General features: G+C 72.5%; 20 protein-coding genes and 1 pseudogene (1 of these 21 running past the window's edge). 13 read left to right on the top strand and 8 right to left on the bottom strand.

Going from position 1 to position 57,671, the window contains the following annotated elements:
- The 7 genes and pseudogenes from ACFY10_RS21385 to ACFY10_RS21415 all read left to right on the top strand — a co-directional run.
- Window positions 1–92, top strand: a pseudogene (locus tag ACFY10_RS21385) (shikimate kinase); the annotation flags it as partial.
- Between the two features lie 265 nt (window positions 93–357).
- Window positions 358–17,238, top strand: coding sequence for an SDR family NAD(P)-dependent oxidoreductase (locus ACFY10_RS21390; protein WP_390666750.1), 16,881 nt, complete (start codon window positions 358–360; stop codon window positions 17,236–17,238).
- Between the two features lie 91 nt (window positions 17,239–17,329).
- Window positions 17,330–28,102, top strand: coding sequence for an SDR family NAD(P)-dependent oxidoreductase (locus ACFY10_RS21395; RefSeq protein ID WP_390667097.1), 10,773 nt, complete (start codon window positions 17,330–17,332; stop codon window positions 28,100–28,102).
- Between the two features lie 146 nt (window positions 28,103–28,248).
- Window positions 28,249–39,630, top strand: coding sequence for an SDR family NAD(P)-dependent oxidoreductase (locus ACFY10_RS21400; RefSeq protein ID WP_390667098.1), 11,382 nt, complete (start codon window positions 28,249–28,251; stop codon window positions 39,628–39,630).
- On the top strand, window positions 39,627–40,082 hold the full coding sequence (locus ACFY10_RS21405) for a nuclear transport factor 2 family protein (protein ID WP_390666751.1): 456 nt from the start codon (window positions 39,627–39,629) through the stop codon (window positions 40,080–40,082). The genes ACFY10_RS21400 and ACFY10_RS21405 overlap by 4 nt, the downstream gene beginning before the upstream one ends.
- 83 nt (window positions 40,083–40,165) lie before the next feature.
- Entirely contained in the window at window positions 40,166–40,951 is a 786-nt protein-coding gene (locus tag ACFY10_RS21410; protein WP_390666752.1) for a thioesterase II family protein, read from the top strand.
- Between the two features lie 158 nt (window positions 40,952–41,109).
- Entirely contained in the window at window positions 41,110–43,038 is a 1,929-nt protein-coding gene (locus ACFY10_RS21415) for a flavin-containing monooxygenase (protein ID WP_390666753.1), read from the top strand.
- 263 nt (window positions 43,039–43,301) lie between these two features.
- Here ACFY10_RS21415 and ACFY10_RS21420 read toward each other — a convergent pair whose 3' ends face one another.
- Complete coding sequence (locus tag ACFY10_RS21420; protein ID WP_390666754.1) at window positions 43,302–44,570, bottom strand: alpha/beta hydrolase; 1,269 nt, start codon at window positions 44,568–44,570, stop codon at window positions 43,302–43,304.
- 476 nt (window positions 44,571–45,046) lie between these two features.
- Between ACFY10_RS21420 and ACFY10_RS21425 the strand changes: the two genes are divergently transcribed.
- On the top strand, window positions 45,047–45,970 hold the full coding sequence (locus ACFY10_RS21425; protein ID WP_390666755.1) for a hypothetical protein: 924 nt from the start codon (window positions 45,047–45,049) through the stop codon (window positions 45,968–45,970).
- 63 nt (window positions 45,971–46,033) lie between these two features.
- On the opposite strand, the gene ACFY10_RS21430 is transcribed toward ACFY10_RS21425, so the two are convergent.
- The gene (locus ACFY10_RS21430) at window positions 46,034–47,611 is read right to left on the bottom strand and encodes a peptidase S53 (protein ID WP_390666757.1); all 1,578 of its coding nucleotides are present in this window, start codon (window positions 47,609–47,611) and stop codon (window positions 46,034–46,036) included.
- A gap of 78 nt (window positions 47,612–47,689) precedes the next feature.
- On the bottom strand, window positions 47,690–48,739 hold the full coding sequence (locus ACFY10_RS21435) for an alkaline phosphatase family protein (RefSeq protein WP_390666758.1): 1,050 nt from the start codon (window positions 48,737–48,739) through the stop codon (window positions 47,690–47,692).
- A gap of 342 nt (window positions 48,740–49,081) precedes the next feature.
- Between ACFY10_RS21435 and ACFY10_RS21440 the strand changes: the two genes are divergently transcribed.
- Entirely contained in the window at window positions 49,082–50,149 is a 1,068-nt protein-coding gene (locus tag ACFY10_RS21440) for a S1 family peptidase (RefSeq protein WP_390666759.1), read from the top strand.
- A 110-nt stretch (window positions 50,150–50,259) separates the two neighbouring features.
- Here ACFY10_RS21440 and ACFY10_RS21445 read toward each other — a convergent pair whose 3' ends face one another.
- Together ACFY10_RS21445 and ACFY10_RS21450 are read right to left on the bottom strand one after the other, a co-directional pair.
- Window positions 50,260–50,853, bottom strand: coding sequence for a hypothetical protein (locus tag ACFY10_RS21445; protein WP_390666760.1), 594 nt, complete (start codon window positions 50,851–50,853; stop codon window positions 50,260–50,262).
- Between the two features lie 78 nt (window positions 50,854–50,931).
- Window positions 50,932–51,066 carry a hypothetical protein gene (locus ACFY10_RS21450; protein ID WP_390666761.1) on the bottom strand — a complete coding sequence of 45 codons (135 nt, stop codon included), beginning with the start codon at window positions 51,064–51,066 and terminating at the stop codon, window positions 50,932–50,934.
- Window positions 51,067–51,207: 141 nt separating this feature from the next.
- Between ACFY10_RS21450 and ACFY10_RS21455 the strand changes: the two genes are divergently transcribed.
- Window positions 51,208–52,275, top strand: a complete 1,068-nt coding sequence (locus ACFY10_RS21455; protein WP_390666762.1) for a Ca2+-dependent phosphoinositide-specific phospholipase C — start codon at window positions 51,208–51,210, stop codon at window positions 52,273–52,275.
- A complete protein-coding gene (locus ACFY10_RS21460; RefSeq protein WP_390666763.1) occupies window positions 52,268–54,934 on the top strand; it encodes a lectin in 2,667 nt (888 codons plus the stop codon). Before ACFY10_RS21455 ends, ACFY10_RS21460 begins: the two co-directional genes overlap by 8 nt.
- Before the next feature lie 51 nt (window positions 54,935–54,985).
- Here the strand turns inward: ACFY10_RS21460 and ACFY10_RS21465 are convergent, their stop codons facing one another.
- The gene (locus tag ACFY10_RS21465; protein WP_390666764.1) at window positions 54,986–55,837 is read right to left on the bottom strand and encodes an alpha/beta fold hydrolase; all 852 of its coding nucleotides are present in this window, start codon (window positions 55,835–55,837) and stop codon (window positions 54,986–54,988) included.
- 103 nt (window positions 55,838–55,940) lie between these two features.
- Between ACFY10_RS21465 and ACFY10_RS21470 the strand changes: the two genes are divergently transcribed.
- Entirely contained in the window at window positions 55,941–56,369 is a 429-nt protein-coding gene (locus tag ACFY10_RS21470; RefSeq protein ID WP_390666765.1) for a winged helix-turn-helix transcriptional regulator, read from the top strand.
- Between the two features lie 35 nt (window positions 56,370–56,404).
- Window positions 56,405–56,887: a cupin domain-containing protein gene (locus ACFY10_RS21475; protein WP_390666766.1), complete on the top strand. Its 483-nt coding sequence runs from the start codon at window positions 56,405–56,407 to the stop codon at window positions 56,885–56,887.
- Between the two features lie 2 nt (window positions 56,888–56,889).
- Here the strand turns inward: ACFY10_RS21475 and ACFY10_RS21480 are convergent, their stop codons facing one another.
- Window positions 56,890–57,582 (bottom strand): VOC family protein, encoded by a 693-nt coding sequence (locus ACFY10_RS21480; protein ID WP_390666767.1) that lies wholly within the window; start codon window positions 57,580–57,582, stop codon window positions 56,890–56,892.
- Between the two features lie 34 nt (window positions 57,583–57,616).
- On the bottom strand, window positions 57,617–57,671 hold the end of the coding sequence (locus tag ACFY10_RS21485) for an LLM class flavin-dependent oxidoreductase (protein WP_390666768.1). Its footprint extends 986 nt past the window's final position; 55 of the gene's 1,041 nt are visible here — the last part of the coding sequence; its start codon lies beyond the right edge, outside the window — the gene reads right to left on this strand; it ends in the stop codon at window positions 57,617–57,619.

Below are 57,671 nucleotides of genomic sequence, written 5' to 3' on the forward strand. Positions count from 1 at the left end.
AGGTCGCCACGGCCGTCGTCGCGACCGACGGCCGTACGCCCGAAGAAGTCACCCAAGTCGCCCTGGATGCACTGGAGTTGAAGGAAGCATGAGCGGGGCAGTCAACTCCGGGGCGAACTGGGCGAGTTGACCGGAGAGAAGGCCAAGGCCAGCGAGGTCGCCGCCTATTGCTGAAACGCGCTCGGGCAGTCCGGGGGCCGGTGATCCACGCGATATCCCCGAGGCGCCGCGCGCCTACAACCTGCTGGAACAGCGACAGACCAACGGCCGCGTGGAGCCGGTCCCGTGAACGATCCAGTCGGGCGTGGCGAAGCACTCAACGGCGTGACGGAACGGCAACGACCCAGAAAGGGCTCCATGACCCCCGTACAGGACAGCACCGGTGCACGGACGGACCGGCGGCAGGAGGACGTTCCCATCGCGGTCGTCGGCGTGTCCTGTCGGCTGCCCGGAGTGTCCTCGCCGCAGGAGTACTGGAACCTCCTGCGCGCAGGCGTGGACGCCGTCGGTCCGGCCCCCGCCGAACGCTGGGACGCCGAAGCGCTGTACGGCGACGGGGACATGGGCGCACCGGGCCGGGCCGACGTCCGGCACGGCGGGTTCCTGGACTGGTCCACGGTCACCGGATTCGACGCCGAGTTCTTCGGTATCGGCCCTCGCGAGGCACTGGCCATGGACCCTCAGCAGCGGCTGATGCTGGAGCTCGGTTGGGAGGCCCTCCAGGACGCCCGGATCGTCCCCGAACGGATCGCGGGCAGCCGCACCGGGGTGTTCGTAGGCTCTGTCTCGGACGACTACGCCACGCTGCTGCGCAGGGCCGGCACCGAAGCCGTCACTCGCCACTGGCTGACCGGTCTGCAGCGCGGTGTCATCGCCAACCGGGTCTCCTACTGCCTGGGGCTGCGCGGGCCCAGCCTGACCGTCGACTCGGCGCAGTCCTCGTCCCTCGTTGCGGTGCACCTGGCGTGCGAGAGCCTGCGGCGCGGAGAGAGCGAGCTGGCCCTCGCGGGCGGGGTGAACCTCATCCTCGCTCCGGAGAACGCGGTCGCCGCGGCCAAGATGGGCGGCCAGTCTCCGCGGGGCCGGATCCGCGCCTTCGACGCCCATGCCGACGGCTATGTACGGGGTGAGGGTGGTGGGTTCGTCGTCCTCAAGCCCCTCGACCGGGCGCTCGCCGACGGCGACCCCGTGCACTGCGTGATCCGCGGCAGCGCCGTGAACAACGACGGTGGCGGCGACGGGTTCACCGCACCGAGCGCCCGGGCGCAGGAAGATGTGGTCCGCCGGGCCCACGAGCGCGCCGGGACCCGCCCCGACGAGGTGCAGTACGTCGAACTCCACGGGACGGGGACCCCGGTCGGCGACCCCGTCGAGGCCGCCGCCCTGGGCGCCGCTCTCGGCCGTGCCCGCTCCGCGGACACGCCTGCACTGCACGTCGGTTCCGTCAAGACGAACATCGGTCACCTGGAAGGCGCCGCCGGTATCGCCGGACTCCTCAAGGTCGCCCTGAGCATCCGGCACCGTCGGCTGCCGCCGAGCCTGCACCACGAGACACCCCACCCGCGGATCCCGTTGGACGAGCTGAGACTCCACGTCCACACCGCGCTCTCCTCCTGGCCCGACGACCGGCGGGAACTCGTCGCGGGCGTCAGCTCCTTCGGGATGGGCGGCACCAACTGCCATGTGGTGCTGTCCGAGCCATCACGCGGGGAGTTGCCGACGGCCGAGCTACCGACGGCCGACGCGCCGCACACGCGGCGCGGGAAGGCGGTGCCGTGGACGCTCTCGGCCCGGACAGCCGAGGCATTGCGTGCACAGGCTGCCCGGCTGGCCGCCTTCGTGACCGACCAGGACACACTCGACGTCGCGGACGTCGGGCACGCCCTGGCGACCACCCGCTCGCTGTTCGAGCACCGCGCGGTCGTCGTCGGAACCGGTCGCGAGGAGCTCCTCGCGGGCCTCGCCGCCGTGTCCGAAGGCCGGTCCGTCAAGAACGCCGTTGTCGGTACGGGACGGACCGCGGCGGGCCGGACCGTCCTGGTGTTCCCCGGGCAGGGCTCGCAATGGCAGGCGATGGGACGGGCGCTCCTGGCGGAGAACGAGGTCTTCGCCGCGCACGTCGCGCGCTGCGAGCAGGCGCTCGGGGAGTTCGTCGACTGGTCCCTGACCGAAGTGCTGCGCGCCGAAGGGGGAGCGCCGTCGCTGGACCGGGTCGACGTGGTGCAGCCCGCTCTGTGGGCTGTCATGGTCTCGCTCGCCGAGGTGTGGAAGGTCTACGGAGTCGTACCGGACGCGGTCGTCGGCCACTCGCAGGGTGAGATCGCCGCCGCGCAGGTGGCCGGAGCGCTCTCCCTGCGCGACGCCGCGAAGATCGTCGCCCTGCGTGCGCAGGCCCTGGCCCGGCTGTCCGGGACCGGCGGCATGATCTCCGTACCCCTGCCGGTCGCCGAGGTGGCCGAGCGGATCGCCCCTTGGGCGGGCCGCGTCGCCGTGGCTGCCGTCAACGGGCCGGCCTCCACCGTGCTCGCCGGGGAGACGGCTGTCCTGGACCAACTGCTCGCCGCCTACCAGGCAGAGGACGTGCGGGCTCGGCGTATCGACGTCGACTACGCCTCGCACTCGCCCGGAATGGAGGCCGTACGGGACGAACTGCTTACCGCCCTGGCCGACATCGCTCCGCGGGCTGCTACGGACATCACCTTCTACTCGGCGGTGACCGCAGCGCCCGTCACCGACACGACACGGCTGGACGCCGCCTACTGGTTCCGCAACCTGCGGCAGACCGTCCGGTTCGAGGAGACTGTCCGTGCCCTGCTCGCGGACGGACACCGGCTGTTCGTCGAATGCAGCCCGCATCCGGTCCTCGCCGTGGGTGTCCAGGAGACCGTCGACCTCTTCACCAACGACGACGACCCGGCTGTGGTCGTCGGGACACTGCGGCGCGACCAGGGCGACACCGCTCGGCTGCTGACCTCGCTGGCGCAGGCACAGGTGAGCGGAGCGGAAGTGGACTGGAGCCCCGCCGTCCGCGAAGCGCGGCCCGTGGACCTGCCCACCTACGCCTTCCAACGCCGGACTTTCTGGCTGCCGTCCACCCCTCCCACCTCCTCCCCGGCCGCCCCGGGGACCGACCGCAGCGCACCGAGGTCCTTCGCCGAGCGGCTGGCCGCCGCACCGGAACCCGACCAGCATGCACTGCTCCTGGATCTGGTCCGGACGGAGGCCGCCGCGGTACTGGGGCACCCCTCCGCCGCAATGGTCGATGCGGCCCGCGACTTCAAGGCACTGGGCTTCGACTCCATCGGCGCGGTCGAGCTGCGTAACCGGCTCAACACCGCGACCGGCCTGAGACTCCCCACGACCACGGTCTACGCCCGTCCCACGCCCGGAGCCCTCGCCACGTACCTGCTGGCCGAACTCCTCGGCGACGCCCGGGCTGAGAGCTCGGAGCCGACGGCCGCCCCCGTCGTCGCCGCGGCGGACGAGCCGATCGCGATCGTGGGTATGGCGTGCCGCTTCCCCGGCGGAGTGACCGGCCCACAGGACCTGTGGCGGCTGGTCGCCGATGGCGAGGACGCCACCTCCGGGTTCCCGGACAACCGCGGCTGGGACCTCGAGTCCCTTTACGACCCGGACGCGTCGAGGCCGGGGACCTCGTACACCCGGCGCGGTGGATTCCTGCACGACGCCGATCGGTTCGACGCCGACTTCTTCGGGATCTCCCCGCGCGAGGCGCTGGCGATGGACCCGCAGCAGCGGCTGCTCCTGGAGACCTCCCGGGAGGCGCTGGAGCGGGCGGGGATCGACCCGGAGGCGCTACGGGGCAGCCTCACCGGCGTTTTCACCGGACTGATGGCGCCGGACTACGGACCGCGTCCGCACGAGTCCGGTGACGGCACGGATGGCCACCTGCTCACCGGCAGCGCGGCGAGCGTTGCCTCTGGGCGGATTGCTTACACGTTCGGGCTGGAGGGTCCGGCGGTGAGTGTGGACACGGCGTGTTCGTCGTCGCTGGTGGCGTTGCATCTGGCGGCGCAGTCGCTGCGGCAGGGGGAGTGCTCGCTGGCACTCGCCGGCGGTGTCACGGTCATGTCCAGCCCCGGAGTCTTCGTCGAGTTCTCGCGTCAGCGCGGTCTTTCGGCTGATGGGCGGTGCAGGGCGTTCGCGGCGGCGGCCGATGGCACCGGCTGGGGCGAGGGCGTCGGCGTGCTGGTCCTGGAGCGGTTGTCGGACGCGCGCCGTAACGGGCACCGGGTGCTGGCGGTGGTGCGGGGCTCGGCCGTCAACCAGGACGGCGCGAGCAACGGACTGACCGCACCCAACGGCCCCTCCCAGGAACGGGTGATCCGCCAGGCCCTGGCCGGCGCGGGCCTCGAGCCCGCAGATGTGGATGCGGTCGAGGCGCATGGGACCGGGACGCGGCTGGGGGACCCGATCGAGGCGCAGGCGCTGCTGGCGACCTACGGTCAGGGGCGTGCCGCCGACCGGCCGCTGTGGCTGGGCTCGGTCAAGTCGAACATCGGGCATTCCCAGGCCGCCGCGGGTGTGGCCGGGGTGATCAAGATGGTGATGGCGATGCGGCACGGTGTCCTGCCCAGGACGCTGCATGTGGACGAGCCGTCGCGGCAGGTCGACTGGTCGGCGGGCGCCGTGTCCCTGCTGACCCGCGAAGTGCCCTGGGAACGGGGTGAAGGGCCCCGTCGGGCCGGAGTGTCGTCCTTCGGGATCAGCGGCACCAACGCGCACGTCATCCTCGAAGAGGGCGACGGTGCACAGCCGGCCTCAGCACCGGCCGGTGGGGCTGCGGACGCGGCGCTTGCCTGGGTGCTGTCCGCGAAGAGCCCTGAGGCGCTGCGTGAACAGGCGCTGCGCCTCGCCACGCACCTGCGGGGAGCCGGGCAGGAGACACGCGATGTCGACGTGGCGTACACGCTTGCCCTGACCCGGTCGGCATTCGAGCACCGTGCCGCGATCGTCGGCAACGGCCGGGACGAAATGGTGGCGGGGCTCGCCGCGGTCGCCGCGGGCGCCGAAGGCGCCGTGAACGTCTCCGCGTCCGCTCCGGCGCACCGCCTCGCCACCTCCGTCGCCGAGGACTTCGTCCAGGGCGTCGCAGTGGACTGGCAGCTCCTGTTCGACGGCACGGGCGCAGGCCACGTGGAACTGCCGACCTATCCCTTCCGCAAGGAGCGGTACTGGCTCGAGGTGCCCCGGGGGGTGCGCAAGGACGGTCCGTCGACCGGTCCCGACGCCGCGGAGCAGCGCTTCTGGGCGGTGGTGGAACAGGGAGACACGGGCGCGCTCGCCGAGGAACTGCGCCTCGACGCCGCCCCCGACGGCCTCGCCGCCGAAGCCTTGGCCACTGCCCTCCCCGCCCTGTCCGCGTGGCGCGGCCGGCACCGCGCCCACGCCGCTCTGGGAGCTCTGCGCTATCGGATCGGTTGGCACAGGATTGTCGCCGAACGAGGTGTTCCGGCTTCCGGTACGTGGATCGTGGCCGTCCCAGCGGGGGCGGCGGGAACCACAGCAGGCCGGTGGGCCGACGCGGCGGCACGCGCATTGACCGCACGGGGAGCGCGGATCCACCGCGTCGACCTGGACCCGACGGCCGACCGGGCGGCACTCACCGAGCTGCTGCGGACCGCTCTCGACGACCACCGCCCGGTCGGCGTCCTGTCCCTGCTCGCCCTCGCCGAAGGCCATCTCCACGAACACCCCTCCGTATCCCTGGGGTTGGCGTCCTCGCTGGCCCTCACTCAGGTGCTGGGCGACCTGGATTCCGAGGTCCCGCTCTGGTACGCCACGACCGAAGCCGTAAGCACGGGCCCCGCGTCTGCAGGCGCGGACGATCCGTCTCCTCGCGTCCAACAGGCACAGGTGTGGGGCCTGGCCCGGATCGTCGCCCTGGAGCATCCGGAGCGACTGGGCGGCCTGATCGACCTGCCGCACCGGCCGGACGAGGCCTCGACCGAGCGACTCGCGGCCGTGCTGAGTGCGCCGGGCGGGGAGGACCAGCTCGCCGTGCGGTCGTCCGGTGTGTACGCCCGGCGCCTGGAGCGGGCCGCGACGGCGGCACACAAGGGCGCACGGCAGGTGCCGGGATCCTGGCGCACACACGGCACGGCCCTGATCGTCGGCGGCACCGGGGCGCTGGGCGCCCATGTGGCGCGATGGCTCGCGGCCGCCGGGGCCGAGCATCTGCTGCTGGTCAGCCGCCGGGGCGAACAGGCCCCAGGGGCAACGGAGTTGCGTGCCGAGCTGACCGAACTCGGCGTCCGCGTCACCCTCGCTGCCTGTGACGCGGGCGACCGCGACGCGCTGGCCGCCGTACTCGAAACAGTGCCCGAGGACCTTCCGCTGACCACCGTCGTGCACGCGGCAGGACAGCTCGACGACGCCCTGATCACGGCGCTGACACCTGGTCAGCTCGACCGTGCCCTGCGGGCCAAGGCGACAGCCGCACAGAACCTGGACGAGCTGACCAGGCGCTGGGACCTGTCGGCGTTCATTCTCTTCTCCTCGGTGGCGGCCACCTGGGGCCTGCCGGGACAGGGCGGCTACGCACCCGGCAACGCCCATCTGGACGCCCTAGCCGAGCGGCGCCGCGCGGAGGGCCTCGCGGCCACGTCGATCGCCTGGGGCGCGTGGGACGGGGCCGGGATGGCCGCGGACGCGGCCGAGGCAGGCCGGTTCGCCCACGTTGGCATGGATGGCCTCGCCCCCGCGACCGCACTCGCGGCCCTGGAACAGGCCCTCGTGGCCGACGACGCCTGTGTCACGGTGGCGCGCGTCGACTGGGAGCGCTTCGCGGCGGCCCACGCCGTGGCGCGCCCGCGTCCCCTTTTCGACGCGCTGCCCGAGGTCCGACGCGCACGGGAGGGCGGGGCCGGCACCCGCGAGGAGCCCGTCGGGCACCTCGCGGAACGACTGACGGAACTCGAGGCGGAGGCGCGCGAACCGGCCGTGCTGGACGTGGTGTGCAGCGCCGTCGCCGCCGTACTCGGCCACGGGTCCGTCCACCAGGTCCGCGCGGACCGGGTGTTCTCGGAACTCGGGCTCACCTCGCTGACCACGGTCGATCTGCGCAACCGCCTCAACGCGGCGACCGGTCTGCGGCTGTCGGCCACCCTGATCTTCGACCATCCCACCCCGCGCCGCCTTGCCCGGCACGTCCTCGAACGCCTCACCGGCGAGGGGAACGCCGCGCGGAGTACCGGCCTTCCGCATGGATCCGCGGGCACGGCGGACGAGCCGATCGCCATCGTGGGGATGGCCTGCCGCTACCCGGGCGGAGCCACCTCGCCGGAGGCCCTGTGGGACCTCGTGGCCGCGGGCGGTGACGCGATCGGCGAGATGCCTCACGACCGTGGCTGGGACGTGGAGAAGCTCTTCCATCCCGAGCCGGGCCGTGCGGGCACTTCGTACACCCGGCACGGCGGATTCCTCTACGACGCGGCCGAGTTCGACGCCCGGTTCTTCGGGATCTCCCCGCGCGAGGCGCTGGCGATGGACCCGCAGCAGCGGCTGCTCCTGGAGACCTCCTGGGAGGCCGTCGAGCGGGCGGGGATCGACCCCGGTGCCCTGCGGTCCACCGACACGGGCGTCTACATCGGCGCCTCGGCCGGTGAGTACGGGCCCCGGCTCTCGGAATCCACCGGCACGGCCGACGGCTACGTCCTGACCGGCAGCGCGGCGAGCGTTGTCTCCGGGCGGATTGCTTACACGTTCGGGCTGGAGGGTCCGGCGGTGAGTGTGGACACGGCGTGTTCGTCGTCGCTGGTGGCGTTGCATCTGGCGGCGCAGTCGCTGCGGCAGGGGGAGTGCTCGCTGGCACTCGCCGGCGGTGTCACGGTCATGTCCAGCCCCGGAGTCTTCGTCGAGTTCTCGCGTCAGCGCGGTCTTTCGGCTGATGGGCGGTGCAGGGCGTTCGCGGCGGCGGCCGATGGCACCGGCTGGGGCGAGGGCGTCGGCGTGCTGGTCCTGGAGCGGTTGTCGGACGCGCGCCGTAACGGGCACCGGGTGCTGGCGGTGGTGCGGGGCTCGGCCGTCAACCAGGACGGCGCGAGCAACGGACTGACCGCACCCAACGGCCCCTCCCAGGAACGGGTGATCCGCCAGGCCCTGGCCGGCGCGGGCCTCGAGCCCGCAGATGTGGATGCGGTCGAGGCGCATGGGACCGGGACGCGGCTGGGGGACCCGATCGAGGCGCAGGCGCTGCTGGCGACCTACGGTCAGGGGCGTGCCGCCGACCGGCCGCTGTGGCTGGGCTCGGTCAAGTCGAACATCGGGCATTCCCAGGCCGCCGCGGGTGTGGCCGGGGTGATCAAGATGGTGATGGCGATGCGGCACGGTGTCCTGCCCAGGACGCTGCATGTGGACGAGCCGTCGCGGCAGGTCGACTGGTCGGCGGGCGCCGTGTCCCTGCTGACCCGCGAAGTGCCCTGGGAACGGGGTGAAGGGCCCCGTCGGGCCGGAGTGTCGTCCTTCGGGATCAGCGGCACCAACGCGCACGTCATCCTCGAAGAGGGCGAAGAGACCGCTCAGGCGGTCCAGGACGTCGAGGCCGCACCAGCCGCCTGCGGGGCGTTCGGCGAAGGGCCGGTGCCCTGGGTGCTGTCCGCCCGTACCGCCGAAGGACTCCGGGCGCAGGCCGAACGGATGTCCTCGGCCCTCGCCGAGTACGCGCTGCTCGATCCAGTCGGCCTCGCCGCCCTCGGGCGGGCCCTGGCCACGACGCGCGCGGTGTTCGAGCACCGCGCCGTGATCGTCGGGTCCGGCCGGGACGAGTTGGTCGCGGGCCTCGCCGCGGTCGCCGCGGGCGCCGAAGGCGTCGTGCACGGCTCCGCGTCCGGTCCGGCGTACGGCCTCGCCACCTCCGTTGCCGAGGACTTCGCCCAGGGCGCCGAGGTGGACTGGGCGACCCTCTTCGCCGACGTGTCCGCCGCTCCCGTCAACCTGCCCACCTACCCCTTCCAGCGCAGGCGGTACTGGCTGACACCGGCCGCGCCGCGCACCGGGGCGGCGACACCGACCGCGCCGGGAGGACGGCAGCTCGACCACCCCCTGCTTTCCACGGTCCTGCACCTCGCCGGGACCGACGAGTACGTCCTCACCGGCCGGCTCTCCCACGAGGCCCAGCCCTGGCTGGGCGATCACCTGGTGACGGGGGCGGCGCTGCTGCCCGGTACCGCGTTCGTCGAACTCGCGCGGTGCGCCGGAGAAAAGGTCGGCCGTCCTGTCCTGGCCGAGCTCGGTGTTAGCGCCCCGCTCGTCACGCCCGCGCACGGCGACATCGCGCTCCAAGTGGCGGTCGGACCGGTGGACGAGGAAGGCCGACGGGAGATCCGCGTCTTCTCGCGCGCCGCCGACGACGTGACGGACACCGACGTCGCGTGGACGCACCATGCCACCGGTCTACTCGCCGCCGAGTCCGGCGACGGCCTTGGCCAGGCTCTCACCGACCGTCTCGGCCGGGCCTCCGACGGACCGGTCGAGTGGCCCCCGCGCGGGGCGTCGCCCCTGGACGTGAGCGATCTGTACGAACGACTGGCCCGCCGGGGCTACGGCTACGGTCCGTCCTTCCGGGGGCTGACCCGTGCCTGGCGGCACGGCGCGGACGTCTGGGCCGAAGTCGTCCTCGGGGAAGGCGAACACGCCGAGGCCGGACGATACGGCCTTCACCCTGCCCTGCTCGACGCGGCGCTGCACACTATCGATCTCGCGACGGACGGCACCGACGAGACCCCGGCCGTCCTACCCTTCGCCTGGCAGGACGTGACCTTCACTGGCGGCGGGGCACACCGTCTGCGCGTACGGCTGACCATGGCCGGCCCCGCGCAGGCGGGGCTCGCGGCGTACGACGAGGAGGGGCGGCAGGTGGCCGCCGTCGGGTCCGTCGTCCTGCGCCCGGTTCCCGAGAACCTGATGACAGGACAGGACCTCTACCGTGTCGCCTGGCCTGCCGCCCGTCCCGCGCCGAAGGCCGGCCTCGTCGGCCTGCCGAACTGGGTATTGATCGGTCCGGACTCCGGTGTCACGGACTCCTCGCCTCCCGATGCGGGCACGCCGACGCGGTACGCCGACCTCGCGGCGCTGAGCCGGGCGTTGGACGCGGGCGCACCGCTGCCGGACCTGGTCTGCGCCGTGGCCACCTCGGAACTCGTGGCCGGAAGCACGCCGCCCGACCGCGCCAGGGGGACGGCCGAGTGGGCCCTCACCCTGGTCCAGGACTGGCTCGCGGACCCGCGCTGGGAGCCCTCCCGGCTGGTCCTCGTGACCCGCTCCGCCGTTGCTGTGACTCCGGGCGAGTCGCCAGACCCCGCCGCCGCGGCCGCCTGGGGCCTGCTGCGCTCCGCCCAGACCGAGCATCCCAGACGCTTCGTGCTCGCGGACCTCGACTCCGCCGACTCTCTCCCGTCGGCTCTGGCCGTCGCGTCCGTCGGCGAAGAACCCCAACTGGCCCTGCGGACCGGAACCGTTCACGTGCCCCGGCTCGAACGCGTACCCTCCCCCGCTCCACGGGATGGCCGCAGGGCGCTCGACCCCGACGGGACAGTCCTCGTCACCGGAGGCACCGGGGTGCTCGGACGACTGGTCGCCCGGCATCTCGTGGAGGCGCACGGAGTGCGTCGGCTCGTGCTGGCCGGCCGCCGGGGTCTCGAGGCCGACGGCGCGCACAAGCTGCGGGACGCCCTGACCGCGGCGGGAGCGGACGCCGTCACCGTCGCCGCCTGCGACGTGGCCGACCGCACCGCTCTCGCGGGGCTGCTGGATGCCATCCCCGCCGAGCACCCGCTGACGGCCGTCGTACACGCGGCCGGTGTGCTGGACGACGGGGCCATCGGCTCGTTGACGCCCGAGCGGCTCGACCGGGTGATGCGGCCCAAGGCCGACGCGGCCTGGCAGTTGCACGAGCTGACGCGGCATCTGGACCTTGCGGCCTTCGTGCTGTTCTCCTCGGCTGCAGGGCTCCTTGGTTCCGCGGGACAGGGCAACTACGCCGCCGCCAATGCCTTCCTCGACGCTCTCGCCGCCCGGCGCCGTGCCGAAGGTCTGCCCGGCACCGCGCTGGCCTGGGGACTGTGGGAGGAGCGCAGCGGACTGACGGCAGGCCTCGGCGTGACCGATCTGGCCCGCCTCGCGCGGACCGGCGTCCGCCCGCTGCCCACCGACACCGGCCTCGCCCTGCTGGACGCGGCTCTCGCGACCGACGAGCCGAACCTGGCACCCGTACGCCTCGACCTCACCCAGCCCGACCCCGGCTCCGTTCTGCTGCGCGACCTGGTCCGCCCCCGCCCCGCCCCCAGGAGATCCGCACCCCCGTCCGCAGCGGCCCCCAAGGGTGATCTCGCCCGGCGAGTACGGACCATGGGTGAGACAGAGCGCCGCCGGCTGCTCACCGCCCTGGTCCGCGAGGAGACAGCGGCGGTGCTGGGCCTCGACGCCGAGGACGTCCTCGACCCAACACAGGACCATCGCGCCTTCTCCGAACTGGGCATGGACTCCCTCACCGCCCTCGAACTGCGCACCAGGCTCGGCAGGCTCACCGGCCTGCCACTGCCCGCCGGGCTTGTCTTCGACCATCCGACGCCACGGCACGTCGCCGCCTACCTGGAGGCCGGACTCACGGGCTCCGGGGCAGGGAAGCGGGACAGGCCGGCACCGGAGAAGGCCCACACGGTGGACGAGCCGGACGAGCCGATCGCGATCGTCGCCATGGCCTGCCGCTATCCCGGCGGAGTCATGGACCCCGGTGACCTGTGGGCCCTGGTCGCGAGCGGCTCCGACGCCGTGGGAGACATGCCGCGCGACCGCGGCTGGGACCTCGAAGGGCTGTACGACCCCGAGCCCGGCCGGCCGGGCAGGAGCTACACCCGGCACGGCGCCTTCCTCGACGCGGCGACCGAGTTCGACGCGGGCTTCTTCGGGATCTCCCCGCGCGAGGCGCTGGCGATGGACCCGCAGCAGCGACTGCTGCTGGAGACCTCCTGGGAGGCCGTCGAGCGGGCGGGCATCGACCCCGCCGCGCTGCGCGGCAGCAGGACCGGCGTCTTCGCTGGCGTGATGTACCACGACTACGGCTCGTGGTCGCGCACGCTCCCCGAGGAGGTCGAGGGCTATCTCGGCGCCGGCACGGCGGGCAGTGTCGCCTCGGGCCGGGTGGCGTACGCGATGGGCCTCGAGGGCCCCGCCGTGTCCGTGGACACCGCCTGTTCCTCGTCCCTGGTGGCGCTGCACCTGGCCGCCCAGTCGCTGCGCACGGGGGAGAGCGACCTGGCCCTCGCCGGCGGCGTGACGGTCATGGCGACCCCGACGCCGTTCGTCGAATTCTCCCGTCGGCGCGGCCTCGCCGCCGACGGACGCTGCAAGCCCTTCGCGGCGGCGGCCGACGGTACCGGCTGGGGCGAGGGCGTCGGAGTCCTGCTCATGGAGCGGCTCTCGGACGCGCGGCGCAACGGCCATCAGGTCCTCGCGCTCATACGCGGCTCCGCCGTGAACCAGGACGGCGCCAGCAACGGACTGACCGCACCCAACGGCCCGTCTCAGGAACAGGTGATCCGCCAGGCCCTGGCCGGCGCCGCACTCGCGCCCGCGGATGTCGACGCGGTGGAGGCCCATGGCACGGGCACTTCGCTGGGCGACCCGATCGAGGCGACCGCCCTGCTCGCCGCGTACGGGCAGGACCGGGACCCGGACCGTCCGCTGCTGGTCGGATCCGTCAAGTCCAACATCGGCCACACACAGGCCGCGGCGGGCGTCGCGGGAGTGATCAAGATGGTGATGGCGATGCGGCACGGCGCGCTGCCCAGGAGCCTGCACATCGACGAGCCGACGCCGCATGTGGACTGGTCGGCGGGTGCGGTCTCCCTGCTCACCGAGAGCGTGCCGTGGCCGGTGACCGGCCGCCCGCGACGGGCCGGTGTCTCCTCCTTCGGTATCAGCGGCACCAACGCCCATGTAGTCCTCGAACAGGCCCTGGCCGAGGAGTCGGACCGCGCTGCCGCGGCTCCCGGCTCCACAGGCCGGCCCGACGGCCGTGCCGTGCCGTGGCTGCTGTCCGCCCGTTCGGCCGACGCGCTCCGCTCCCAGGCCCTGCGACTGCGTCAGCGCCTCGACGCCAGGCCCGACCTGCACCCGCTCGACATCGGATACTCCCTGGCCACGACCCGTACCGCCTTCGAGTACCGGGCCGGCCTGGTGGAGGCGACGCGCGAGGACTTCCTCGACCGGCTGGACGAGCTCGTCTCCGGCAGTGGGGCGACCGGCGAAGCGACGAGCCGCGCCACCGGCGATCGGGTGGCCTACCTGTTCGCCGGACAGGGCAGTCAGCGGTCCGGCATGGGACGCCAACTCGCCCTCGCCCAACCGGTGTTCGCCGAGGCGTACGAGGAGGTCCTACGAGAGCTCGACAGCCGTCTGGCGCGGCCGCTGCGCGAGGTGATCGACGCCGATGAGGACGGCGAAGCCGCCGCAGACCCGGTCGGGCTGCTCGCGCGGACCGAATACACCCAGCCTGCCCTGTTCGCGGTCGAGGTGGCCCTCTTCCGGCTCCTGGAGCACTGGGGGGTCCGGCCTGACGCGCTGGCCGGTCACTCGGTCGGCGAGATCGCGGCCGCCCATGTGGCCGGAGTGCTCTCGCTTCCCGACGCGGCAGAACTGGTGACCGCGCGGGGCCGGTTGATGCAGGCCCTGCCGTCCGACGGTGCCATGGTGGCGGTCCAGGCGTCCGAGAGCGACGTCGCCCCGCTGCTGACCGAAGGTGTGTTCATTGCCGCGGTCAACGGCCCGGCGTCCGTGGTGCTCTCGGGCCGGACCGAGGCGGTCCTGGCCGCCGCCCAACACCTGCACTCTCTTGGACGACGGACGACCCGGCTGCGAGTCAGCCACGCCTTCCACTCCCCGCTGATGGACCCCATGCTCGACCGACTCCGCGAGGTGGCAGCGGGCCTGACCTTCCATCAGCCGGTCATCCCGATCGTCTCGACGGTCACCGGCCGCCCCGCGACGGCCGAGGAGCTGGGCTCGCCCGACTACTGGGCGGAGCAGGCCCGCATGCCCGTACGGTTCCACGACGCCGTCCTGCGGCTGACCGGGGACGGGGTACGGACCCTGGTGGACATCGGCCCCGACGGCTCGCTCAGCACTCTGGTCGCGGCACACGGGGATCCGGCCGTCGCGGCCGTGGCCACGATGCGCCGCGACCGGACCGAGCCGGACGCCCTGGCGCACGCGGTGGGCCGACTGCATGTGCGGGGCACGGACGTCGACTGGGGTGCGTACTTCGCCGGATCGGGCGCGCGTCGGGTGGATCTGCCGACCTACTCCTTCCAGCGCGCACGCTACTGGCTGGACCCCGAGGAACCGACGGGTGAAGCGGTGGGGACGAACCCCGCCGCCGTGACGGCCGCGGGCCTGCAGGCGCCTGGGCATCCGCTGCTCGGCGCCCTGCTCGAACTGCCGGACTCCGACGGCCTGTTGTTCACCGGGAGGCTGGCCGGGAACACGCACAGCTGGCCGGCCGACCACCGGGTCCGCGGGAACGTCCTGCTGCCGGGCTCCGCGTTCGTGGAGCTCGCCCTCCACGCCGGAGCCCGACTCGGCTGCGGCCGAGTGGCCGAACTCACCCTGAACAGCCCGCTGCTCCTTCCCGAAGAAGTCGGCGTCCAGGTGCGGCTGAAGGTCGGTCCCGGCGACGCCGACGGACGACGCCCGCTCACGGTGCACACGCGCCCCGAGCACCCCGACGACGGCGAGCCGTGGACCGAACACGCCACCGGCCTGCTCGCACCCGTGACCACGGAACCCGAGGCGACCACCGGCGCATGGCCGCCTGCCGGCGCCACACCGCTCCCCATCGACGGACTGTACGAGCGACTGGCCGCTTGCGGCGTCGCGTACGGTCCCGCCTTCCGAGGCCTGCGCGCCGCGTGGCGACTCGGCGAGCAACTGCTCGCCGAGGTGGTCCTGCCCGAACCCGTGGCGGGCGAGGCCGGACGGTACGCCCTCCACCCCGCGCTGCTGGACGCGGCGCTCCACGCGGCCGCCCCCCTGGACCCCGCCGACGCGCCCGCGCCACGGCTGCCCTTCACCTGGAACGGAGTCACCCTGTACGCCGAAGGCGCGCGGGCGGTGCGGGTGCGGCTGACCCCGCGCGGCGCCGACAGCCTCGCGATCGAGCTCTCGGACGCGCAGGGCCGGCCGGTCGCCGCCGTCGACTCGCTCCTCCTGCGTCCCGCCCCCTTGCTGGAGCACGCCGACGCCCCGCAACGGTCGTTGTACGAGGTCCGCTGGCGGCCCGTACCGATGCCTCGGCCCGCGTCACCGCAGGAGCCGACCGGGACCTGGGCGTCGGTCGGGCCGGTGGACCCGGCGACCGAGGCCGCGTTCGGCCCGGAGGTCGCGCGGTATGCCGACCTGGACGCCCTCCTCACCGCGCTCGACCGAGGCACGCCCGTACCCGACGCCGCGCTGGTGTGGCCCACGAACCCCGCCGACGCACAGGCCGGCGAGCTGCCCGCCCGGACCCGGGCCGCGGTCGACCGCACCGCCGACCTGCTGCGCGCCTGGACGGCGCACCCACACCTCAAGGCGAGCCGGCTCGTACTGCTCGCCCGGGGCGCCGCCACCACAGCGCCGGGCGATCAGGTACGCGACCTCGTGGCAAGCGCCGTATGGGGCCTGGCCCGGTCCGCACAGACCGAGCACCCGGGCCGGATCCTGCTCGTGGACACCGACGGGACGCCGGACTCGGCCCGGGCGCTACCCGCGGCGATCCGCTTGGACGAAGACCAACTGGCCCTGCGTGCCGGGGCGGTGAGCGTCCCCCGGCTCACCGCCCCGCGCACCACCATCCCCGCCGGCCCCCGGGCACGGGCCTTCGGCCCCACCGGAACGGTCCTGGTCACCGGCGGCACCGGCGCGCTGGGCGCGCTCGTCGCCCGGCACCTCGTCGTCGCACACGGCGTACGGCACCTCGTGCTCGCCGCACGCCAGGGCGACGCCGCGCCGGGCGCCGCGGCCCTGCGTGACGAGCTCACCCGGCACGGCGCCGATGCACGGATCGTCGCGTGCGACGTCGCCGACCGCACCGCTCTGGAGGCCCTGCTCGACTCCCTCCCCGCGACGCGGCCCCTGACCGGGGTCGTGCACTGCGCCGGAGTCCTGGACGACGGCGTCCTGGAGTCCCTCACCCCCGATCGCGCCCAACGGGTTCTGCGCCCCAAGGTGGACGCCGCCTGGCACCTGCACGAACTGACCAAGGACCGGAACCTGGCGGCGTTCGTGCTGTTCTCCTCCGTCGCCGGCCTTCTGGGACCGGCAGGGCAGGGCAACTACGCAGCCGCCAATGCCTTCCTGGACGCCCTCGCCGAACACCGGCGCGCCGCGGGGCTGCCCGCCACCGCACTGGCCTGGGGGTGGTGGGAGAACCCGCGCGGCATGGCCGGCGAACTCGACGTGGCCGCCCGGGTCCGGATGGCAAGGTCCGGCATCGCCGCCCTGAACACGGGTGACGCGCTGGCCCTCTTCGACACCGCCCTCGGCGCCGACACGGCAGTGCTGGCCCCTGTCCGGCTGGACCGTGCCGCCCTGCGTGCTCTGGCCGCACAAGACGCACTCGCCCCCCTGCTGTCCGAGACGACCGGTACCAGCCGCACGCCGGTGCCCCAAAGGCCCGCGGACGCCGCGGCCACCGCACCGGACGCGTGGCGCACGCGCCTGACCCAGGCAGCCCCCGAACAGCGCGCACACCTGCTGCTCGACCTGGTGCGCCGCGAGTCGGCCCGCGTACTCGGACAGCCCTCCGCCTCGGCGATCGATCCCCACGCGGGCCTGCTCGACCTGGGCTTCGACTCCCTGACTGCCGTCGAACTTCGCAACCGGCTCGCCGCAATCTGCGGATTCGACCTGCCCACCACCCTGGTCTTCGACCACCCCACGCCCGAACACCTGGCCCGGCACCTGGGGAAGGAGTTCCCGCGCCGGCTCGAACCGGAGACCGACGGCGCACTCGCCGCACTCGACGGGCTCGAACGCGCCCTGGCCGCCGCACCCCCCGACGGCGACCTCGGCGCACGCCTGCGGCCCCGGCTCGCCGCGCTGCTGGCGCGGTGGACCACTGAGGCAGGCGGCACCGGACCGGCCCCTTCCGGACACCCCGACCACACCTCCGCCGACCTCGCCGCAGCCACGTCCGACGAACTCCTCGCTTTTATCGACAAGAACCTCAGAAGGCCCTAGGGGGTCAGGCCCCGATCCGCCGCCCCCGCGTACACCGTCAAGCGTCCGACAACGAATGAGGTTTTGGTTTCCGATGGCCGACGACGAGAAGCTGGTCGACTACCTCCGCTGGATGACAGCCGATCTGCAGGAGACCCGCCGGCGCCTGGACGACGTGGAACAGACGGCCCACGAGCCCGTCGCCGTCGTCGCGATGAGCTGCCGCCTGCCCGGTGGCATCCGGACGCCGGAGGACCTGTGGCGGCTGGTCTCCGAGGGCGGTGACGCCATCACCACGTTTCCCACCGACCGCGGCTGGGACCTCGAGGCACTGTACGATCCCGACCCCGACCGGGTGGGCACTTCGTACACCCGCCACGGCGGATTCGTCGACGGCTTCGCGGACTTCGATCCCGCCTTCTTCGGGATCAGCCCGCGCGAGGCACTGGCGACGGACCCGCAGCAGCGGCTGCTGCTCGAGGTGGCCTGGGAGGCCTTCGAACGGGCAGGGATCCCCGCCGAGCACGTCCGCGGCAGCCGGACCGGAGTCTTCGCCGGCGTCATGTACCACGACTACGGCAGCCGGATCCGGCGTGCCTCCGAGGACACCGAGGGATACCTCGGCACTGGAAGCGCGGGCAGCATCGCCTCGGGACGGCTCGCGTACACCTTCGGTCTCGAAGGTCCGGCGGTCACCCTCGACACCGCCTGCTCATCCTCCTTGGTCGCCCTGCATCTCGCGGTTCAGGCACTGCGCCAGGGAGACTGCGAACTGGCCCTTGCGGGCGGCGTGTCGCTGATGGCGACCCCGGCCACCTTCGTCGGGTTCAGCCGCCAGCGGGGCCTCGCTCCCGACGGCCGGTGCAAGGCGTTCGGCGCCCGGGCGGACGGCACCGGCTGGTCCGAAGGAGCCGGGCTGCTCCTCCTGGAACGGCTCTCCACCGCCCGGGCCAACGGGCATCCAGTGCTGGCCGTCGTCCGCGGCAGCGCCGTCAACCAGGACGGTGCCAGCAGTGCCCTTACCGCACCCAACGGCCCTGCTCAGCGCCGAGTGATCGCGCAGGCCCTGGAAAACGCCCGTCTGACGCCCGCTCAGATCGACGCCGTGGAGGCGCACGGGACCGGCACCCGGCTCGGTGACCCCATCGAGGCGCAAGCGCTTGCGGCCGCGTACGGAGAGGGCAGACCGGCCGGACGGCCGCTGTGGCTCGGCTCGTTGAAGTCCAACATCGGCCATACCCAGGCCGCGGCCGGTGTCGCCGGCGTGATCAAGACGGTGATGGCGATGCGCCACGCCACTCTGCCCCCGACCCTGCACGCCGAGACGGCCAGCCCGCACGTCGACTGGGCGGCCGGCCCGCTGCGCCTGCTCACCGAGTCACGCTCCTGGCACACCACGGGCGAGCCGCGCCGGGCCGGGGTGTCGGCGTTCGGAATCAGCGGAACCAACGCCCACGTACTCCTGGAAGAGGCACCCGAGTTCCTGGAAGAGGCACCCGAGCCCGAACCGGTGCGCCCCGCGCACACGGGTCTCCCGCTGTGGCTGCTGTCCGCGAAGAGCCCCGAGGCCCTGGGCGGGCAGGCCGGCCGCCTCGTCCGGCACCTGCAAAGCCGTCCCGAGCAGGACCCCGCGGACGTCGCCTGGTCCCTGGCCCGTACCCGTACCGCCTTCAGTCATCGGGCAGTCGTCGTCGGACAAGACACGGCCGAACTCCTCGCCGGCGTCGAGGCACTGGCGGCCGGCGCATCCGCACCGCAGCTGGTGCGGGGGACCGCTGGAAGGGGCAAGGCGGCGCTCGTCTTCCCGGGTACGGGCTCGCAGTGGACCGGGATGGCAACCGAACTGCTCGATGCCTCTCCGGTGTTCGTCCGGCGGATCGAAGAGTGCGCCGCAGCGCTCGCCCCCTTCGTGGACTGGTCCCTGACCGACGTGCTGCGCGGTGCGCCGAACGCCCCGGCACTCCAGCGCACCGATGTCGTCCAGCCCGCCCTGTGGGCGGTCATGGTCTCGCTGGCCGCCCTGTGGGAGTCCTTCGGAGTCGAGATCGCCGGAGTCGTCGGCCACTCGCAGGGTGAGATCGCCGCAGCGGCCGTCTCCGGCGCGCTGTCCCTGCCGGACGCGGCACGTGTGGTCGCACTGCGCAGCCGGGCACTCGCGGCGATCGCCGGCCGGGGCGGCCTGCTGTCCCTCTCCCTGCCGGCCGCCGAGGCCCGCGAACGGCTGGAGCCCTGGGACGGCTCACTGGTGATCGCCGCGGTCAACAGCCCCCGCTCGGTGGTCGTCGCCGGCCCGACGGAGGCGCTGGAGGACGCCAGGGCCCGCCTCGACGCCGACGGGGTATGGGCGCGCCGGGTGCCGCTCGACTACGCCTCCCACTCGCCCCAGGTAGAGGCCGTGCGCGAGGAACTCGCCGACTCCCTGGCGCCCGTGGTACCCGGTCCGGGCCGGCTTCCCTGCTACTCGTCGGCCACCGGAGCCCTCGTCGAACCGGCGCTCCTGACGGGCGACTTCTGGTACCGCAGCCTGCGCGACCCGGTGCGTTTCGAAGAGGCTGTCCGTGCCATGCTGGCGGACGGATACGACCTGTTCATCGAGTGCACTCCCCACCCGGTCCTCACCCAGGCACTTGAGGAGACCGCCGAGGACGCCGGAGCCGAGGTCGCCGTCGTCGGCACGCTCCACCGCGACGACGGCACACCGCGCCGACTGTCCCTCGCCCTCGCCGAGGCCATTGCCGCCGGGGCACGCCTGGACGCGGACACGTACTTCGGCGACGCATGGCGCGTCGATCTGCCCACCTACGCCTTCCAGCGCACCCGCTACTGGCTGCCGGCGGACGAGGAGACGGCGCGGCCCCCGGCAGCGACGGCGACCGGCTCCGCGGAGCCCGTGCGCGACACGCACGCGGAGGACTGGCCCGCGCTGTTCACGTTGGACTGGCAACCCGTGGGGCACCTCCCGGACCCGCCGCCGGGAGAGGACAATCGGCAGTCGCTTCTGGCGGTCGCCGGGCAGGACCCGGACGACCCGGCGGGCGGGACGCCCGGACTCGTGGCACGGACCCTGGTCGAGGTCGAACAACATCTGGCGGACGAACGATTCGCGGACCACCGCCTCGTCGTTGTCACCCGGGGTGCGGTGAGCACCTGGAGCGGCGAGCGGGTGCCCGACCCGGCAGCGGCGGCGGTGTGGGGAGCGCTCGGCTCCGTACAGGCACGGCATCCCGGACGGCTGGCCTTGGCGGACACCGACGGCGCACCCGGGGCGCCGGCCCTTGTGTCCGCGGCCGTGGCGGAGGGGGTGCACCGGCTCGCGGTGCGGGACGGCAAGGTCTTCGCCCCGCGCCCGGCATCGGCGGACGCCGAAGGCCCGCTCCCGGCCTCCACCGAGGCGACATGGCGGCTCGAGGTGACCGAGCGGGGCGACCTGGGCACCCTCGCGGCGCTGCCCGCTCCCGCCGCATCGCGCGCCCTCGGCCCGGCGGAGATCCGGGTGGCCGTACGCGCCACGGGCCTTCACTTCGGAGACGTCCTCGCCGGTCTCGGTCTCGGCCCGCACGGTGGCGACGGCACCCCGATCGGCATCGAGGCCTCCGGGGTGGTCCTTGAGGCCGGGCCGCAGGCCACCGGCTTTGCTGTGGGCGACGCGGTGATGGGTCTGTTTCCGGACGGCGCCGCGGGACCGGTCGCGGTCACCGACAGCTGCATGACCCTGCTCATGCCCGCCGGCTGGTCCTACGCGGAGGCCGCGACCACGCCGCTCGGATATCTGACGGCTCATCATGCTTTGTTCGAGATCGGTGAGTTGAAGAGCGGCGAGAGCGTGCTGATCCACGCGGCGAGCGGAGCCACCGGTCTGGCCGCAGTACACCTCGCCCGACGCCGGGGAGCGAGGATCCTCGCCACCGACACCCCCGACAACTGGCAGGCCCTGCGGGCACTCGGGCTTGCCGAGGAAGATCTGGCTTCCTCGGCCTCACCCCGGTTCGCGGCCGAACTGCTGGATGCCACCGGCGGCCGCGGGGTCGACGTGGTAGTCAACTGTCTGGCGGGGGAGTCCGTCGATGCCTCGCTGCGCATGCTGCCGGTCGGCGGCCGGTTCGTGGAGACCGGCCGCAGCGATCCTCGGGACCCGGTCCGTGTGGCGGCTGACCATCCCGGAGTTCACTACCGGGTGGCCGATCTCGCCGATGCCGGGCCCGACCGGATCCGTGCCGTCCTTGCGGAACTCGCTCCGAGGTTCGCCGACGGCACTCTCCCGCCCCTGCCTGCCCCCGTCTGGCACCACCGCCGCGCCCACGAGGCACTGGCCTTCCTCGCCCGCGCCCGCCACGCCGGCCAGGCGGTACTCAGGATGCCCTCCGGACCGGCCCCCGACGGCACCGCGCTCATCACTGGGGGGACGAGCCCCGTCGGCGCCGCAGTGGCCCGGCACCTGGCCACCCGGTACGGGATACGTCACCTGCTGCTCGTCGCCGCTGACGCCGCTGACGCCGGTGCGGCAGGTGCGGAGGACGGGGGACCTGAAGAACTCGCAGCGCTGCGTGAGGAGTTGGCCGCGCTCGGTGCGTCGGTCGCCTTCGCCGAGTGGGACCCCGCCGACCCGGAGGCTCTCGCCCGGTTGCTCGACTTCCACAGCGTGGACCACCCGCTGACCGCCGTGATCCACACGGGCACCGCCGGCTCGCCTCACGGGGCGGCCGCGGCCCTTCACCTGGACCGGGCGAGCCGCGGCCGGGATCTGGCCGTCTTCGCGACGCTCTCCTCGAACGCCGACACCGCCACCGGGGCCTTCGTCGCCGCCCTGACCCGCGACCGGAACGCCGCCGGCCTGCCCGGCGTATCGGCTCTGTGGGACGGCGCGGCCCACGAGATACCCGCCCTCCTGGACCGCGTCCTCGCCTCGCCCGACGGGCTGCTCGCCGCCGACAGCCCGCACGATTCCGACACCGCGATGTCGGCCCGGCTGCGGGAGCTGGACCCCTCCGCGCGCCAGGAGTTCGTTCTCAGTCTCGTACGGACGCAGGTTGCCGCGGTCCTCGGCCACGACGACGCCCGCACCGTCGGAGCCGACGAACGGTTCCAGGACCTTGGCCTCGACTCCCTCACCGCCGTACAACTGCGCAACCGGCTGAACACCGCGACCGGGATGCGTCTGACGGCGACGCTGGTCTTCGACCACCCCACCCCCCGGGCGGTCGCGACCCACATCATGGCCCGCACCGCCGAGGCCTCTCCGTCGCCGGCCGGCGACCGAGCCGGTCGAATCGCGGAGACGGCCGGTGACGACCCGGCCGAGCCGCTGGCCATCGTCGCCATGAGCTGCCGTTTTCCCGGCGGAGTACGGTCACCGGAGCAGCTCTGGCAGCTGGTCGACTCCGAGACCGACGCCATCGGGGACTTCCCGACCGACCGGGGCTGGAACTTCGCGGAGCTCTTCCATCCCGACCCGGACCGGCCCGGCACGACCTACGCCCGTCAGGGCGGCTTCATCGACGACATCGCCGGCTTCGACGCGGACTTCTTCGGGATCTCCCCGCGCGAGGCGCTCGCGATGGACCCGCAGCAGCGACTGCTGCTGGAGACCTCCTGGGAGGCGTTCGAACGCGCCGGCATCGACCCGGAGTCGGCGGGCGACGGTCGGATCGGCGTCTTCGTCGGCACCAACGGCCAGGACTACCCGCGGGTGCTCGCCACCGGCCAGGACGATCTGGAGGGGTACATCGGCACGGGCAACACCGCCAGCGTGCTCTCCGGACGGCTGGCGTACGTGTTCGGTCTCGGCGGCCCCGCCGTGACCGTCGACACAGCCTGCTCCTCGTCCCTGGTGGCGCTGCACTGGGCGACCCAGGCGCTGCGCCGCGGCGACTGCTCGCTGGCGCTCGTCGGCGGGGTCACGCTGATGACCAGTCCGCTGCTGTTCACCGAGTTCAATCGGCAGGGCGTGCTCTCCCCGGGCGGCCGGTGCCGTTCGTTCTCCGCCGACGCCGACGGCACCAGCTGGAGCGAGGGCGTCGGCGTGCTGCTCGTCGAGCGGCTGTCCGACGCCCACCGCAACGGGCACCGTGTCCTCGCGCTGGTCCGCGGCTCGGCCGTCAACTCCGACGGCGCCAGCAACGGCCTGACCGCTCCCAACGGCCCCGCCCAGGAGCAGGTCGTCCTCCGTGCCCTCGCGGATGCCGGGCTGACTCCCGCGGACGTGGAGGCGGTGGAGGCGCATGGCACGGGGACCAAACTGGGGGACCCGATCGAGGCCCAGGCCCTGCTCGCCACCTACGGCGCTCACCACACCTCCGCCGACCCGCTGTGGCTGGGCTCGCTGAAGTCCAACATCGGTCACACCCAGGCGGCTTCGGGAGTCGCAGGCATCATCAAACTGGTCGAGGCGATGCGCCACGAGCGGCTGCCCCGCACCCTCCATCTCAGCGAGCCGAGTCCGCATGTGGCCTGGGCCGACGGCTCGGTCCGGCTGCTCGCCGAGGCCCGGCCGTGGCCGCGCGGCGGTCGCCCGCGCCGCGGCGGCGTCTCCTCGTTCGGCATCAGTGGCACCAACGCGCACATCGTCATCGAAGAGCCTCCCGCCACCGGGCCGGAGCCGGTGCCAGGGGTGCGGGAAAAGCGGGACGGCGACGGCGCCGTCCTCTGGCCGATCTCCGCCAAGAGCCCCGACGCGCTGCGCGGGCAGGCGGCACGGCTGGCCGACCACCTCGCGGCCGAACCGAATGCGCGGTCGCTGGATGTGGGACGGTCGCTGGCCACGACACGGGCCGCGCTGCGGCACCGAGCGGTGGTGACGGGCGGGAACCGCTCCGAAACGCTTGCCGCGCTGACTGCCCTCGCCGCGGGCGAGGACGCACCCGGCCTGATCCGGGGAGAGGCGCGCGAGGGGCGCAGGACTGCGTTCCTCTTCGCCGGCCAGGGCAGCCAGACCGCAGGCATGGGGCGCGAACTCCATGCGGCCTTCCCGGCGTTCGCCGAGGCGTTCGACGCCGCGTGCGCGGCGCTGGACCCGCATCTGGACCGGCCGCTGCGCACTCTCGTCTTCGCCGAGGACGGCGAGGGGACGAACGCCACCCTCGACCGGACGGAGTACGCGCAGCCCGCGCTGTTCGCCTTCGAGGTGGCGCTGTACCGGCTGCTCACATCCTGGGGGATCACACCGGACTTCCTCGTCGGCCACTCGGTGGGGGAGATCGCGGCGGCCCACGTCACCGGTGTGCTCTCGCTGGCCGACGCCGCCGAACTGGTCGCCGCCCGGGGCAGGTTGATGCAGGCTCTGCCCGACGGAGGGGCGATGGCCGCGGTCGAGGCCGACGCCGAGGAGGTCTCCGGGCTGCTGGCCGACGCGGCGGACGAGGCCGACGGCGCGGGGCGGGTCGGTGTCGCCGCGGTCAACGGGCCGCGGGCGATCGTCCTGTCCGGAGACCGGGAGGCCGTGGCCGCGCTCGTGGAGCGGCTCGAGCGGCGTGGCAGGCGCACCTCCTGGCTGCGCGTCAGCCATGCCTTCCACTCACCCTTGATGGACCCGATGCTGTCCGAGTTCGAGCGCGTCGCCGAGAAGCTCACGTACCACCCACCGCTCGTCCCGCTCGTCTCCACCCTCACCGGGCGCACAGCGACGCCCGAGGAGCTGTGCTCTCCAGGGCACTGGGTACGGCACGCCCGCGGCACCGTCCTCTTCGAGCACGCGGTCCGGCACCTCGGCGAGGCGGGAGCCGACGTCTTCGTCGAGGTCGGCCCGCTCGGCGTGCTGAGCCCGATGGCCGCCGACTGCCTGGCCGGCGAAGGGCTGTTCGTGGCGGCCCAGCGCAAGAACCGTCCGCAGCCGGTGGCCGCCCTGCACACCGTCGCCGCCCTGCACGCACACGGTGTCGCGGTCGACTGGCGTGCCCTGTTCGCGGGCCGTGGTGCACGTGACGTGGACCTGCCGACGTACGCCTTCCAGCGACGCCGCTACTGGCCGCGGCGTGCCGTGGCCCAGCATCTGCCGCGTCCCGGCGCCCACCCCGGAGGCACGTTCGGCGCCCACCCGGTGCTGGAGCCCGTTGTACGGCTGGGGGACAGCGACAGGCACCTTTTCGCCGGCCGGCTCTCCGTGGCGGTGCTGCCGTGGCTCGTCGAGCACGAGGTGTTCGGCGCGACTGTCGTCCCCGGCAGCCTCTTCCTCGAACTGGCCGTGCAGGCCGCCGCGGCCGTCGGCTGCCCCGTCGTCCGGGAACTGACCCTGCATGCGCCGCTGGCCCTGACCCCCGACGACGACTTCGAGCTCCAGCTCCTCGTCGGCGAGCCCGGCCCGTCCGGAGACCGGCCCCTGCACGTTTACGCCCGCCCGCACGACGATACGGACGAGGCACCCTGGACCCGGTATGCGAGCGGCGAGCTGGGCGAGGACACCCCGGAGCCCGGCCACGACCTGAGCGTCTGGCCCCCCGCCGACGCGCGCCCCGTGCCGGTCGAGGAACTCTACGAGCAGTTCGCCGCGACCGGCGTCCGCTACGGAGCCCTCTTCCGCGGGATACGCGGTGTGTGGCGCGACGGCGACGTGCTGCACGCCGAGGTCGCGCTCCCGGAGGGCACGGACACGGCAGGATTCGCGATACACCCGGCGCTGTGGGACGCGGCCCAGCACCCGGCGGCGATGGACGGCCTGGCCCCGGGGGCGGGCGCGGCGGTGCCGTTCTCCTGGACCGGGGTTCGCGTCCACGCGGCCGCGGCCACGGCGCTGCGGGTACGGACAGCACCGGCCGGTGAAAACGCCGTCACGATGGACATCGCCGACGCCAGCGGCGACCCACTGGCCACCGTCGGGCGCCTGACGGCGCGTCGTGCCTCCGCGCATGATCTCGAACTCTCCTCGCCGGGCGGTCGGGCCGCCCTGTACCGGCTCGACTGGACGGCACTGCCTCTGCCTCCGGACGCGCAGCCGCCCATGACGCGTTGGCACGACGAGGCGACGGTTCCGGCCGCGCTCGCCGAGACGGCCACACGAGCCACGGAAACGGACGGCGCCGAGTTCGTGCTCGTCCCCGTGCGGGCCGACGGGATGCCTGCCCCCGACGCCGCTGTGACTGCGACAACACGGGCGCTGGAGGCAGTGCGGGACTGGCTCGCCCGGGACCCCTCCGGCAGTGGAGACGCCCGGCTGGTGCTCTTGACCACCCGGGCTGTCGCCTGCACCGGGGGCGAGGAACTGCCCAACCCGGCGCAGTCCGCGGTGTGGGGCATCGGGCGCGCCGCCCAGGCCGAGTACCCCGGCCGGATCGTGCTGGCCGACGTGGACGGGGACGACGCCTCCTGGCGTGCCCTGCCCGACGCACTCGCCACGGGAGAGTCCCAACTGGCCCTCCGGAACGGCCATGCCGCCGTGCCCCGGCTGGCCCGCGCCGACGGTGACCGGTTGTCGGCCGCCAAGCCCGGCTCGTCCCTCCTGCCCGCCTCGGCCGATTCGGCCGACGCGAATCCCGCCGGCCGTGGGCTCGATCAGGACGGTACCGTCCTGATCACCGGCGGCACGGGCGCTCTCGGCGCGCTGGTCGCACGGCACCTCGTCACGCGACACGGCGTGCGGAGCCTGCTGCTGACCAGCCGTGCCGGCCGCTCGGCACCCGGGGCGGAGGAGCTGGCCGCCGAACTCACCGGGCTCGGCGCCCGGGTGGAGGTGGCCGCCTGCGACGTCGCGAACCGGGCCGAACTCGGCGGACTCCTCGCGACCGTCCCGGAGGACCGCCCCCTCACCGCCGTCGTCCACGCCGCGGGCGTGCTCGACGACGGCGTCATCGGGACCCTGTCGCCCGAGCGGTTGCCGGGCGTGCTCGGCCCCAAGGCCACCGCGGCCTGGCACCTGCACGAACTGACCAGGGGACAGGAGCTGGCGGCCTTCGTCCTGTTCTCCTCCGCCTCGGGGGTGCTCGGCTCCGCGGGCCAGGCCAGCTACGCCGCCGCCAACAGCTTCCTCGACGGCCTCGCCCAGCACCGAGCAGCGGCCGGACTGCCCGCGACGTCGCTGGCGTGGGGGCTGTGGAGCCAGGACGAGAAGGGCATGGCGGGCGGCCTGACCGAAGCCGAACGCGCCCGTATCGTCCGCGCCGGATTCGGGGCGATCGAGGGGGACACCGGTCTGGCCCTGCTCGACGCCGCGCTGAACCGGCCGGAACCATTGCTCGTACCCGCCCGCTTCGATCTCGCGGTCCTCCAACCGCGAGGCGCAGACCCGGACTTCCCGCCGGTTCTGCGCGACCTGATCGCGTCCCTGCCGACGCCCGCCCCGGGCCTGACGGCCGTCGAGCCGTCCGGTACCCGGGCGACCGCCCCGGCAGGCCCCGTACGCACGTTGGCGGACCGCCTGCTGCCCCTGGACGACGCCGAGCGGGACCGGATCCTGCTCGACCTGGTCCGAGCCCAGGCCGCCACCGTGCTCGGGCACAGCTCGCCGCACGCCATCGCCGCGGACCGGGCCTTCACCGAATCCGGACTCGACTCGCTCGCCGCGGTCGAGATCAGGGGACGGCTCGACAGCGCCACCGGGATGCGCCTGCCGGCCACGCTGATCTTCGACCACCCCACGCCGGCCGCGCTCGCCGCGCACCTCAAGGGCCGCCTCCTGCCGGCGGGGCCGCCGGTGGGCGTGACCGTACTCGCGGAACTCGACCGACTTCAGGACGCCCTGCCCGAGCTGGCCGACGACCCCGACGCCGCCCACCGGCTGCGGCTGCGGCTGCGCGAACTGCTCGGCGCTCTCGACACCACCGCCATCGGGCGGACGGCGCGGGGCGGCGAACCGGACGGCGCGGCGCGGAAGCCGGGGGACGACGAGACCGACCCGCTCGACTCCACCGACATCGGCGAACTGCTCGCCATCATCGACGAGGAACTGGGGGACGCCTGATGACGGGCACCGACGAGAAGATACTCACCTCCCTCAAGCGGCTCACCGCCGAACTCCGCCAGACCCGCAAACGGTTGAAGGAGACCGAGGACGCGGCCCGCGAACCCGTCGCGATCATCGGCATGGCCTGTCGCTACCCCGGCGGGGTGCGCACTCCCGACGACCTGTGGCAGCTCGTCTCCACCGGCCGCGACGCCGTCTCCGACTTCCCGACCGACCGCGGCTGGGACATGGCGGCGCTCCTCGGGCCGGACGCCGACGCCTCGGGAACCAGCAGCACGCACGAGGGCGGATTCCTCCACGACGTGGCTGACTTCGATCCGGCCCCGTTCGGCATCAGCCCACGCGAGGCCACCGCCATGGACCCACAGCAGCGTCTCCTCCTGGAGACGGCCTGGGAGGCCTTCGAGGACGCCGGCATCGACCCGGCGACCCTGCGCGGCACCAGGACCGGCGTGTACGCGGGGATCATGTACCACGACTACGCCGCCCGGCTGCGCGAGCTGCCCGAGGAGGTCATGGGCTACCTCGGCACCGGCAACTCGGGCAGCATCGCCTCCGGCCGGGTGGCCTACACCTTCGGCCTGGAAGGCCCGGCGGTCACCGTGGACACCGCCTGCTCCTCCTCCCTGGTCGCCCTGCACCTGGCCGCCGGCGCGCTGCGCAGGCAGGAGTGCACGCTCGCCCTCGCGGGCGGGGCCACCGTCATGGCGTCCCCACTGCCGTTCGTGGACTTCAGTCGCCAGGAGGGACTGGCACCCGACGGCCGCTGCAAGTCCTTCTCCGGCGCCGCCGACGGCACCGGCTGGGCCGAGGGCGCCGGCATGCTGCTGCTCGAACGGCTCTCCGACGCCCGCCGCAACGGCCACCCCGTGCTCGCCGTCCTGCGCGGCTCGGCGGTCAACTCAGACGGCGCCAGCAACGGACTGACCGCCCCCAGCGGGCCCTCGCAGCAGCGGGTGATCCGCCAGGCCCTGGCCGACGCGGGCCTGCGCCCTGACGAGGTCGACGCGGTCGAGGCCCACGGCACGGGCACCACCCTGGGCGATCCGATCGAGGCCCAGGCACTGCTGGCCACCTACGGCCGGGGCCGCGCGCAGGACCGCCCGCTGTGGCTCGGCTCGCTGAAGTCGAACACCGGGCACACCCAGGCCGCGGCCGGAGTCGGCGGCGTCATGAAGATGGTGCTGGCCATGCGGCACGGCGTACTCCCACGCACCCTCCATGTCGACCGGCCCACCCCGCACGTCGACTGGTCCACGGGAGCCCTCGAACTGCTCACCGAGCCGCGGCCGTGGCAACGCGGCGACACGCCCCGGCGCGCCGGGATCTCCTCGTTCGGATTCAGCGGCACCAATGCGCACGCCGTCATCGAGGAGCCACCCCGGGACGAGAACGAGACCCAGGACCGCCCCATCGCGCAGACCGACGGCGTACCGGCGCTGTGGGCGCTGACAGGAACCTCGCAGGAGGCGCTGCGCGCGCAGGCCGGGGCGCTCGCCGCGCACCTGCGCCGCGACCCGGCGCTCGGCCTCGTCGACGTCGGACACTCCCTGCTCACCACCCGTACAGCCCTGGAGCACCGGGCCGTCCTGCTCGGGAACGACCGGCGGACGATGGTGCAAGACCTGGATACCTTCGCGGGCGGCGGCACCCCGGCCGGGCTGCTGCGCGGCCGGGCGGTCCCCGGCGCGCTGGCGGTGATGTTCACTGGCGGGGGCAGCCAACGCCCGCTGGGCAAGGGCCTGTACGCCGCACACCCCGCCTTCGCGGAGGCCCTTGACGTCGTCTGCGCCGAACTGGACCGCCACCTGGAGCGTCCCTTGCTGCCGGTGCTCTTCGGCGAGCGGGGCGGGCCGGGCGACGTATCGGCCGACGAGCCGGACGCCGACCCGCTCTCCGGGCAGGCTCTCGCCCAGCCCGCCCTGTTCGCCGTCGAGGTCGCGCTCTACCGCCTGTTCGCCTCCTGGGGCGTCACTCCCGACTACGTCATGGGCCACTCGGGCGGTGAGCTGGCGGCCGCCCATGTCGCCGGCGTGCTCTCGCTCGCCGATGCCTGCGCTCTCGTCGCCGCGCGCGGACGGCTGACCCAGGAACTTCCGGGCGGCGGGGCGATGGTGGCGGTGGCTGCCCCGGCGGACGAGGTACGGCCGCTGCTCACGCAGGGGGTCGAGATCGCGGCGGTCAACGGCCCCGCTGCCGTCGTCCTCTCCGGCGATGAGGCGGCCGTGCTCGCACTCGCCGAGCACTTCGCGGCAAAGGGCGCCAAGACCCGTCGGCTGCAGGTCAGTTACGCCTCGCACTCGGCCCGCGTCGACCCCATGCTCGACGAGCTCCGTAAGGTCGCGGCCGGCCTGGAACTCCGGCCGCCGCGCATCGGATTCCTCTCCACGGTCACCGGGATGCCCGCCGACGAGAAGGAACTCTGCTCGCCCGAGTACTGGGTGCGCAACGCCCGTCGGCCGGTCCTGTTCGCCGACGCGGTACGGCGACTGGAGTCCGAAGGAGTCCGCACCTTCCTCGAACTCGGTCCGGACGCGGTGCTCGCCGCCCTGGCCGAGGAGAACGTCACCCCCGGTACCTCGGCCGCGCTCGCGGCGCAGCGTGCGGGGCGGCCCGAGCCGGACGCGGTCACGGCGGCCGTGGCCGGGCTCCACTCGCGCGGTGTTCGTGTCGACTGGGAGGCGTTCTTCCAGGGCACGGGGGCGGCGCGCGTCGGGCTCCCGCACTACGTCTTCCAGAAGCGACGCCACTGGCTGGAGGCCCCCGCCCAGGGCCCTCTCGACGTCTCGCCCGCCGGCCTCGGCTTCCCCGACCATCCACTGCTCGGAGCCGGGGTCTCCCTCGCGGACTCCGAGGAGTACCTGTTCACCGGACGGCTGTCGCTCGACACCCACCCGTGGCTGGCCGATCACGCCGTCGGCCGGTCCGTCCTGCTGCCGGGCACGGCCTTCCTCGAACTGGCCCTGCGCGCCGGTGACCAGGCCGGATGCGAGCATGTCGACGAACTCATGCTCACGGCGCCACTGATGTTGACTGCCGACGGCGCCGTGGTGCTCCAGATCAGGGTGGGAGTGCCGGACGGCGGCGGACACCGTCCGGTCGAGATCCACGCACGGCCCGAGGACGCGCTGCCCGGACAGCCGTGGGTGCGGCACGCCACCGGGACGGTGTCCGCCTCGACACCCGAGCCGAACTCGACGGGCGCTCTCGCCTCCTGGCCGCCGACCGACGCCAGCCCCCTCGACACGAACGGTCTCTACGACGGTTTCGCCGCCGCCGGACTGCGCTACGGCCCGGTCTTCCAGGGGCTGCGAGCCGCCTGGCGGCGCGGCGACGAGTTCTTCGCCGAGGTCGCTCTGGACGGTGAACAGCACGCCGCCGCACGGTCGTTCGGACTGCACCCGGCCCTGCTGGACGCCGCACTGCACAGCCTCGGCCTCGGCATACCCGACACCGCCGAGGGGCCGAGCCTGCCCTTCGCCTGGCACGGCGTATCGCTGTACACCTCGGGTGCGACGACCCTGCGCGTACGCCTGGCGCCGGACGGTCCGAGCACCGTGGCCCTCGAGCTCGCGGACGGAGCGGGTCGGCCGGTCGGCTCCGTGGACGCGCTGCTGCTGCGGCCCGCCGGACAGCTCGCGGCGGACCCGCCCAGTAAACCGCTGCTCCAGCTCGTGTGGACGGAGCAGGCGGACGCCGAGGCGCCCACGCCGATCGGCACCGTGCCCCCCGTGGTGCTCGGCGGGAACGGCCCCGGCCGCCACCCGGACATGGCGGCCCTCGCCGCCGCGGTCGTCGACGGCGCGCCGGCACCCGAGGTCGTGGTCGTCCCGCTCCTCGACCCGGACGGGGAGAACAGGCAGGACGTCGGCGCCGCGGCCCGGCACTCCACCGCCCAGGCCCTGCAGCTCGTACAGAACTGGCTGGCCGACGACGCCTTCGCCGCCGCCCACCTCGTCGTGGTCACGCGCGCCGCAACGGCCACCGGACCGGACGAGGGCCTCGGCGACCTGCCACGCGCCGCCGTCCGGGGGCTGCTGCGCACGGCACAGTCCGAACACCCGGGTCGGATCACCCTCGTCGACACCGATGACCCCGACACCTGGGCGGACCACCTGCCCGCCGTCCTGCGCTCCGGCGAGCCCGACCTCGCTCTGCGCGGCGGCCGGCTGCTGGCTCCGCGTCTGGCACGCACCGACGTCCCGACGCGGCAGGCCAACACCGCGGACGGCGCGACCGAACCGTCGGACGCCCCGTTGTTCGACCCCGACGGCACCGTGCTGATCACCGGTGGCACGGGCGCGCTCGGCGCGCTTCTGGCGCGGCACCTGGTCGAGCGCCATGGAGTGCGCGGTCTGCTGCTGGCCGGCCGCCGCGGTCCCGAGGCCGAGGGCGCCCGCGAACTGGCCGAAGAGCTCCGCGCCTCGGGCGCGCAGGTCGACCTGGTCGCCTGTGACGTCGCGGACCGTGCCGCCCTGGAACGTCTCCTCGACTCCGTTCCGGCCGGGCGGCCACTGACGGCCGTCGTCCACGCGGCGGGCGTCCTGGACGACGGCGTCCTCGACGCGCTCACCCCCGAACGCCTGGACCGGGTGATGCGGCCGAAGTCCGACGCGGCATGGCATCTGCACGAGCTCACCGCACACCTCGACCTGTCCGCCTTCGTCCTGTTCTCCTCGGCGGCCGGGCTCCTCGGCGCCCCCGGCCAGGCCAACTACGCCGCGGCGAACGGATTCCTGGACGCCCTGGCCGTACACCGCCGCAACCGCGGACTCCCCGCCCTCTCGCTGGCCTGGGGACTGTGGGAAGGCACGGCGGGCATGGTCGCAGCAGTCGACGAACCCGCCCTGCGCCGACTGGCTGCCCTCGGCATGCGGCCGATCCCGGCAGACGAGGGCCTCGCCCTCTTCGACGCCGCGATCGCCCGGACCGAGCCCGTGACGGCGCCCCTCCATCTCGACCCGCGGCGGCTCCGCGGCGACACCGCACCGGCCCTGCTGCGCGGTCTCGTACCGCCCGCACGGCGGCGACGCCGCGCCGAGTCCCGCACGGCGACGGGCCCGCTCACCCCCGCCCAGCGGATGGCCGTGCTGCCGGAGGCCGAGCAGCTGCGGGAACTGACGACGCTGGTACGGGAGGAGGCCGCGGCGATCCTGGGACACCGCGACGCGCGGGACGTCCCCCACGACCACTCCTTCTCCCAGCTCGGCTTCGACTCGCTCGCGGCGATCGAACTGCGCAACCGCCTGGGGGCCGCCGTCGACCTGCGGCTGCCGGCGACCCTGGTTTTCGACCACCCGACACCAGCCGATCTCGCCGGGCGTCTGCAGGGTCTGCTCATCGACACCGTCACCCCGACCCAGCCGCCCGTACGGGACGCCGGCCCCGCGGACGAGCCGCTCGCCATCGTCGCCATGGCCTGCCGCTATCCCGGCGGCGTCACCTCGCCCGACGACTTGTGGGAGCTGGTCCGTTCGGGCCGTGACGCCATCACCGAGATGCCCCGCGACCGGGGTTGGGACATCGACGCCCTGTACGACCCCGAGGGCGCCGGGCGCGGCACGTTCTACACCAGGCACGGCGGATTCCTCGACGACGCCGCAGACTTCGACCCCGGCTTCTTCGGGATCAGCCCCCGCGAGGCCATGGCAATGGACCCACAGCAGCGGCTGCTCCTCGAAGTGTCGTGGGAGGCGTTCGAACGAGCCGGGATCGATCCGCTGTCGATGCGCGGCAGCGAGACCGGAGTGTTCGCAGGCGTGATGTACCACGACTACGGCTCCTGGGCGAAGGATGCTCCCGAGGACGTCGAGGGCTACCTCGGCGCAGGCACGGCGGGCAGCGTCGCCTCCGGCCGAGTGTCCTACGCCCTGGGGCTCGAAGGCCCCGCGGTGACCGTCGACACCGCCTGCTCGTCGTCCCTGGTGGCGCTGCACCTCGCCGCCCAGGCCCTCCGCTCCGGCGAGTGCTCGCTGGCCCTGGCCGGCGGGGCGACCGTGATGTCCACCCCCGGCCCGTTCGTCGAGTTCAGCCGACAACGCGGGCTGTCTCCCGACGGGCGCTGCAAGTCGTTCGCGGCCGGCGCCGACGGCACCGGCTGGGGCGAGGGTGTGGGCGTGCTCCTGGTCGAGCGGCTCTCGGATGCGCGCCGCAACGGCCATCCCGTTCTGGCCGTGGTGCGGGGCACCGCGATCAACCAGGACGGGGCCAGTAACGGGCTGACCGCCCCCAGCGGTCCCGCGCAGCAGCGCGTGATCCGGCAGGCGCTCGGCGGAGCCGGACTGACGGCCGCCCAGGTCGACGCGGTCGAGGCGCACGGCACCGGCACCACGCTCGGCGACCCGATCGAGGCGCAGGCACTGCTGGCCACCTACGGTCAGGGGCGCGCGGAAGACCGCCCGCTGTGGCTCGGCTCGCTGAAGTCGAACATCGGGCACGCCCAGGCGGCAGCAGGGGTCGGCGGCGTCATCAAGATGGTGCAGGCCATGAGGCACGGAGTCCTGCCCCGCACTCTCCACGTGGACAGGCCCTCACCGCACGTCGACTGGTCGGCAGGCGGGGTACGGCTGCTGACCGAGCCCGTCCCATGGCCGGTCACCGGCGAACCGCGGCGGGCCGGGGTGTCCTCGTTCGGCATCAGTGGGACCAACGCGCACGTCATAGTCGAGCAGGCACCGGACCGACCCGCCGCGTCGGTGAAGGCCACCCGCGGGCCCGCTGCCGCCGGCCAGGCGACGGCTGAAGCGCCCACCGCCGCGTCGGCCGGGCCTGGTCGCCTGCCCACGCCGTGGCTGCTGTCCGCCAAGACCTCCGAAGCACTGCGAGCCCAGGCCCGCCGCCTCCTCGACCATGTACGGGAACGGCCGGACACCGCGGCAGAGGACATCGCGTGGAGTCTCGCGACCACCCGACCCTCGTTCCCGCACCGCGCGGCCCTCGTCGCCGGCGACCGCGAAGGACTCGTGGGCCGCCTGGCCCGGCTCGCGCAGAGCACCACCGAGGCCCCCTTCGACGGCCCGACCGGGCGCGCCACCGCGGGCAAGGTCGCATTCCTGTTCAGCGGACAGGGCAGCCAGCGAGTCGGCATGGGGCGCGAACTGGCCGCCGCCGACAGCGCGTTCGAGCAGGCGCTGGCCGAGTCCTGCGCCCCCTTCGACCCGCTGCTCGACAGGCCGCTGTGCGAAGTGCTCTTCGCCGAGCCCGGAACCGCCGACGCGGCACTCCTCGACCGTACCGAGTACACCCAACCCGCTCTGTTCGCCCTCCAGGTGGCGCTGCTCAACCGGCTGGGGGAGTGGGGCGTAAGCCCCGACATCCTGGCCGGCCACTCCGTCGGGGAGCTCACGGCGGCCCACGCCGCGGGCGTCCTCGACCTGGCCGACGCGGCCGCCCTCGTGGCGGCACGCGGCCGTCTGATGCAGGAACTGCTCCCGGGCGGGGCGATGGCTGCCGTACGGGCTCCGCAGGAGGAGGTCCTGTCCCGGCTCACGGACGGGGTCGTCCTCGCGGCTGTGAACGGGCCGGCCTCGGTCGTCGTCTCCGGGGACGCGGACGCCGTCGACGCCCTGATCGCACGTTTCACGGCGGACGGTCGCCGGGCTCGGCGGCTGCGGGTCGGTCACGCCTTCCACTCGCCGCACATGGACGCCATGCTCGGCGCATTCCGGCAGGTCGCCGAAGGACTGACCTTCCACGAGCCGCGAATTCCTGTCGTCTCCACGCTCACCGGCGGGCCGGCGGAGCCCGGTGAGCTCTGCTCGCCGGAGTACTGGACCCGCCAGCTCCGCCACCCGGTGCGGTTCCAGGACGCCGTGGTCCGGCTGGAGAGCGACGGGGTGACCACCTTCGTCGAACTCGGCCCGGACGCCACCCTCACGGCCCTCGCGCGGGACTGCCTTGCTGACCGCGACTGTGCCGTCGTCCCCCTGCTGCGGCCCGACAGGCCCGAGCCGTACGCGTACGTCTCCGGTGTCGCGGAACTCCATGTCCGCGGCGCCGCGGTGGACTGGACGGCAGGGCTTCGGGGCACCTCGACCCGCTCGGTGGAGCTGCCGACCTACCCCTTCCAACGCCGCCGGTACTGGCTCGACCCCGCAGCGCCCGCGCCGCGGGGTGACCGGAAGCACCCACTGCTCGGCCCCGCGGTCGGCGCGCCCGACCTGGGAGGCGAGGTGTTCACCGGCGAGCTGGACGCCCGCGCGCTTCCATGGCTCACGGAGCACCGGGTCGGCGGCGCTGCAATTCTGCCGGGTTCCGTGTTCGTGGAGATGGCTCTGAGCGCGGGCGCGGAGCTGGGGCTCCCGGTCGTGGCCGATCTCGTCCTGGAGTCGCCGCTCTCAGTGCCGGACCGGGGTCGGGTACTCATCAGGCTCTCCGTGCGGAAGCAAGGCACGGCCGGGCGTCGGACGTTCAGCGTTTTCGCCCGGCGCTCGGAGGCTCTGTCCGGGGAGGAATGGATCCGGCACGCCAGCGGTACCCTCGCCCCGGCCGGTCCGGCCGAGGACGCCGGTCCGGGGGACACATCCTGGGCCGCCTCCTGGCCCCCGGCCGCGGCGCTGCCGGTGGACCTTGCGGACGGTTACGAGCGGCTGCGGGAGGCCGGACTCGCCTACGGACCCGCGTTCCGCGGGCTGCGTTCGCTCTGGCGCCGGGACGGGGAGATCTTCGCCGAGGTGGCACTGCCCGAACCGGAGGCCGCAGAGCACGGCTACCGTCTCCATCCGGCACTGCTCGAGGCCGCCCTGCACGCTCTCGCACTCGGGGGGCAGCGCCGCCCCGAACTGCCCTTCTCCTGGAGCGACATCGCGCTTGACAGCGCCGGTGCGCGGGCCCTACGCGTACGGATACGTCCCCTCGCCGACGGTGCGGTCGCTCTGGACCTGGCCGATGCCGACGGAGCTCCTGTGGCTTCCGCCGCATCCCTGGCCCTGCGGGCTCTGCCGGCCGCCCGGGACCGCTCCCTGCTGTGTGTCGACTGGGAGCGGAAGGCCACGGCGGAACTGCCCGCGGGGGCGTTGGACGCCGCTTGGACTGTACTCGGCTCTCCCGTCTCGCCCCTGGCCAAAGCCTGCCGTGCGCAGGGCGTGCGGGTGGAGGTCCTCGCTGAACTTCCCCTTCCTGAAGGCGAGTTCAGCTCGCGTCAGGTCCTCGCGCCCTTTCTCGGGGAGAGCACGGGCGATGTCCCCGAGACTGCTGGCCGCGCCACTCGGGAGGCCCTCGCCCTGGTGCGCTCGTGGATCGGTGATCCGCGGTACGGCACGTCGCGGCTGATCGTCGTGACGCGCGGCGCGGTCGCCGCCTCCAAGGGCGACGACGTAGCGGATCCGGCGCGGGCGCCGTTGTGGGGTCTGCTGAGGTCGGCGATCTCCGAGTACCCCGGCCGGTTCGCCCTGGTGGACGTGGATGGCGAGGATGCCTCTTGGCGGTCTCTGCCACAGGCGATCGCCTCGGACGAGGAGCAGACGGCCGTCAGAAAAGGCGAGGTGCTGGTGCCCCGGCTGGCCCCCGCCGGGCGGAACGCCGCCGCCGTTCCCCTCCCCGGCCCGGCCGCGGCGTTCCGCCCCGAGGGGACCGTGCTGATCACCGGCGCGGCGGGCGCGCTCGGCGGGTTGACCGCCCGGCACCTGGTCGCCGAGCACGGCGTCCGGCGCGTGCTGCTCGTCGGCCGTACCGCCGACGACCCGCGTCTGACGGACCTGGTCGCCGGGATCGAGCGGCTGGGCGGCACGGCGACGACCGCCGCGTGCGACGTGGGCGACCGCGCCGCGCTTGCCGCCGTGATCGCCGCCGTTCCAGACGCGCACCCGCTCACCGCGGTCGTGCATTGCGCCGGTCTGCTGGACGACGCAGTGGTGAGCTCCCTGACGCCGGAGCGGCTCACGCGCGTTCTGCGCGCCAAGGCCGATGCGGCATGGCATCTGCATGAGCTCACCGCGCACCTCGATCTGTCGGCCTTCGTTCTCTTCTCCTCCGCCGCGGGCGTTCTGGGCGCACCGGGCCAGGCCAACTACGCCGCCGCCAACACATTCCTCGACGCGCTGGCCCGGCACCGCAGGGCCCGCGGGCTCGCCGGCCTGTCGCTGGCCTGGGGACCTTGGGCGCTGCCGGACGGGTCCGGAGCCGGGATGGCCGGAGCCGCCGGACTGCGGCGCATGGCGGACGGGGGTGTCGTGGCGCTCACGCCGGAGCGGGGCCTGGCGCTGCTCGACGCGGCGGTGAACCGCTCCGCGGCCCCGCCGGGGGAGCCCGATGGCCTTTTCGTACTGCTGCCGACGGACCCCGCCCGACTGAGCGCGGCTTCCGACGGCCCGTCCCTGCCCCGCCTGCTGCGGAGCCTTGCGCCGGGCACGGCCGCCCCCACCATCCGTCACACCGAACCCGTCGGCGGGCTCTCCGAGAGCGAGGGGGAGTCTGACCTGCAGGCGCTCGTCCGCGCCGCCGTCGCCGGCGTGCTCGGCTTCCCCTCGCCCGACGCGGTCGACGAGAACATCTCCTTCCCCGAATTGGGCATCGACTCGCTCACCGCGGTCGAGCTGCGCAACCGGCTGGACAAGATCACCGGTCTGCGGCTGTCCGCCACCGTCGTCTTCGACCACCCGACATTTGAGTCCCTGACCCGGCATCTGCGGACAGAACTCGATGCCGCGGGTCCTGGCAGCGTCCCGGAGCCCGCCGCACAAGAAGCGGCTGCAGACGGGATCGGCGCGCTGTTTCGGCGGGCGCGGTCGGTGGGTCGGACCACGGAAGGGATCGAACTGCTGCGGATGGCCTCCCAGTTCCTGCCGTCGTTCGCCAAGGCCGACGAACTGGGCGAGGAGCGCCCGCGGCCGGTGCGGCTGGCCGGCGGCCCGTCGCGGCCGGCGCTGATCTGCTTCCCTGCCGTGGTCGCGCTCTCCGGGCCGCACCAGTACGCCCGGTTCGCCACGGCGCTGCGCGGGCGGCGCGATGTGCTGGCCCTGCCGCAGCCCGGTTTCCTGCCCGGTGAACGGCTCCCCGCCGACCTCGATGCCGTGGTCGCGGCACAGACCGAGGCGGTGCACCGGTACACCGACGGCGCTCCCGTCGCCCTCGTCGGCTACTCGTCCGGCGGCTGGATCGCCCACGCAGTCGCCGCCAGGCTGGAACGCGCGGGACGGGCGCCCCGGGCCGTGGTGCTGCTCGACACCTACCTCCAGGACGAGACGAACGAGCGCATGGCCACCGCGCTCACCGAGGGGCTGTTCGCCCGGCGCGGCGAGGTGTCGGCCGCGGGCGTCCACTCCCTGACCGCGATGGGCGCCTACCTGAGGGTGTTCGAGGGATGGCGGCCGGACCGCCTCGCAGCCCCCACGCTGTTCCTGCGCGCCGCGCAACCCCTGCCGGGCGCCACGACTGCGCCCCGCGCCGCAGCGACGGCCGACGCTGTCCGCGAGACCCCCGGCGACCACTTCTCGATGATCGAGGAGCACGCCGATTCCACCGCACAAGCCGTCCATGACTGGCTCGACCGCCGGACGGCGTCCCACGAAAAGGAGCGAACGAAATGACCGCGATCACCCCCGAGCTGATCGAGCAGGCATATGTGGCCCTGGTCTCCCTGGACCGGGAGGAGGCGGCCAGGTACTGGTCCGAGGACGTCAGGTTCAGCGTTCCCGGACACCACGCCCAGGCGGGCTGGCACGTCGGCCTCGACGAACTCCTCGCGTTCCGGCGTGCGTTGGTGGACGCGGCAGGAGGAAAGTTCGAGGTCGAAATGGTCACCTCGATGATCGGTGAAAACGAGTCCATGGACGTGGTCAAGGTCCACGCGGTACGGCCGGAAGCCCCGGAGGGAAGCACCTCGCCCTTCGACGTGCTCGATGCCCTGGGAGTGCAGGTGTTCCGCTGGAAGGACGGCCTGATTGTCGAGGGACGCGCGGGCTTCTTCGGCGACGGGGCGACCAACTACGACCAGTGGTGGTCGCCCCTTGCGGCCGACGGAACACGCAGGGACCGCTGACGGACCCGGCGTCCGGGCGTTGTTCGCGCCCGGACGCGCGGCGCAGGCCCCGCTGCGGGACGACGAAAGAAGGGCGAAGGACCATGACACAGACGCGCCGGGATACCGGGGCGTGGATCCGCCGATTCCATCCGTCGGACGCCTCCGTCCGCCTGGTGTGCTTCCCCTACGCGGGTGGCTCGGCGAGCTACTACCACGGCATGTCGAGGACGCTGTCCGCCGAGACGGACGTGCTCGCCGTCCAATACCCCGGACGTCAGGAGCGGCGGGGCGAGCCCTGTGTCAGAGACTTGGCTGAGCTCGCCGACCTGGTCCTCGAGGAGATACGCCCCTGGGCCGACCGCCCGCTGGCGTTCTTCGGCCACAGCATGGGCGCCCTCTTGAGCTTCGAGGTCGCCCGCCGACTGGAGCACGAGGGAGTCATGCCGGCCATGCTCTTTGTCTCCGGCCGCCGCGCGCCCCGCCTCGCACGCCACGGAGACGTCCATCTGCGCTCCGACGACGAGCTGGTCGCCGCAGTCAGGAAGCTGAACAACGATGACCTCCACCTCTTGGATGAGCCCGAGGTCCGCGACCTCCTGCTCCCCCCGCTGCGCAGCGACTACCAGGCCGTGGAGACCTACCGGTACGAGCCGGGACCGGCCCTCCGCTGCCCCGTCGTGGTGCTGACCGGAGACCAGGATCCGCAGGTGACCTGCGATGAGGCGCAGGCCTGGCGCGAGCACACCACCGGGGCGTTCGAGCTGCGAAGTTTTCCCGGCGGGCATTTCTATCTCGACACGCACGCCACGGCCGTGACCGGGGTCGTCGCCACCCATCTGCGGAATCTCCGGATCCGGATCCCCCGCCACGGGGCCGGTGAGGCATGACCGCCGACAGGCCGGGGCCTGCGGCCCGGCCCGGACGAGCGGTGCAACTGCTGCTGGACCGCAGCTGTTTCAGGCCGCGATGACTCGGCGCGGCGGTGACGGGACCCGGGAGACCACCGCACGAAGCCCCCTGTGCCCCCTGCTGAAAGGAACGTTCCATGGCCACACGTGAAGGTGAGCCCCGCAAGGAGTTGCTCGACGCGAGCGACGAGACCATCGAGGACGCCGTCCGGTACGCCGACCCGATGGTGCTGCGGGGCCTGCTGTACCAGTTGACCGGTGACGAGGAAGTCGCGGCGACGAAGGTCAAGACCGTGTCGGCTGGCGCCCTTGACACCCAGGTCCTGTCCTGTGACGAGGACATCGCGCTCTTGCAGCACAAGGCAGCGCAATTCCTGAAGACGTACCGCGTTGCGGGAGCCGGTGACATCGAGCCGGGTCCGGCCGAGCGCCTGCCGGTCAGCCTGATTCTGGCGGCGGGCCAGGAGATCCCCGAAGAGGACATGGGGCTGTGGCTCGAGGACCTCGCCCTCGACCCGTGGGCACGCGCTCTGCAGTGGCAGGCCCTGCCGCCCCGCCAGCGGCTGGAGGACTTCCACGTCACGGTCATCGGCGCCGGCATGGGAGGTCTCAATGCCGCCGTCCAGCTGAAGCGGGCGGGCATCGCGTATACGGTCATCGAGAAGAACGCCGACGTCGGCGGCACGTGGTGGGAGAACCGCTATCCGGGCTGCCGCGTCGACTCCCCGAGCCGTGCGTACACGCACCTGTACGGCGTCGACTTCGGCCATCCGTACCCTTTCAGCCCAGCAGAGAAGAACGCCGAGTATTTCGACTGGGTCGCCGACGAGTTCGATCTCCGCACGGACATCGTGTTCGACACAGAAGTGCGCGCAATGGAGTGGGACGAGGACTCGGGGACGTGGGCCATCCACGCCGCAGGCCCGCAAGGGGAGCGCACGCTCCGCTCGACAGCGGTCATCTCCGCCGTCGGCTTCCTGAACCGGCCGAACGTTCCGCAGATAGAGGGGGCCGAGGAGTTCGCCGGCCCGTCCTGGCACACCGCCCGGTGGCCGGGGGAGAGCGACCTGGCCGGCAAGCGGGTAGCGGTCATCGGGACGGGCTGCACGGGTTACCAGCTCGTCCCGGAGCTGGCCCTGGACGCCGGGCACGTCACCGTCTTCCAACGCACACCGCAGTGGCTGTTCGAAGTGCCTGGCTACCGCTCACCCTTCCCCGAGCAGGTCACCTGGCTCGACCGGAACCTGCCGTACCACACCAACTTCATGCGGTTCAGGTCTACGTACGCGACCAACGGGCTGGCGAAGGCAACCGAGATCGACCCCGACTTCGACGATCCGCACGCCTTGAGCGCCGTGAACAGGGCGGCTCGGGACAACGCCATGGCCTTCCTCGAACGCAAACTCGGCGACCCCGAACTCGTGGAGAAGATGACACCTCCGCATCCCGTGCTCGCTGCGCGACCGGTCTTGGTCGATCCCGAGTACAGCGTCCTCGACGCCATCCAGCGTGACAACGTCACGCTCGTCACCGACGGCATCCGACGGATCAGCCGAACAGGGATCGAGGCGAACGACGGCACACAACACGACCTGGACGCGATCGTCTACGCGACCGGCTTCCGCGCCAGGGACTATCTGTTCCCGATGAAGATCACAGGTCGCGGCGGACTCACGCTGGAAGAGCTGTGGAGCGAGGGCGGAGCTCGGGCCTACAAGGGCTGCATGATGCCGGGCTTTCCGAACCTGTGGACCATTTACGGCCCGAACACCAGCAGCATGCTCAACATCCCTACGTACCACGAGCTCATCACCGTCCATGCCCTCGAGTGCATCGAGCGGCTGATCCTCGATGGTAAGAAGGCGATCACTGTGAAGGAAGAGCAGTACTGGCAGTTCAACGAAGAGGTCGACCGGCGCAACCGCAGCAAGACCTGGAGTGATCCGCGGGCGCGCAACTACTACTGGACGGAGTTGGACCGCACGGCGACGCAGGGTCCCTTCTCGGGCCCTGAGGTATGGCGCTTCCTGCGCCATCCGAACTTCGCGGACCTCGAGTTCCGCTGAGTCCTGAGCCCCGTGGCGACTCCGGAATACTGACCTCGAAGAGCGACCCATCGCACGCCGCTCAGGGGCTCTGAACCGGGGGGTCAAGCGGTCGCAGGTTCAAATCCTGTCGTCCCGACGGTGTGAAGGGTCTTCGCAGGCAGCAGCCTGCGGGGCCCTTTCGCGTGGTCGCTTCCGGCTTCGAGGCTGGATTGTCACGCTCCGGTCTGCGAGAGCCGAGGGGTGGGAATCCCCTCGGCTGCTCGACCTGGCTCCAGGCGTCCCTACCGCTTCTGCCGGTGCTCGCTCGGGGCCGGTGACGGCTCGCCGCCCGCCCGGACGGCCGACTTCTCGCCCGGGTGCTTGGGGAGGTGCCGGGGCACCACATCCTGCGGGAAGATCAGCTGCTGGCTCTGCCAGGTGAGGGAGGCGGGCATCTCGCTCGTCCAGGTGTTGAAGTTGTGCACGCCGGTGTCGGGGAAGATCGATGCGGTGCGCATCGGGGACTTCGCCAGCCGCAGGAACTCCTGGGCCTTCGGGTAGATGTTCTCGTCTCCGTGCTTGCTCGCGGCGACCAGGACCGACACCTGCGGGATCGGCAGGTGCTTCAGCCGCCAGAACAGGTCGTGGGAGTCGATGCGCTTCTGCCGGACGATGCCGCTGCCGAACAGGTTGCCGGTGGTCAGGTCCTCCTTGATCCGGAAGTCGGGGGACAGGGCCGCCGCCGAGGTGTAGGCGTTCGGGTTGCGCATGGCGAGCTGCAGCGCACAGGTGCCGCCGGAGGAGTAGCCGAGGGCGCCCCAGGCTGTGGCGCTGTGGCCCACCCGGTAGCCGGACTTGAGGGCGTCCGGGAGGTCCTTGGCCAGGAATGTCTCGGTCTGCGGTCCGCCGGGCACGTTCACGCACTCGGTGTCCCGGGGCGGGGCGATCGTCGGCCGGATCTCGACGATGACCGTCGGCTGCATCTTCCCCTGCTTCATCAGCGCCTGCGAGGTCTGCCAGACGCGCAGATTCTGGGCGAGGTTGAAGATGCTGCCCGGGTAGCCGCTCATGGCCACGATGACGGGGAAGCGCTGGCGGTGATACGCCTTCTGGAAGTACTGGGGCGGCAGGTAGACGAACGCCGGGTCGATCACGCCGGTGCGTCGCCCGATGACCCGCACCGACTCGACCCGGCCGTTCACCGCAGCCGGGCCGGTCGGGATGCCGGTGACATGGTTCAGCATCGAGGTGTCGCCCGGCTGGATCAGCTTGGTGTGGATGTTGCTGATGGGGCCGATCCCGCCGGAGTTCGTTCCGGTGAGAGCGGCCGGTGCCGTGGTGCCGGTGCCGAACAGTTCGCCCCAGGAGCCGTAGAACTGGTAATCGGCGTTGACGGCCGCGAAGAGCGTGGTCGTCGTGACCAGCTGTGTCACACCGATGGCGACAAGGCGCGCCGCGACCCGCACCCAGCCTGGCCGGCCGAGGCGCGGCCACTGCCACACCATGAGTGCAACGCACAGGGCTGCCAGGGCGGCCAGTGCGTATACCGTCGTCCAGCTGGTGAGGTCCATTGCGTGTCCCCTACTCGCAGACTTCCGTACGGGTAGAGGGTTGACGGCCCGGGTGCGTTCCGTCCGTTTGTGTGCCCCTCCTCACCCGTATGGCTGACCCGCTTCGCAGAACCGACGGGTCACCGGGAGGGCCCCGCACCCCGCGCACGCGGATTCCGTGCAGCGGCGGGAACCCGGCAACCAATCCGCGCCGGCCGGCCACTCCACGTCGTGACAGTCGCAGCAGTCGTGACAGGCGATCTGGATGATCCGGAGGCAGACATGTCCTTGCGCAGGCGTCGTACCGCAGCCGCCACAACGGCCGCCCTGGCTGCGGTGGTTGTCGCGTTGCTCGCCCCTGGTTTCTCGGCCGCCGGCGCGACCGTGGCGTTCGACGGCGCGGTGGGCTACGGCGCGGGAGCCACCGGGGCGCCGGCGGGACGACGTACCACGTCACCAACCTCAACGACTCCGGGAGCGGATCCTTCAGGGACGCGGTGCGCGCTTCCCACCGCACGGTGGTGTTCGACGTGGGCGGCTACATCACGCTGTCCTCCGCCGTGTCCGTCGCCAGTGACATCACCATCGAGGGCGACACCGCGCCCGGTCAGGGCATCGGCCTGCGCGGCAGGGAGGTGTCCTTCTCCAACTCCTCGAACGACATCGTGCGCTACGTCCGGTTCCGGGAGGGGACGCTCGACCCGGCGGGCGGCAAGGCGAGCGTCGCGCTGGCCAAGGCGAGCGACATGATCTTCGACCATGTGTCGGTGGAGTTCGCGAAGTGGGACGACATCGACGCGGTCGGTGCCAAGGACATCACCGTGCAGAACTCCATCGTCGCCGACCCGATCGGGCAGCGGTTCGCGGCGCACACCGAGGGCGGCCCGTTCACCTGGTACCACGACGTCTTCGCCAACGCGCACAACCGCAACCCGCTGGCCAAGGCCGACACGCAGTTCGTCGGGAACGTCGTCTACGACTACCAGGGCGGGTACACGGCCGGGAACTCCGGCGGGAGCTTCCGGCACGACGTGGCCGACAACGCCTTCGTGGCCGGGCCCGTCACCGGCACGCCGTCCAACGCCTACTACCAGATGGCCCACCAGTCGGTCTGGAACAGCGGCAACGTCCTCGACCGTGACGCCGACGGGAAGCTCGGCGGCTCGGCGCTCGGCGTGGGCGCGGGTGCAGCAAGCCTCGCCTCCCCCTGGTCGTCCACGACCGCCTCGCTGGCGGCCGCCGCGGGCAGCGCGCAGGACGCGTACGCGTACGACATCGCCCAGGCCGGCGATCTGCCCCGGGACGAGGTCGACTCCCTGGTGATCGCCGACGTCGACTCGCTCGGCAGCAGCGGGCATCTGTGGAACTCGCAGACCCAGACCGGCCTGGGCAACGACGGCTACGGGACCATCACCGGCTAGGGGTCCTCCGGCGGGAAAGCGGCGTGGCCGGCCTTCCCGCCGATGGTCTGACGGTGGTGCCGGTCAGCTGCCGATGGTGGTGCGCAGGCGGTCCAGGAGCGCCGTGCCGTCCGGAGTGCCGAGGCCGGTGCAGGGGTCCCAGCCGGGGGCGGCCTTGTAGCCGACGTTGTTCCCCTTGGTGATGTCGTGGAAGCCCGGCGCCGTGTGGCCGGGGGCGGCGCCGGGATACAGCAGGGGCTGGAGCAGACCGAGGCGGCGGCCCAGAGCCTGGGTGAGGCGGCAGGTGAGGGCCGCCCACAAGGGGGCGACCGCGCTGGTGCCGCCGACGACCTGTTGCTGCCCGTCGACGAGGACCCGGTAGCCGGTGCCGGGGTCGGCGTCGCCGGCCACGTCCGGCACCCCGCGTCCCGTGCCGCCCCCGCGGCGGTCCGGGACACCCGCCCCGGTCTGCCAGGAGGGCGGGGAGAACACGTCGCTGACGCCGCCGCCGGTCCCGGTGCCGTTGCTGTGCCAGACGGTCTCGGAGGTGATGGTTCCGGAGGCCGCGTCGCCGATCAGCCGGGTGCCGCCGCAGGCCAGCGCGTGCGGGCTGGAGGCGGGGAAGTCGGTGTGGGTGCGGTGGTCCCGGGCGCCGTCACTGCTGAGGTTGTCGCCCGAGGCCGCACAGACGGTGACGCCGAGGGCGGCGGCGTCGGCCAGGGCCTGGTCGAACAGGTCGCGGCCCTGGGCGGTCCAGGCGTCCTCGTTGGCGCCCCAGCTGATGCTGACCGCGGCCGGGGTCGGGGTGGCGTGGACGGCGGTGGCCAGCGCGTCGACGAATCCCTGGTCGGTGTTCGGGGCGAAGTAGACAAGCTGACGGGCGGCAGGCGCCAGCGCGCCGGCGACCTGGATGTCGAGCAGTACCTCGCCGTCGGCGCTGTCGGGGTTTCCCTCCGGGCTGTTGGTGCCGCCGTCGACGCCCACCGCGGTGACGCTGGGGGCGGGGCTGATGCCGAGGTCCCTGAAGTACTGGTCGAGGTCACCGGTCGTGAAACCGCCGCCGAGTTCGATGATCGCCAGCACCTGGCCGGTGCCGTCGGTGCCCGCGGGGAAGTTGTAGAAGATGCCGAGCTCCGGGGGAGCGTAGGAGGTCTCGGCGGCGGCCTCGTGGCGGCGCAGATAGGGGCGTGCCTGGGGGCGGTCGTCCAGGCCGAGGACGCCGACGACAACGCCTTCCCAGTCGGCGAGGATGTCCAGCGCACCGGTGCGCTGCCGGTGGCGTACGGGCACGCCGGTGTGCGGGTCCGGGCTCTCCACCTGCTGCAGCGCCTGCGGGTCCACGACGTGGCGCAGTTGGCCGAGGGTGCCCGCGATCTTGACGCGGCGGGCACCCTCGTGTGCCTCGGTCACCTGGAGACCGTGCTCCTCGGCGGTACGACGGACCAGGTCGACGTCCTTCGGGTCCGCCCCGTACCGATCGGCCAGATCCTGCGGCGTGACGGTGTCGGTGCTCTCGATCAGGTCGTGCGGGATCGGTGCGCGGCGGCGCAGGACGAGGGTGATCTCGAGGGGCTCGGAGTCCTCCACCGGGCCGATGACGCGCGCGTCCGGGACCGGTGCGCGCAGGCTGGCGGCGAAGGGGATCTTGTGCGTGGCTGCCATCTGAGGATCTCTTTTCTCTTTCCGCCGCAGCTTTCCGCCAAGGCCTCGGGGCGGCCCAGGGCACTGTGCAGCGGTCCGTCAGGTGCGGGGGATGAGGTCGCGGGCGACGAGAGCGGCGTGGACCTGGTCCAGGTGCGAGACCTCGTGCCGGGCCGGGTTTGTGCCGCTGGAGAGGGGGACCGTGACGCCGGCGAGCGGGTCGTCGGTCCTGGCCTCCGTGCGCGTGAGCACCGCGCCGATGCCGGGGGCGGCGGCGTCGCGGGCGGTGAGCGAGGGCAGGTTCCAGTGCTGCTCGACCGTCTTGAGGACGGAGGTGTGGTCCAGCGGGGTGCTGCCGTCGGCGACACGGAAGACCGTGCCGGGCTCGATGAGCGGGGAGACCAGCACGTCGTCGTAGGTGATCAGCAGTGTGCTCGCCCAGGCCGGTCCGTCGCGCAGGGCCCGGTACACGTCGTGGATGAGCTGTTCGCCCAGGGCGACGTCATAGTTGGGGTGCTGGCTGTTGCCGGTGGAGCGCCAGCTGGGCTCCAGGAAGGTGAACGCGGGCAGGGTGCCGCCCGCGGCGACGGCCCGGAAGTCGGTGAACAGGCCGAAGTGCGAGGCCGGTGCGTGCACTGTGTCGGGGAAGTTCCCTCGGGTCAGCGGCTGTTTGGCGTAGCCGTACACCGTCCAGTCGATGCCGTGCTCGGAGAGCCTTCCGAAGACGCTGGGTGTGGTGAAGGTGTGGGTGGCGTCGTCCATGTGGCCCTGGCTGGTGGCCGTGTTCGCGACCAGGGTGTCGGCGTAGTCGGCGGCAAAGCCGTCGTTCGTCGCCGTGGGCGTGGGTGTGCCGGGTGTGGAGGTGCCGAACAGCTGTCTGTCGGTGGGCGCGTAGCCCTCGCCGGGGTCCGCGCCGGGCATGAAGTAGGCGTGCGGGGCGGTGCCGTCGGTCCGGAACACCGTGACATTCCCGCCGCGCCCGTCCGGGTTCGACTCGGCGCCGGTCAGGCCCTCGTACGGTTGCTTCGACGGTGAGACGCTGCCCTCGTCGGCGCAGAGCCAGCCGAGCATGTGGTCGAACGAGCAGTTCTCCAGCATCAGCACGACCAGGTGCTCGATCGCGCCCAACTGCCCTGCGTCATCCGGCATGACACGCCTCCCCCGAGGACCGACCCGGTGCAGCGGCGTGCTGATCCCTCGCCGCACTAGGCCGCAAACCAGTCCCCTCACAGTCCCACGAACCGGCCCGATCCGGGGTGTTTCCGCCGGACCCGGGCGGCTGACAAGCCCTACGTACGACAGGCCGAGCCGCCAGGCCCGTCAAGTGGGCGGCCGGAAAGGCTCCTTGTGGCCGTGGCCGGCGGATCGCGATACTCGTCGGCGGTCAACGTTGTGGCATGGCCACGCCAGCGCATGGGGTCTGTTCCGTGCCACTCGCCCTCCGGTCCTGCCCGCCCAGCGGGCGGGACGCCCCCCTCAGGAGGTCCTCACGTGACATACCGTCCGAGAAGCACAGCCCGCCTCCCCCTCGCGGGCACGGCCGCGGCGACACTCGCCGTCACCGCCGTCCTGCTGCCGGGAGCGGGCGCGGCCACCGCCGCGCCCGCCTCGCCGGCCCTCCAGGCCAAGGCCGCAGCCGCCCTCACCGCCCGGCTCGGGGATCACGCCGCCGGCTCCTACTACGACTCCGCAGCCCGGCAGCTCGTCGTCAACATCACCGACCCGTCCGCGGCCCGGCAGGTCCGCGACACCGGCGCCGTACCCAAGGTCGTGCGCTACTCCACGGCCCAACTGCACGCCGCCATGGCCGACTTGGTCAAGCAGGCCCGGATCGCCGGCACCGCGTGGGCCATCGACCCCCGGCAGGACAAGGTCGTGGTCACCGCCGACCCCACGGTCACCGGGGCCAAGCGCGCCCGGCTCGGCGCCGCGGTCGACGCGCTCGGCGGCAAGGCCCTCCTGCGCCACACGGCCTCACCCTTCAAGCTGCTGATCGCCGGAGGCGACGCCATCTGGGGCGAGTCGGTGCGCTGCTCGCTCGGCTTCAACGTCACGGTGAACGGCGCCCCCTACTTCCTGACCGCCGGACACTGCGGCAACGCCTCCTCGACCTGGTCCGACTCCCAGGGCGGCGCCGAGATCGGCCAGACCGTCGACTCCCAGTTCCCCGGCACCGACTACGCCCTTGTGCAGTACGACGACTCGAGCTCCGCCCCGGCCGGCGAGGTCGACCTGTACGACGGCAGCACCCAGGAGATCAGCGGTGCCGCCGACGCCTACGTCGGCGAGTCGGTCGAGCGCAGCGGCAGCACCAGCGGTCTGCACAGCGGCTCGGTCACCGGCCTCGACGCCACCGTCAACTACGAGGAGGGCTCGGTCTCGGGCCTGATCGACACCGACGTGTGCGCCGAGCCCGGCGACAGCGGCGGCGCCCTCTTCGACGGCACCTCGGCGATCGGGCTGACCTCGGGCGGCAGCGGTGACTGCAGCTCGGGTGGCGAGACGTTCTTCCAGCCGGTGACGGCAGCGCTGAGCGCGGAGGGGGCGACGATCCCGTAACCCGCCCGCACCATCGACTCGCCCGCACGAAAAGGCGGCCGCTCACTTCGGTGGGCGGCCGCCCCTTCTTCTGCGACGGCTACGAGAGCGCTACGACATCAGCGGCAGCCTCAGCCGATGGCGTACGCCCTGTACACGAACTCCACCGAGCTGTGGCCGGCGGCGTCGGTCACCTCGGAGCGCAGGGCGACGGCGCCGGACGCCGGGTTGTGCACCGACGCCTTCCAGGCCGAGCCGGAACGGGTCACGGCGACCGGATTCCAGGTCTTGCCGCCGTCGGTGGACGCCCAGACGCGGAGGGACTTGGGGGTCACCTTGGTGAACTTCACGTCGGCGCCCTGGGAGCCGCGGCCGGCGCTGACGGTGACCGTCGTGGTGCTGTTGGCCGCCGCCTGGTTGCGGCTGTTCAGGCCGGCGGGCAGGAAACGGGTCATCAACACCGGCGTGACTACCGACTTGGCGGGGTCGGCCCTGAAGCGCCAGTCGAGGGTGACACGCGACGACAGCATGCCGGCGGGGAAGGTGACGCCCGGGCGATAGCGGTGGGTGTCGACGGTCATCCGGTACCACGCGACCGAGTGGATCTTGGCGGTGAAGTCCGAGCCGGAGTCGCCCCAGTTGGTCAGGGTCTGCTTCTTCACGGTGGCGCTGCCCTTGTAGAGGACCACCGTCTCCTTCGTCGGGTCGGCTCCGGTGGTGCCCACGTCGGGGTCGCCGATCAGGGCGTCCGGAACGAACTCGACGGACTTCTGCCAGACGACCGGCAGGTAGTGCAGCGGACTCTACGCGGCCCGGCCGAAGGACTGGGTGGAACTCTGCCCCGCCTCCAGTGTCCTGGCCGCGGGGAAGCCACCCCCGACGTCGTCCCCGTTGTCCGCGAAGATGTCGTCACGCGGCTGCCGGCGCCCGGGTGTCACATGGGCGGAGTATGAACTTCCGGCTGCTGTCGGCCGTGGGGGTTCAGAGCGCCGACGGCAACTGGTTACCCGGGCGTAGCGGATGGCCACTTGTGCCCCTTAGGCTCTGCGCGACCACCAGGCACCGTGAAGGGATCTGTCATGTCCATGATCCGCCGACGATTGTGGGCCGTGCTCCTGTCCCTCTCGGCCCTGCTGCTCGGCGCCTCGGCGCTGCCCGTCGCGCACGCCGACGACCTTGGCGGGCAGACACTGGCCGGGGTGTCCGGGACCGGTATCCACAACACGTACAACGACAAGTCCGCGTACACCTACCTGGCCGACGCCCTGGACACCGGCACCTCGCTGGTCGAACTCGACACCTGGGCCAATGTGTTCACGCGCAAGTGGAACGTGAGCCACAGCAACCCGCTGGGCAGCGACAACAACTGCGTCAAGGCGAGCGCGGCCGCCGACCTCCACACCGGCGACCGCAACCAGAACCTCGACAGCTGCCTCGACGACATCCGGATCTGGCTGCAGGCTCACCCCGCGAGCCACCCGATCATGGTCAAGATCGAGATGAAGAACGGGTTCAACAACACCCTCGGAATGAACCCGACTTCGTTCGACAGTTACGTCAAGACGCACCTCGGCAGCGTCCTCTACACCCCCGCCGATCTGCTGACCAAGAGCGACGGCACGCGGTACCCGGACCTCGACACCGCCGCCCGCGCGAACAACTGGGCCAGTTACGGCTCGCTCGCCGGCAAAGCCCTGGTCGAGATCATCCCCGGCACCTTCGAGCAGGCCATCGACCCCGCCTCCTCCTGGTCGGACGTCGTCTACGCCCAGCACCTCAAGGACCTTGCCGCCGCTGGGAACATCGGTCAGGCCGCGGGCTTCCCCAGCGTCCTCGGGGCACAGGCCGTCGACCCGCGCACCCGCTACAGCGACAGCACGCTGCGCCCCTGGTTCGTGGTGTTCGACGCGGACGCCGCCGCCTGGGTCGGTGACGGCAACACCGAGTGGTACTTCACCAACCACTACCTGACGGTCGTCACCGACGCCCACGACGTCCCGCCCGCCCTCAGTTCCTCCGATCCGTCGCTGGCCGACGCCCGGGCGCGGGTCGCCGAACTCGCCGCGGACGGAGCCTCGTACATCTCCAGCGACTGGATCACCGCCCCGGCCAACGGAGTGCTCGGCGAGGTGCTCGCCCGTGGCTGACGCCCTGCGTCCCCGCGCGCTGCTGCGTGTCGTGGCCGCCGGGGCCGCGGCGCTCGCGCTCGCCGTGTCCGGCCAACTGGCCGGCGCGGCACCGGCGGCGGCCGGGACCGACCCGGCGTCGCTGGTCAACGCCTACATCGGTACCGGCGGCAACGGCGACTTCAGTGCCGGGAACACCTTCCCCGGCGCGGATGTGCCGCACGGCATGCTGCAGTGGTCTCCTGACACCACGTCACGTCCCAAGGGCGGCGGCTACAACTACGCCGACTCGGCCGTCTCCGGCTTCAGCCTCACCCACGTCTCCGGCGTCGGCTGCGACGCGGCCGGGGACCTGCCGATCCTGCCCGTGGTCGGCTCGCTCGGCTCCGACCCCGACTCCACGACGGAGTCCTTCTCGCACGCCAACGAGACGTCCTCGCCCGGGAGTTACTCCGTCAGCCTGGGCAACAGCACCGGCGTCGCGCTGACCGCCGCCACGCACGCCGGGATCGGGCAGTTCACCTTCCCGTCCTCCACCCAGGCGAGTCTGCTCCTCAAGGTGCGGGACACCCAGACGCCGTACGCCTCCTCGACGATCGCCCTGACCGGCGGCAACACGGTCACCGGGTCGATCACCAGCACCGGCTTCTGCGAGGACACCACCCCGATCACGCTCTACTACGCGATCACCTTCGACCACCCCTTCACCGCCACCGGCACCTTCAGCGGCGGCGAGTACCTGACCTTCGACACCACGGGCAGCCGCACGGTGGAGGCCCGGGCCGGCATCTCCTACACCTCGGTGACGGAGGCCGCGGCCAACCGGGACGCCGAGGTGACCGGGAAGACCTTCGCCGCGGTCAAGGCGGCGGCGTCCTCGGCGTGGACTTCCGAGCTGTCGAAGATCGCCGTCACCGGCGGCACCTCGGACCAGAAGGCCGTCTTCTACACCGCGCTCTACCACGCCTCGCTGTTCCCCGCCGTCATCAGCGACGCCGACGGCTCCTACCGGGGCTTCGACGGCGCGGTGCACACGGTGGGCAGCGGCCACGCGGCGAAGTACGCCGACTTCTCCACCTGGGACACCTATCGCTCGCAGGCCCAACTCACCGCGCTGCTCGACCCGCAGGCCGCCTCCGACATGGCCCAGTCGATCATCGACGACTACCAGCAGGGCGGCACGCTCACCAAGTGGGGCATGGAGACCGCCGAGACGCACATCATGGTCGGCGACTCCGCCGTCCCGCTGCTCGCCGACTTCTACGCCTTCGGCGCCCGCAACTTCGACACCTCGACGGCCCTGTCCGCCATGGTCAAGGAACAGACGACGAACACGGACGTCACCCCAGGCGTGACGTACCTGGACTCCTTCGGCTACCTGCCCACCAACTCGCTCTACGGCTGCTGCCACGAGTACGCCACCACCTCCACCCAACTCGAATACGACACCGACGACTTCGCGCTGTCGGCATTCGCGGGCGCGCTGGGTGACACCGCCACACAGAAGAAGTTCCAGGACCGGGCGCAGGACTGGGAGAACATCTACAACACGTCCTCCGGCTACCTCCAGCCCCGGCACTCCAACGGCCGCTGGATGAACGGCTTCAACGCCAAACTGATCACCGGCACGTCGAGCAACGACTTCGCCGAGGGCGACGCCTTCACCTACACGCCGATGATCCCGTTCAACCTCGCCAAGCTGGCGTCGCTGGAGGGCGGGAACGCGTCCATGGCGTCGTACCTGGACAGCGTGCTCAGCGGCTACCAGGGGCTGGGCAGTGTCATCGGCACCCAGTCCAACATGGGCAACGAGCCCAGCATCGGGCTGCCTTGGGAGTACGACTGGGTGGGCAGGCCGTACAAGACGCAGTCCACCGTGCGCGCCGTCCAGGACCAGCTGTGGACCGACACCGCCGGCGGGCTGCCCGGAAACGACGACCTCGGCGAGATGAGCGCCTGGTACGTGTGGTCCGCTCTCGGCCTCTACCCGGAGATCCCGGGCACCGCCGACCTGGCCATCGGCAGTCCCCTGTTCACCTCGGCGGTCGTCACGGCCGGCGGGCACACGCTCACCGTCAACGCGCCCGCGGCGGCGGACGGTTCGCCGTACGTCCAATCCCTCGGCCTCAACGGGAGTCCCTGGAGCAAGCCCTACGTCCCCGCCTCCTACCTCGCCGCCTCGACGAAACTGGACTTCACCCTCTCCTCGTCCCCGAACACCTCGTGGGCCGCGGCCGTTTCGGACGCGCCGCCGTCCTACGACGGCACTCCGGGCACCGGAGCGGTGCAGCCCAGCGGCGCCATCACCGAGACCGCCACCGGCAAGTGCGTCGACGACGCCGGTTCGGGCACGGCGAACGGCACGGCCATCCAGCTCTACACCTGCAACGGCACCGGCGCGCAGAGCTGGAAGGTCGTCCCCGACGGCACCCTGCAGGTACTGGACGACTGCATGGATGTGACGGGCGGCGCGACCACCTCCGGCACGGCGGTCCAACTGCACACCTGCAACGGCACCCAGGCCCAGCAGTGGCGAGCAGATACCTCGGGTGAGGTCGTCAACCCGGTCTCCGGTCTCTGCCTGACCGACTCCAGCAACGGCGCGACGAACAAGACCCGGCTGACCATCGCCGCCTGCACGGGCAGCGTGGGACAGCGTTGGACGCTTCCGGCGGGGTGAACGCGAACGGGGCGACGTGGCTGGGCCGCCCGTATCGCATGTCCCTCGAGGTCACGCCGCGTTCGCGTCCTCACCGGCCAGGAAGGGACGCAGCAGCGTGAGCAGGGCGCGCGGCCGGTGCAGCGGGATGATGTGGCCGCAGTCTTCGATGACGTGTCCGGTGAGATCGTCGGTGACCGGGCGGAGCTGGCGTTCCAGCGCGGCACCGACAGGCCGGGCACCCAACGCCATCGTCGGCACCGTCAGGCGGGCACCGGTGACCGCCTGCTCAATCTGAACGGCGCTCTCGGGCAGGGCCCGGTAGTACGAGAACGCACAGCTCAACGCCTCACGGCCGGTGTACGCGCGGACGAAGGCGTCCCGGACGGCGGGACGCACCCCGTCGCCGAGCGTGCCGGTGCGCAGAAACCAGTCGACGTAAGCGGCCTCGTGGCCCTCCAGCACGGTCTCCGCGAGGCCGGGTGCCGCGGAATGGAAGCCGAACCACCAGGGCGGCCCGTCGGCAAGGAAGTCCTCTGCGCCGGGCAGCCTGCCCAGCAGAGACTCCATGACGACCAGGCGTCGCACGAGACCGGGGCGGCGCAGGGCGAGGAGAAAGGCCGGCGCAGTGCCCGCGTCGATGCCCACCACCGCGGCCGAGGACACACCGAGCGCCGTGAGAAGCGCCGCAGCGTCCGCGGCCAGCGTGCCCGCGTCGTAACCGGAGGCGGCGCGACTGCTCGCGCCGAACCCGCGCAGGTCCGGCGCGATGACGCGGTAGCGGCCGGACAGATCGGCCATGACGTCCGTCCACAGCTCCCAGGTGTGCGGGAAGCCGTGCAGTAGCAGGACGGCGGGGCCCGATCCGGCGAGGGCGACGTTCAGTTCGACACCGTTGACGGGGACGCGTCGCAGCTCGGGCATGGAGGGACTCCAGGCAGGTGGTGAGGGCTGGTGACAAGGTCACCGTAGGGAACTAGCCTGGTCCGCCCAAGACGGCACTTTCCCTTCAGGTGGTGAGCCCCGGGTGACCACGGCGAGGCCCGGCGAACATGAGCGGCGGCCCGGTGAGCGCGGTGACCTGCTGGATCCGCGCTGCCCGACCCGCCAGTTGCTCGACCGCATCGGCACCAAGTGGACGTCGATGGCGGTCAAAGTGCTGGCAGAGGAGGCTCCGGGCGAGCTCCGTTTCGCGGAACTGCGGCGCCGTGTCCCGGGCATCTCACAGAAGATGCTGTCCGTCACCCTGCAGAGCCTGGTCCGCGATGGCCTGGTCGCGCGCCGCGTGGAACCCACCGTGCCGCCCGCCGTCCACTACCGGCTCACCGACCTCGGCCTGTCCCTCGAACGACCGCTCTCCGCCCTGCGGGTCTGGGCCGAGACACATATGCCGGAGATCGACCGCAACAACCAGCTCGCCGACGAGTCACTCCCCAACCAGGGTGTGCCGTCGTGAGACCTCCGGGCGGGGCCTTCGGTAAGGTCCGGCCCATGAGCGAGTCGCTGACCACCCCCGGCGAAGGTTTTCACCCTCATCTCGGTGACAGAGCGGACCACCCGGCGACGCCCCTCCGTACTCGACTGCACCACATCCGCGCCGACGAACTGGACGGTGACACCGCTCAGACCGGAGGTATGCGCAGGTTCGCCGCCGTCAGCGGCAGGACGGTGGGGTCCGAGAAGATCTGGATGGGCCAGACACACGTCGCTCCTTCGACCTCGTCCTCGAACCATCACCACGGAGAGTCCGAGACCGCCATTCATGTGGTGAGCGGACACCCCGAGTTCGTCTTCCTCGACGACTCCGGCGGCACCCCGGAGGAGGTACGACTGCGTACCTCGCCCGGCGACTACATCTTCGTCCCCCCGTTCGTGCCACACCGCGAGGAGAACCCGGACCCTGCCGAGGAGGCCGTGGTGGTCATCGCCCGCAGCACGCAGGAGGCGATCGTCGTCAACCTTCCGCATCTGTAGGTTCAGCCGTCTCGGCCCTGCCATGTGGTCACACAGACTTCGTTGCCCTCCAAGTCGGCGAGCACCCAGAAAGCCGGGGCACGGGTGGCGGACACAAGTCGGCCCCCGGCCGCCAGTGCGGTCTCGATCCGCCGGGGTGCCTCGTCATGCGGAACACAGATGTCGAAGTGGATGCGGTTGCGCTGTGGGCGTGCCCGGTCCATCTGCTGGAACCAGATGGCAGGGCCCTGCCAGACCGGGTCGACGAGCGGAGCCTCCGGCCCGTCGGCGCCCGCCTCGTCGGTATAGCCCAGCACCGCCTTCCAGAACGGCCGAATCCCGGCAATGTCCAGTGCATCGATCGCGATCTCAACAAGCTGGACGGAATGCGGTGCCGCGGTTCCGATTTCGGGCTCCGTCAGAAACCCGGACTCGTCCGCGGTGGCGGAGATCAGCCGCGCGAGTTCGACATCCCGGCCGGTCACCGCTGCCTGGTCCGACGACTGCAGAGCAAAGACGGCCCGGTCAGGACGGACATCGACCCGAAGGTGCCGGTCGGCGTCGTCGCCGCACACCGCGACGGCGCCCGCTGCCAGGCCGATCGCCTGGGTCAGCGAATCGACCGGGACCGACGTTTGCAAAGTACCGAGCAGGAAGCGCCACCCGTAGTCCTGCACCGCCTCCGACGCTTCCCGCCGACTCAGTATCTGGTCCATGACCGCCAACCCTACGGCCGCTTCGGAACGGCACTCACCGGGCTGCCTCCGGAACCGCCGACGACGCGGGGTGCCAGCCCAACTCGGGT

The sequence above is a fragment of the Streptomyces sp. NPDC001401 genome (assembly GCF_042895385.1).
GTDB lineage: Bacteria > Actinomycetota > Actinomycetes > Streptomycetales > Streptomycetaceae > Streptomyces.

What these genes read in the sequence shown, in the direction of transcription:
- ACFY10_RS21390 (WP_390666750.1), top strand. Translation starts at nt 358, where the DNA reads ATGACCCCCGTACAGGACAGCACCGGTGCACGGACGGACCGGCGGCAG.
- ACFY10_RS21405 (WP_390666751.1), top strand. Translation starts at nt 39,627, where the DNA reads ATGACCGCGATCACCCCCGAGCTGATCGAGCAGGCATATGTGGCCCTG.
- ACFY10_RS21410 (WP_390666752.1), top strand. Translation starts at nt 40,166, where the DNA reads ATGACACAGACGCGCCGGGATACCGGGGCGTGGATCCGCCGATTCCAT.
- ACFY10_RS21415 (WP_390666753.1), top strand. Translation starts at nt 41,110, where the DNA reads ATGGCCACACGTGAAGGTGAGCCCCGCAAGGAGTTGCTCGACGCGAGC.
- ACFY10_RS21420 (WP_390666754.1), bottom strand. Translation starts at nt 44,570, where the DNA reads ATGGACCTCACCAGCTGGACGACGGTATACGCACTGGCCGCCCTGGCA.
- ACFY10_RS21430 (WP_390666757.1), bottom strand. Translation starts at nt 47,611, where the DNA reads ATGGCAGCCACGCACAAGATCCCCTTCGCCGCCAGCCTGCGCGCACCG.
- ACFY10_RS21435 (WP_390666758.1), bottom strand. Translation starts at nt 48,739, where the DNA reads ATGCCGGATGACGCAGGGCAGTTGGGCGCGATCGAGCACCTGGTCGTG.
- ACFY10_RS21455 (WP_390666762.1), top strand. Translation starts at nt 51,208, where the DNA reads ATGTCCATGATCCGCCGACGATTGTGGGCCGTGCTCCTGTCCCTCTCG.
- ACFY10_RS21465 (WP_390666764.1), bottom strand. Translation starts at nt 55,837, where the DNA reads ATGCCCGAGCTGCGACGCGTCCCCGTCAACGGTGTCGAACTGAACGTC.
- ACFY10_RS21475 (WP_390666766.1), top strand. Translation starts at nt 56,405, where the DNA reads ATGAGCGAGTCGCTGACCACCCCCGGCGAAGGTTTTCACCCTCATCTC.
- ACFY10_RS21480 (WP_390666767.1), bottom strand. Translation starts at nt 57,582, where the DNA reads ATGGACCAGATACTGAGTCGGCGGGAAGCGTCGGAGGCGGTGCAGGAC.